Here is a 43,320-nt window from a genome sequence, read left to right as displayed (position 1 = left end):
ATTTATAAAGTAAATCTTAAGTAGGGTGTGTTATGGCTTCAGCCTAACACACCAGTTATTGGCGATGCGTTAGGCGCTTTTATGAGCTAAATTTTTCACGAAAAACATTATAAAAGCGCCTAACACACCCTACAGTGATTTAATTTTTACTTTATAAATAACCTCTAAGAGCGTCTTCTCGTAAGAGCATAATCGCGTCTCTATTAAATATAATTAACTTATCAGATAATTAATAATCAAACAATTACTATATGAAATCATCAAATATACGTACCAAACTCTTGACAGAAATCAATCTTATCCCCGAAGAAAATCTAGAAGAATTATATAATTTTATTCATTATTTTCGAGTTGGGATAGAGGCATCTAAAGGTACACCAGAACAAATTATGCAGTTCGCTGGTTGCTGGAATGATATGTCAGATGAAATGTTTAATGACTTAAATGAAGAAATTATTACACGTCGCCAGCAGGCTTTTTTGAGGAGAAGAAGCGATGAAACCAGCTTTGGTTGATACCAACATTTTATCTTTATTTTTCCGCAATCAACCCCTGGTTCTTAAAAACTTTAATTCATATACTAAATATTACATTTAAAACCCTATGGCTTCACCACCCCAGTTGCTAACTGATCCATTTCTGCAACTCCCAACTCCAAATTCAGTACGAGTTGTGTGGTTTACTGAGTTTGCTGGTAACAAACATTTAGTTTCCTATGGTGAAAATTTAGCGACAAAAGTTTTAGCCACAACAACTAAACTTAGCCGCACTCGTGAAGATCAACAATCAAGAGTCGGAAATCAAACCCAAGACGGACAAATTTATCAACATCCAGTTCTACGTCATATTTGGAGACACGAAGCTGAGGTTACAAGTTTAATTCCCAACACCAAAATTGCTTACCAAGTTACGAGTGTGCGGGAAGATAATCAAAGTGTGAGTAGTGATGTGTTTAGCCTTGCGCCTACTCCTTTACCCAACACACCACTCAAAATTCTCCTCACCTCTGATCACCAAATCAAGCCGATGGTAGCCGCGAATTTACAAAAAGTTGTAGAAACAGTCGGACAACCAGATGCAGTTTGGTTTGCTGGTGATTTGGTGAATATTCCCGATCGCGCCAGTGAATGGTTTGATGATCATCGGGGTGGTGCATTTTTCCCCTGTTTACAAGGTCGTGCGAATTATCAACTAGAGCATAATGGTATAAAAACAAGCTTCCCTGGCGGAGAAATTATTCAACATGCACCCATGTTTACTTGCATTGGTAATCACGAAATCATGGGGCGATATGCGAAAACAGGTAGCTTAAACGAAGAATTTAACGATACTATTCCCCGTACAGCAGCCCTCAAATTATATGGGGAGAAATCCCTCAAAGAAAATTCTTTTAATACCGATACCTACGAAGAAATTTTTACTTTACCTGAGAGAAAAACTTACTACGCAATCAGCTTTGGTGATGTGCGTTTAGTAGTACTTTATGCTACCAATATGTGGCGCTATACCACTAATGAAGGTAAGTACAAAGGAAAATACGGCGAACCAGAACTAGAATTAAACTATCCTGAAAATTGGGGTTACGGACAGCACATTTACGAACCAATAGCCAAAGGAAGCGAACAATACAACTGGTTAGTGCAAGAACTCAACAAACCTGAGTTTAAACAAGCCAAGTATAAAGTCGTGATGCTGCATCATCCGCCTCATACTTTAGGTGATAATATTGTCCCTGCCTATACTGATCCTGTACAGATAATTGCACGGGATGAAACTGGTAACATTCAGGCAGTGCGTTATGAGTACCCCAAACAAGCAGATTATATTATTCGCGATGTGCTGCCATTATTAGAAGCAGCCGAAGTGCAATTAGTATTTTTTGGTCATTCCCATTTATGGAATCGGTTTTGCAGTCCATCGGGAATGCACTTTTTAGAAACTTCTAATGTTGGTAATTCTTACGGTGCTGCGTACGGTGAGATTACACGCAAAAATTTACCACCTTGGGAAAGTCAAGATTATGTATCAAGTGGCGATCCCTACGGATTAGAACCAGTCACACCTACAATTGCGCCGATACTAGCTGAAAATGGTCAACCGATGCCCTATATTAGCAGTAACGAAATTACTGTTTTTAGTATCTTTGATACAGCTACGGGTACGGTTAGCAGCTATCGTTTTGATACCAGCAAGCCAGATTCAGAGGTAATTAAGTTTGATGAGTTTAGAGTAATGCGTTTGTAGTGAGGACTTTAATTTTCCCTGTAGCTTGTGGGTGTCATACCTGTCAGTTGTCGAAACTGTTTACTCAGATGACTGTGGCTATTGAAACCACACAGGAAAGCAATTTCTATAATCGATCGCTCTGTTTGTTTTAACAACTGCTTTGCCTTTTCTATTCGTTGCTGAAGCAAGTATTGGTAGGGAGCCGTCCGCATCGCCTGCTTAAACATACGACTAAAATGAAATTGGCTCATGTCTAGCAACGCTGCTAAATCTGCGAGTTTGATGTCTTGATGCAGATTTTCGTTGATGTATTCTAGGACTTGAATCAGTTGGCGTTCAGGTAATCCACCCTCGTAAATTGCAAGGCGAGGTTTGGTAGCAGCATATTGTCTGAGTAAATGTACTGCCAAAACATTTGCTAATGATTCAATGTAAAGCCTTCCGCCGAAATTTTCTTGTTTGAGTTCAGCCAGCAGCATCATACCGATTGACTCAATGTGTGGATCGCGAGTCCGAAATTCGGGGAGTAATTCCAGCTGATCAGGATTGGTGTCAATTGTTTCCCTAGCAACGGTTTGAATAAAACTAGACGTAATGCGAATCTGTAAGTAGTGGTCATCTCTATCCCAACGGGCAAAAAATGGCAGTTTCGCAGGCGTTATGCAAAGGTCGCCTTTCCCATACAACCCCCCGTAGGTTTTACCTCCCTGGATTTGTAACAAGCGGACTGGACGGGGTGCAAGAGATAGAGAAATCGTGTGTTCGTCGATGTAATGATATTCTCCCTCTCCCGCAGGGTGTTGGAATTGCTCGACCAAAATATTTTCCCAACCCTGGTTTTGACTAGACAAAATGGGTAAGCTAGTACATTCAGTTTGATGAGTGGCTTCCGGTTTCATATTGCAAACCCAATTCGTCTAGTTTTGATTGTATTAACTTTTGGCTGTACGCTCATCAACAATCTGAAAACTAACAGCAAGATTTTGACAGTGGCGCAGGAATCAGATAGCTGGACACGGGTGATTTGACTACGCTGGAATGGTTATGAATCAGGAAGAACGATGGCACATTTATTACATATTGATTGTAGTCCGCGTAGTGAGCGATCGCACTCTAAGAAACTCACAAGAGAATTTGTTGAAGCTTGGAAACAAGCACATCCGGGTGATATTGTTAGCTATCGAGATGTTGGTTGCAATCCCGTTCCCCATGTCGATGAGCCGTGGATTGCAGCAGCTTATACACCGCCAGAACAACACACCCCTGAATTGCAGGAAGCAATTCGCCTCAGCGATCAACTGGTGGACGAATTCTTAGCAGCTGATATCTACGTTATTGGCAGTCCGATGTACAATTTCAGCATTCCCAGTACATTGAAAGCTTATATTGACCAAATTGTACGTCCTGGGCGAACCTTTAAATTTGAACCAGATAATCCTGCAAATCCTTATAAACCCCTAGTACTAGGTAAAAAAATGTTTATCATCTCAGCACGAGGGGGTTCGGGCTTTGGAACAGGTGGAAAATACGAGAAGCTGAATTATCAAACCCCTTACCTTGCAACAATCTTCGGATTTATTGGCATCACCGATATTACATTTATTGATCTTGAAAACGATGAATCTGGTGGAAAAGAGTTAGCAGATGCGATCGCAGCTGCACGTACCCAAATCACTCAACTCGTTGCAGGGTAATGTGGGACTCAATTCCCATTCCCTTTTATCCGAAATCCCAAGTTATTTGTTGGTAGTTGATTCTTAGTTTTTAAGAAACCAAACAACAATCAACTAACAACACAAATAAAAATATGCGACGAATTGCAATTATTGGAGCAGGACAAGCAGGGCTACACTTGGGTATTGGTCTTGTTGATGCGGGTTATGCGGTGACATTGTTTAGCGATCGCACTCCAGAAGCGATCCTCAATGGTAAACCAATGGGATTGCCATTGTTATTCCCAGATGCATTACAACTAGAACGTAATTTGGGAATTAATTTCTGGGATGATGAATTTCTTGGTTGCGATCGATTTCGTAATCACGTTTGTGATCCAGAAGGAAATGTGGTTTTGAGTGTATCCTCTAATTTAGAGCAACGCTGGCAATCTGTGGATCAACGCCTCAAATTCTTCACTTGGATGCACGAGTTTGTCAATAGAGGTGGTGAACTTGTGATTAAAGCAATGACACCACAAGATTTAGAAGAATGTGTCCAAAAATACGACTTAGTTGTCGTAGCTGTTGGTAGGGGTTCCTTCTCAACTTTGTTTGAAAAAGATGCCCAAAAAACCAAGCATCATCAGCCAAAGCGCCACATCGCAGGAGGTCTTTATACTGGACTCAACAAGGGAGAAGCGATTGATTACCGTACCTTCAGAGTCACTAATCTGCCTGGTATTGGTGAGATGATGCAAGCTCCATTCTACGCTAAAGACAAACTCCCAGTTTACGCAGTTGCTTTTGAAGCTTATCCTGGCGGAGTAATGGATCAATTTTCCCAAGTAAAGAGCGGTCAGGAATTGCTAGAGATAAGTAAAAAGGTAATTAAGCAACTAAGACCCTGTGACTACGAAATTGTTAAAGATATGGAACTCGTAGACGATCAAGCATGGGTTCAGGGTGCAATTACACCAATAGTCCGTCAGCCAGTTGGTCATTTACCATCAGGTGCAATAGTCATGGGTATTGGTGATGCAGTGATTTTACACGACCCCATTGCTGCACAGGGGGCAAATAACGCCACAAAAATGGCTCATCTGGTAAAGCAACGCATTATCGAACATGGTAATCAACGTTTTGATCAATCATGGATGCAAGGTGTATTCGATGAATTTTGGAATTACGCTCAGTACACCCATACCTTAACCGATTGTTTATTGACTCCCCCGGATCATATGCAAGAACTCATGGCCGCTATGGCTCAAAACCGAGAAGTTCTCAAAGATTACCTCAACGGTATGAACCATCCACCCACTCTTGCAGCCTGGTTTGATGCTGAAAGCAGTAAGAAATATTTAGCATCAAAAACGCTTGTGTTGAAATAGGGAAGTTCGGGGATCGGGGATCGGGGACAAGGAGGATAAGGGAGAAAATAAATATAAAACCAAGCATTGACAAATGACAAATGACAAATGACAAATGACAAATGACAAATGACCATTGACTAACCAGCCAATTCTACTGCTGCTTGTCGCATCATTTCTTCTCGTGATATATCTCCAATTTGACTAGCGATCGACCAATAGTGACCAAAAGGATCAACTAATCTCCCATAGCGATCGCCCCAAAACATATCATCTAAAGGCATTATTTCTGTTGCACCTGCACTGATAGCACGATTAAACCAAGCGTCTGCATCATCGACTTGCAAGTGAATTGTCACAGGAGAACCATTGAGAGTTACAGGTGACTCTAGCCCATATTCGGGAAATTCATCATTTAAAAATATTACTGAGTTCCCAATTTCTAACTCGGCAAACATAATTCCATCACCTGTCAAAGAAGGCATACTGTATTTCTCCACTGCGCCAAAGGCTGTTTTGTAAAATTCAATTGCTGCCTTAGCATCGCGAACAGTCAGGTGTGGAGTAATGATGCGAAACTCTGCCATTGCTTTTTTTCCTCGCAGATATGCAGTTCAGTTTCTTCAAAAAAAACATTTTAAAATGCTTGTACTATTTTTTCAGGATAATTAATCAAACGTAATGTAGATGACTAATACTTCTTTGAAGATACAAGCCCCTCCAAAATCTGAAATCTAAAAATCTAAAATCTAAAATCTAAAATTGGCATAACTTCCTCCATTCGGGTGAACCTATAGGATGATGCGCTCATACTAAGGCTTTTTGTAGTATGCTTGTAGTCTGTTGATGCTAGGCGGTAATGAAAAGATTAAGGGAAATCCTTGAGATTTCTTTTGATCCGCGACGCGGAGTCAAGTGTCAATGGTCAAGTGTCCAAAGTCCAATAATTACCAATGACTAATATTCATCAAACATCTGGTCGCTGGCGTTTAGGGCTAGCCTTGTCGCTAGTGACTGTTTTTTTATGGGGAATTTTACCAATCGCTTTATCAGTAACATTACAAAAAATAGATGTATATACTATCACTTGGTTTCGTTTTTTGATTGCGTTTGTTTTGCTAGCAATTTATTTAGGTATATATGGGAATTTACCTACACTTACACGACTACGTTCTACTTCTTGGAAACTATTAGCGATCGCAACAATTTTCTTAGCAAGTAATTACATTCTTTTTCTGCAAGGTTTGATGTTAACTTCACCTTCCAATGCTCAAGTACTCATCCAATTAGCGCCTTTGTTCATGGGTTTGGGAGGTTTAGTGATTTTCCGAGAACAATATACACTGGCTCAGTGGATTGCTTTAGGAATTCTCAGTTTAGGTTTTATTTTGTTTTTTCACGAACAACTTTTGCAATCATTTCTAGGAATTTATCAATCAACTAATTCCTCTCAGATATATCTAGAATTTAACGGTTATCAGATTATTATTCATCCTGCTCAAAAATATTTAATTGGTACTGGTCTGATTGTATTAGCAGCAGCTACGTGGGCAATTTATGCCTTAGCCCAAAAACAATTATTAAAATCTTTATCTTCTGCGAATATCATGTTGCTTATTTATGGAGGATGTACTTTACTGTTTTCTGTTTTTGCTAAACCCAAAACAATTTTGCTCCTTGACGCTTTTCATTTAGGAATATTATTTTTTTGCGCTTTAAACACTCTCATCGCTTATGGTGCTTTTTCGGAAGCTTTGGAACACTGGGAAGCTTCACGAGTCAGTGCTGTATTGGCTTGTACGCCGATTGTCACTTTATTGTCACTCGGATTTGTATCGGTAATTGCACCTAATTTAATCGCTTCTGAGCAATTAACTTTGGTAGGTATATTAGGAGCAATTTTAGTGGTGATTAGTTCAGTCGCGATCGCCTGGAATAAACGCTAGTTAAATTTTATTTATTAAGTACTTTTACTGTGGCGCTAATCAAGTTAATAACATTCTAATAATTATGATTTGGATCACGGAAGCGGATGTTTTTATTCTTTGATATGATCACATAGTTAGCGTCAGCTAACGGCTTCGATTGAGACTAGGTAAGTAACTCAATTTATCTAGTAGACTTGACAAAATTTCAATTCTGAATTTCAACATTCCGCGAACTGCGAAAAATCCAATATCTTCAGAGGCGCATCACAAAAAATAAAATCAGGTGTAGAAATGACTACCACGCTACGCGCCTTGTCAACAACATTACTGTGTATCGTCGAACGATGAATAGCTTGTTTGGTAAGTGGGTCAGCACCCTAAGAAAAAATTGGCTGTTGCTGGTTCTCTCGACGGTGCTACCGACATTTGGGCTGAGTTATTCAGCCTCAAGCGCAGAACGGATTTATGGTTCTTATTCGGCTATAGAACGTTCTGTGTCTGTAACAGCCTTAGAAAACTTCGCCACCAATGGCGTAGCAGATGAAGAATTAGCAGCTTACACCCAATTTCTGAAACCAGAACAGCTTCAGGAATTGCGTCGAATATTAGTTAGTCCGATAAAAGTTCATCCTGTAGCAGTGTCACAGTTTCTTTATACACCGCAGGGAGAATTTTTACTCGAACGGTTGGGAAAAGTCATTAGAACCGAATCTCGCCAACCAGAACCAGGATTTCATGCTTTGCGTGCGGCGTTGATTTTAGCTGCAAATGAGCCAGGGGGCTTAACGCTATTAAATTTGGTACGGAAGTATCCCAACCCCAGTATTCACGTTGACTTAGCGGGTACCCTTGGTATAGCAGCAGAATTGGAAAAAATGGTGAATGACAGCAAGCGGGCTGTAGAAGCAGTTTCTCAAAAATCAGCAATAGAAGCTGCTAGTATTGCGCCATCGTTTAATCTTTCCGAATTGCCAGATGTACGGCGTCGGGGAAAATTTGTAGTGGAATCAAAGCCAAAGCCGTTTAATAAAATAGGTGGTGCAAGAGGGCGAGAAAGACTTTTGTTGAGCGATATTTATCTCCCCAAGACTCGCACCAAAGTTCCCGTAATCGTCATTTCTCATGGATTAGGCACAGACAGCAGCAACTTTAAATACTTAGCTGAGTATCTAGCCTCCCACGGTTTTGCTGTCGTCGTTCCCAATCATCCAGGTAGTGACACTCAACAATTGCGATCGCTACTTAATGGCAGTACCAAAGACATAGTACAAGCAGACGAATTCTACAACCGTCCCCTGGATATAAAATATATATTAGACCGCCTAGAGAATGATCCTGACTTTAAGAATCAACTTAACTTACAACAAGTCGGTGTCATTGGACAATCCTTTGGTGGTTATACAGCTTTAGCTTTAGCTGGCGCCAAAATTAACTTTGAACAACTAAACAAAGATTGCAATCCCAAAAGACTCCAGAAAACTTGGAATATATCTTTGATATTCCAGTGTCGTGCCTTAGAATTACAAGGCAAGAAATATGGTATTAGTTATAACTTCCGGGATGAACGAGTCAAAGCTGCGATCGCAATTAATCCAATCACTAGCAGCATATTTGGTGAAGCGGGGCTAAGTCAAATAAAAATTCCAGTCATGATAGTTGCTGGGAGTGATGATACAGTCGCACCAGCCCTATATGAGCAAATACAACCCTTCTCCTGGATTACCAATTCTCAAAAGTATCTGGTTGTGCTTGCCGGTGGCACACATTTTTCTAGTATTGGCGAGAGTGGTAATACTTCTAAACAAATGTCATTACCTTCAAACTTAGTGGGAGATGATCCCAGACAAGCACGTCGTTATCTGAGCATTTTGAGTGTACCTTTCTTACAAACTTACGTGGGTGGCATGTCAAAATACTCTCCCTATCTCAATGCTGCTTATGCTCAATCTATTTCTAACCAGAAGATGAGCTTGAGTCTGATTGAGTCTTTGACTCCAAAGGAATTGGCAAGAGCTACACAAAAGTAATGTCAGGTTCGTAGTCAGGACTTTAGTCCTTTTTGAGCGCTGTCTTCGCTCACTACGAACCCTTTAAATTTTATGATTCGCACAAATCTTATAATAAGCATCAATTAATTAATAGGCTTTAACAATTTAAAATAACTAATAACAAACTTTAAAAATTGACATTTTACAAATCAAGTGCATCCAGATAAATATTAAATAAGTAAGCATAAATTACCCCAAAAAATTGTTGGAGGCAGCAGCGTATGGTTGCACTAACTGATCGTGAGAATATAAAATTGCCTGGTCGCTTGACCACACAAACGATTGAGATTGGATCGCAAACAACCGCTATTCGTTCTCTAGATTGGGATCGCGATCGCTTTGACATTGAGTTTGGATTGCAGAACGGCACAACCTATAATTCCTTTCTGATTCAAGGTGAAAAAACAGCACTAGTTGATACGTCACACCGCAAATTTCAGGGATTATACTTAGATGCCATCAAAGGCTTAATCGACCTCTCAACCCTGGATTACTTAATTATTAGCCATACTGAACCAGACCACAGTGGATTAGTAAAAGAAGTATTGCAGTTAGCTCCCCAAGTCACAGTAGTCGGAGCAAAAGTTGCGATCCAATTTTTGGAAAATATGGTACATCAGCCATTCCAATCTTTAATTGTCAAGAATAGCGATCGCTTGGATTTAGGTAACGGACATCAGTTAGAATTTGTCTCTGCTCCCAATCTTCATTGGCCAGATACCATTTTTACCTACGATAGCAAAACCCGCATCCTTTATACTTGCGATGCTTTTGGGATGCATTATTGTGATGACTATACTTTTGACGAAGATCGAGAACTAATAGAAAAAGATTTTAAATATTACTATGATTGCCTGATGGGGCCAAATGCTCGTTCTGTGCTATCTGCAATCAAGCGAATGGAAAAACTAGATGTTGGTATGATTGCCACAGGACACGGCCCTTTATTGCAACACTACCTATCAGACTGGGTAAGTTCCTATCAAAAATGGAGCCAAGAACAAGCAAAAGCAGATACCTTTGTTGCTCTATTTTACTGTGAAGATTACGGATATAGTGACCAATTAGCAAGAGCGATCGCTCATGGGATTACCAGAAATGGTGTCGCAGTTGAACTGGTTGATTTAAGTACTGCGGAACCTCAAGAAGTCCGAGAATTGGTGAGTCAAGCAAGTGGTATAGTCATTGGAATGCCATCCCAATCTAATCAAAATGCCCATGCAGCCTTAAGTACCATTCTCGCAGCTGCTCACAATAAACAAGCAGTAGGGTTGTTTGAAACTGGTGGTGGGGAAGATGAACCAATTTATCCTTTGCGGAATAAATTTCAAGAAATTGGACTTACCGAAGCCTTTCCCCCGATTCTAATTAAAGAACCACCCACACAAGTAACTGAACAAATGTGTGATGAAGCGGGAACTGATATCGGACAATGGTTAACGCGCGATCGCACAATTAAACAAATCAAAACCCTAGATAATGACTTAGAAAGGGCATTAGGAAGGCTTAGTAGTGGACTTTATATCATTACTGCCCAAAAAGGCGATGTTAACAGTGCCATGTTAGCTTCTTGGGTGATGCAAGCAAGCATGAATCCTTTAGGAGTCGCCATTGCAGTTGCCAAAGATCGCGCCATTGAATCTTTATTGCATATAGGCGATCGCTTTATTCTCAACGTCCTAGAGGAAGACAACTATCAAAGCTTAATGAAACACTTCCTCAAGCGTTTTTCTCCTGGTGCAGATCGGTTTGCAGATATCAAAACTTATTCCGCTAGCAATGGCTGTCCGATTTTGGCAGATGCCTTAGCATACATGGAATGTGAAGTCACAACCCGCATGGAGTGCAGCGATCACTGGATTATTTACAGCAGTGTCCACACTGGTAGAGTCGCCAAACTAGACGCCCTCACCGCCGTTCACCATCGTAAGGTGGGAAACCATTATTAACAGGGGTGTAGGAGTGTGGGGAGTGTGGGGAGTGTGGGGAGTGTGGGGAGTGTGGGGAGAAAAATTACTTCCTTGTCTCCCGTGTCTCCCGTGTCTCCCTTCCCGTGTCCCCCTTCCATGTTCCTTGTTAGCAAAACTCTCACACTTCACTGGAGTCATTAAATGATGCAATTGCTGAAAGATTTGCCTGTCAAACCTATAAAGCGAGAAAGTTGGTTAAATCTGGGCCGAATTGTGCAAGCACTGGAATTAGTTCAGGATTTAATTGTGATTTCTTTGTGCATCGGGCTATTTAGCTTTATGGTGCTGCAAATCTGGACTATGTTCGTTTCCCTGATTCCCCCGATCCACTTCCACACTGTGACGGCAGATATTCTGTCATTGCTGATTTTAGTAGAGTTATTTCGTCTGTTGATTATTTATTTGCAAGAGCAACGGGTTTCGATTGGAGTTGCTGTAGAAGTTTCGATTGTTTCTGTACTCCGAGAAATGATTGTCAGAGGTGTACTGGAAACGACGTTTATGCAAGTATTGGCTGCTTGTGCTTTTTTAATGGTATTAGGCATATTAATGGTTCTGAGGGTTTGGCTACCTCCAACCTTTGAAGGTATTGATCCTGAACAAGAAGTCTCAAAGCGGTATAAACAGCGCCTTGCTCAAGAAATGGCTGAATTAAAAAATGGAAATGGAAATGGAAATGGTCATTCCCATTATTAATTGCTCAACTACCGATCACTATACGGGTGCAAAAATTTGCGCCCCCACAACCACCAATCACCACAACTTTTACTATGTCTTTCTCAACTATATCTCCAACAATCACCCGCTCCCGTGATGTGCAAGTTGCTGAAATTGGTACTCGGACTTTGGTTTTGCGATCGCGTACTTGGGAACGTCTCAAGTTTGAGGTTGAATACGCCCGCCAAAAGGGTACAACTGCTAATTGTTATTTGATTCAAGCTGACCACACTGCTTTAATTGATCCTCCGGGTGAGTCTTTTACTCAGATTTTTTTGGAAGAGTTACAGAAACACCTAGATTTAACTCGGTTAGATTACATCATTCTCAATCATGTCAATCCTAACCGGATGGCGACTCTCAAAGTCTTGATTGAACATGCACCCCAAGCTAAGATTGTCTGTTCTAAACCTGGTGCTAATGTTCTGAAAAATACTTTTACTGATTGGGAATCAAAAATACAGATTGTTCGCTCTGAAGATACTCTGGATTTAGGTGAGGGACATCAACTGCAATTTGTGACTGTACCAACTCCCCGATGGGCTGATGGAATGTGTACTTATGATGTTGCTACCCGCATTCTTTACACTGATAAGTTCTTTGGCGTACATGTCTGTAATGATGTCTTGTTTGATGAAGATTGGAAGCAATTGGATGGCGATCGCCGTTATTATTTTGAATGTCTCCACGCTACCCAAGCTAAACAAGTGGAAGTAGCTTTAGACAAATTAGCACATCTCAAAGCTAAATATTACGCCCCTGGCCATGGCCCAATTGTACGCTACAGTCTCAGTCGTTTTACTTACGATTACCGCCAATGGTGTCAGGAACAAAAAACTCAGGAATTGCGAGTAGCATTGCTTTATGCTTCTGCTTATGGTAGCACGGCAACTTTAGCCCAGGCGATCGCTCAAGGATTGATTCAAACTGGAGTTGCAGTGGAATCGATTAACTGCGAATCTACAGAACCGAGTGAAATTACTCGTGCAATTGAAGCTTGTGATGGTTTTATTATCGGTTCTCCCACTTTAGGCGGCCATGCACCTACTCAAATTCAAACTGCTTTGGGAATTATCCTCTCGGCGGCGGCGAAAACCAAATTAGCGGGTGTGTTTGGTTCTTATGGTTGGAGTGGGGAAGCAATTGATCTGATTGAAAGTAAACTCTTAGATGCCAATTATCGCTTCGGGTTTGAAACTATCCGCGTTCGCTTCAGCCCGACTGAGTTTATTATGCAACAATGTCAGGATGCCGGAGCGGAATTTGCTCAAGTCTTGAAAAAGAAAAAGAAACTCCGCACTTCCCGCCAAGCATTAACAGAAGCACAAGTAGATCGCACCGAACAAGCTGTTGGACGTATTATTGGTTCCCTGTGTGTCTTTAGTACCCGGCGCGGTGATAGTCACAGTGGAATCCTCACATCCTGGGTATCTCAAGCTACCTTTAATCCTCCTGGTTTGATGATTGCGATCGCTCAAGATCAAAATGCGGATGCGATGATTCATCTTGGCGATCAATTTGTCTTGAATATTCTCAAAGAAGGACTTAACCTCAGACGCTACTTTTCCTATCACAGTACTCCAGGTGACAATCCTTTTGCTCAATTAACAACCACAACAGCTAACAACGGTTGTTTAATTCTGAACGACGCCCTAGCGTATTTAGAATGTACCGTGCAACAACGAACTGAATGTGGCGATCGCTGGTTAATTTATGCCACTGTAGACAAAGGCGAAGTGTTGGAACCAACTGGTGTCACCGCCATTCAGCATCGCAAATCCGGTAGCCATTACTAAAAATTGGGGCGTTGCTGAACTCACATTATTTGACGTTTGGCAGCGCGGTTAATGCTGCTATTAATACAAGACGGAGGGTAGAAAGGCCCCTGCGGGTTCGTTATACAGTCCGAGACTCATCAACCTTGCGCTCTGGGTGATACGTAAGCCATGGTTCAAACACCAACGGAACAGATCGCCGTTACGCATCGGAAGATAAAAGCCCGACCCAGTAAACTCTGGAGCCGCCCCGATGAGCGCCTTTAAGTCCTCATTGTTCTCGCCAACAGCGTGACCAAAGAAGCCAATTTCGGTGGCGTAGCCCGATACGCGCCCATCATACTCGACAAGCATTGCCGTACCCCGCCCGACAGCTGCCTTGAGTTCGCCCGCCCGGTCATGACCATGAATGCGATCGCAGAGTTGATTACACGCAGCAAGGTCTGCTTCAGTCGCCGGACGAACGGTGCGACCGGGTATCGTCAAGGCGAGCGGCTGTCCTTGAAGGTTTGCCAGTGGCTCGCGCACATCGAAGCCGAGTTTTGTATACAGGGAAAGCGAGCAGCTGTTATGCGCGGCTTGAACGAGCCGCACCCCGGCGAACCGTTTTTCGCGTGTCCGCTGTAAAACATGTTCCATCAGGCGACGACCAACCGACCTGTTTTGTGCGGCGGGGTCTACCGTAATGGGGCCGATGCCGGCGATTGTGTCGCCTTCCCACAAAAAGTTGCTGCCGATGACACGCCCATCCTCAGCCTCAGCCACAACCGAATAAACCGTCGGGTTCGCTAAAAGTTCGATCAACATTTCCGCCCCTAACTCCGCAGAAGAAAAGTCGGGTACGAGGCCGTGCTGTTCTGCGATGGTGCGGAACCCTTGATACAAAATGGTGCCGCAGGGGAGCGCGTCGTCGGGTCGTCCCCCACGCAGCATCACCGAAGATGTTTGTTCCAATACTTTGTCCATGATGAAAAACCTTTCAAGCAACACATCCTTGGTTCGAGACGCGATGATACTCTTACGAGAAGCCGCTCTTACGAGCGTCTACGCGTCTCTACAATATGGTCTGTCATATTCTTTTTCAAATGTTAATGTATTGGCTTACTTGTTAATGCATCGGTTTACCACTTGCGTGATACGATGAGAATCTGAGTGTACTCAATTAAAATGCCTAATCTACGTCGCTACACGCAGGTTTCAGTATTTGCTTTTCATCTGTGTTTTTCTGCATTACTGTTTTACAACCACAAACAGGTAAGTGCTACCGTTAGCTTACCCCTACGCAGCAAAAAAGCTATGGTAGTATCTGCAAATCCCTTGGCGAGTGACGCAGGTTTGCAAATGTTACGCAAAGGTGGTAACGCAGTTGATGCAGCTGTGGCGACGACTTTCGCTATCTCTGTAGTGGAACCATTTTCGGCAGGAATTGGTGGCGGTGGCTTTTTGCTGTTTCGCGATGCTAAAACCGGAGAAATTAAAGCTTTAGATTTTCGCGAACGCGCACCCCTGAAAGCAACGAGAAATATGTATTTGGATGCTCAGGGTAAAGTACGTCCAAATTTAAGTATAAATGGTCACTTAGCTGTAGCAACACCGGGGACGGTGGCGGGACTGTACGAAGTGCATCAACATTATGGTAAGTTACCTTGGGCAGAGGTTGTCAAACCTGCGATCGCTCTTGCCAAAGATGGGTTTATCCTGAGTCCTCAGCTGAGATGGCGTTCGCTCGCAGCCGACGAAAATCGCAAGCAAGTAATTCTCAATAATCCAGCCGCACGAGCAATTTTTACTCGCAATGGGGAATTTTATCAACCTGGAGAAAAACTGTTACAGCGTGACTTAGCAAAAACTTTAACAGCAATCTCCCAGAATGCACGGAGTTTTTACAGTGGAAATATTGCCCGTGCTATTGCTGCTGACATGGCAAAAAATGGTGGTTTGGTAACTCTGGAAGACTTGAAATCTTACAAACCTATTTGGCGTACTCCTGTTTGTGGTAATTTTCGTCAAGCACGAGTTTGTTCAATGCCACCTCCTTCTTCTGGAGGTGTACATTTATTAGAAATGTTAAATATTATCGGTTCTACCGATTTAAAATCTTTAGGTTGGCATCATCCCGATGCAATTCACCTGATGGTGGAAGCGATGAAAATTGCTTATGCTGATCGCTCGAAATTGTTAGGCGATCCTGATTTTGTCAAAGTACCTGTACAACAACTAATTAGCCCTGGCTATGCCCAACTGCGGCGATCTGAAATTATGATCAATAGGGCTAGACCTGCAAAGGAAATTCAGCCTGCAACTATGAAAATGTTAGAACAGAATCTGACCCCTCAACCTGTTCTGGGCAAGCAAAAGCAGGGACTCATACCCTCTATTAATAATTTTCTGACTACTCGCAACACACAAGAAACATTCTATAAACCTCGTTATGAGTCTACAGAAACAAGCCATCTTACCGTTGTCGATGCACAACGCAACGCCGTCAGTCTAACTTTTACTGTTAACTTGGGGTTTGGTGCTGGTGTCGTTGCTCAGGGGACGGGAATTGTCCTCAATAATGAAATGGATGATTTTGCTGCGGCGCCAGGAGTACCGAATGCTTTTGGTTTACTGGGTAACGAAGCTAATGCGATCGCACCACGCAAAACACCTTTATCCAGTATGACTCCCACCATTGTCACAGAAAATGGTCGCCTACGACTGGCAGTGGGTGCGCCTGGTGGGGGAACAATCATCACCCAAGTGCTGCAAGTCATCCTGAACGTATTAGAGTACAAGATGAATGTCGGTGAAGCTGTTTCTGTCCCCCGCATTCATCATCAATGGCTTCCTGATGAATTACGAATCGAACCTTTTGGTTTAGATACTCTCACCTTGGCAGAATTACAGCGTCGAGGACATAAAATTAAACAAACTCAACCTTGGGGAAATATTAACGCGATCGCAGTTACGTCTGACGGAAGTTTAGAAGCAGCCACAGACCCCCGTGGTGAAGGAGCGCCGAGAGGATATTAAAATCGGGGATTGGGGATTGGGGATCGGGGACAAGGAGGACAAGGAGGACAAGGGAGAAATTTCTCCCAATCACAAATGACTAATGACTAATGACTAATGACAAATATTAAACTTGTCTTCTAAAAATTACCATCTCAGTACCGACAACTGGGTTACGGGCTACTAACCGATTTTGCGAGTCGCTAATTTCTAGATGGGTAAAGTCGAGTTCTTGAGAACGTTGGAGAATTTCGGCTGCGAGTTTATTCTGTTCGGATTCGGTGAGGGTATACCAATCATCGCTAATTTTGATATCCAAACTGCTGGTGAGAAAGTTAGCTTGGATCGATTTTACAAGTCCAGAGGCAAAGCGATCGCTAACTTCTGCTACTTGATTTTCAATCGTTGCAATTAAAATCTGTTCTGGTGTTAATACTAGCGTTGGTGTTGGCGTCGGTGTTGGTGTTGGTGTGGGAGTTATTTCTGGTTCTGGAGTAACTTCCTCTGGTATTGGTGTGGGTTCTTCCTCTACAGGTGGTGGTGTTTCTGTTGTAGTTGGTTCTTCAAGCGGGGATGGTTCTGGAGATGGGGAGGTCAGGGGGGTAGGGGAAGTTGCAGGAGTAGGAGGAGTAGTTGCAATTTCGGTGGATTTACCTGTGAAAAGGCTGGAAGTAGTCCAAACTAAGATGACAGCAAAAATGGCGATCGCTCCTGTCAAAGCTGTATCTGATAAATTTGCTGATATATTTGCTGGTAAAAAAGAGCGGATTTTGGTTAACAGACTACTCCACCAGTTGGCAGATACATCACCGGGAGGGGACTCTGTTTCTAGCTTGTCTACTGTCGTTTCTAAAAGTGCGATCGCACCTTTGAGAATTTGGATAGTTTTAGTCTTCCAAAAAGACTGTCCTCTTTGGTTGTTTCTCTGGCGAGGTGTATTTTCCTCTGGTTGCGGCGAAGAAGATGGCTGTGAATTCTGATTGTCCTGTGACATGGAACTTTCACTCAGAGCAGCGAATCAAAAACTTAATATTCTGGCTGCAACCTCCCCAGCCTTAATGTATCATTTCAATGCTTGCGCTAAACTGACCTAATTAATGATTTTTGTCTAATATGAAACTCAAACGTCGTCAATTTTTATTTTTAGGTGGACTAAGTGTAATTGGTACGGGATTTTTAGCTAGTCTTAGCCGTCAGATTTTTAGCCAAAATAATGAGCAAACCTCACAGGCTATAGCTGCTATTCCATCTACCAAAAAAGATTTATTATTACGCTTTGTTTCTGTAGCAGATACGGGTACAGGTGCAAAAGGCCAATATGCTGTCGCTAAAGCGATGGCTAATTATCACAATAAAAATTATTATAATTTAGTTATCTTGGCAGGAGATAATATTTATACCAACGGTGAAATTGAGAAAATTAACGCAGTCTTTGAGCGTCCCTATGCTCCATTACTAAAAAAAGGTGTAAAATTCCAAGCTGCTTTAGGAAACCATGATATTCGCACTGCCAACGGAGACTTGCAAGTTAAATATGCAGGCTTTAATATGCAAGGACGCTACTATACATTTCGTCGGGATAAAGTACAATTTTTTGCCCTAGATACTAATAGTAATGCTGACTGGATTAACCAGCTAAATTGGTTAGAACAAGAGTTAAGCCAAAGTAATGCTATTTGGAAAATCGTCTTTGGTCATCATCCGATTTATGCATCAGGTGTCTATGGTAGTAATCCTGATTTTATTAAGACTTTTACTCCCTTGTTTCAAAAATATGGTGTGCAACTTTATATCAATGGACATGAACACCATTATGAACGTACCCGTGCTATCAATGGTACAACTTATTTAATTTGTGGGGGTGGTGCAGGAACTCGTCCTGTTGGTAAAAATGAATGGACTGAATATTCTGCCGAAAAATTGAGTTTCGCAGCTTATGAAGTGTTTTATGACCGAATAGAAATTAGGGGGATAGATACAGCTAACCGCATTTTTGATCAAGGTATTATTCAATGGAAATCGGCTTAATTAAGTAAGTTGGTGAAGAGAAACAGAACGCGAGTTACAAAATGCAAATAATATTGTAATTCTTACCAATGACAAGTAACAAATGACTAATGACAAATGGTTAATATTATCCCAGAAAGTTACACAGAAATCTTAACAATTCGCCAATTAATTATAGAAGCTTTTGGTCAAGTCAAGATAGCTGAACTTGTAGATATTATTCGTAAATCAGAGAATTTTATTCCTGAATTGTCATTAATAGCAGTAGAAAATTTAGAAGTCTTAGGACACATTCTTTTTAGTCAGATTATCATCGAAACACCTAACCAAACTATCCCATCACTAGCGCTAGCACCACTAGCCGTAAAACCATCACATCAGCGTCAAGGTATTGGTAGTAGACTGGTGGAGGCTGGTTTGTCAAAATGTCGTGAATTTGATTATCCTGTGGTTATAGTTGTTGGGGAACCAGCCTATTATCAACGCTTTGGCTTTCAAACCGCAGGTAAATTTGGTTTGCGATCATCCCTATCTTTTCCTGATGAAGTGTTTATGGTATTGGAGTTGAAACCTGCTGCGTTGACAAACATTATTGGTACTGTGCGTTATCCTGCATATTTTCAAGATGTTTAATTAGAAAGAAAAGTAAAAATTCAAAACTCAAAATAGAATTTATGTACTTACTAGCTTTCTAATTGAGTAGATATAATTCTCTAAACTCTGTTGTTGTGCGGCGGAGCTTATGCAGAACATGACGGCTTCAAAAATATCTTTACACACTTGGGCGCCAAAAAACGCACTGTCTTTGCTGTTCTGAAAAATTGCCTGCTAGTGATAGCAAGTCTTCACCAGGAAGAGATGATTTACAATAAAAGGGATATTGAGGTTGTCTACTTGTGTAATCAAAGAAAACTGTGAATCTATCTTGGTCTACAGGAACCTTACCTCGATGAAAAACTTGGGAAGTAGTCGCAAAAACTACTGTTCCAGCTTTCCCAGTACATGATTTCCATAATGATTGTGATAAAGCTTTTTGCAAATTTTTTTCTTGAATATAACCATGTTTATATCCTAAAGAACGAGCTACAGTCGAAGTTAAAGATAGTGGAATATATTGAAAAGGACCACAATTCTCATCTACATCATTTAAATATACAATGACCTTGAGAATTTTTCTGTCTTCTACATCTATATGCCATAACCGAGATTTCCGCTCAACAGAATTAGCAAGGTCTCTGCGAAAATATGCTCCATGATAGGCTACAGGTAGACCAATATAATTCTCAACTATATTGAGTAAACGTTTTTCCAAGCCCCACATAAATATTTCTGGATACTGCATCATTTGTTCAGCACTAGCATGAACAACATATTCATTGTCTTCTCCAGAAAGATTCTTTGGTATTTCTGGCATTAATTTTTGTGTAGCCAAAAACATTTTATCTGTATGCGGAATAGATAAGGCTTCTAGTGAAGTTACCACTACTCCTTCACGCTTGATAGATTCAACTAAATTTAAATCAGCTACTGAAAGCACTGGTAAATTTGGCAAGTGCTGTTCAAGTGCAGCTTGATAATTTCGATCAGCTTGATTTTGCAAGAACGAAATTTGATACACATTCTTTAAAATGTGATTTCGTATTTGTTTAACAATTGTGCTCATAACTTCAATTATTTGCTTTTCCAGAAAAGTGACTATACATAATTATCTTTCGTCAAAGTTGCCAGAAGGTAAGGTAGAAGGGGTTTTTGTGCTTAATACTTATTTTGACATCGGTATTTATTTTTTCATTATACTTAGTTCTGCTGTATTGTAAGTATTATTCAGTGTATTTGTCTAATAAATCATCATAGGTTTTATCAAAAATTTATCATTGCTTTACAGAGAAAAAGTAAGTAATTACCGTATCATTGTAAGATTAACGATAGTGATTTTAAAACAAGCAATTAATATCTGAAATTTTAGAAAAAATTTATATTTTTTCTGCATCATCTAAATATAGATAGCTAGAATAAGGCTACTTGCTGGTTTTAAGATTATTTTGTTTGCAGAAATAAAAAACTGATAAATTAAAGGAGCTTTGAAAATATCTTGAAAAGTCAAAAATAAAACTATACAAACTCATTAGAAAAAGAAAATTATCAAAATAGGCTGTTTGGCTTCAGACCAGTCTCAAGCTTGGTATATGCTACAGGCAGAGTAGTATAAATTCCTGATTTTGCCCTAAAAATTTGTTTTTAGGACTTACACGGCGAAAAATGCGGCTAATAATTATTCTCATTTTACTATTAGTACTGACTGCATGTACTACCAGTGTACTTGCACCACCTAGTCAGTTAGTGGAAAAAGCGATCGCACTCCAGTTAGAGAAAACGCAACAGCAACTCAACCAACAGCTGGATCTTGATTTCCAGGGGTTTCAAATCAAGCACCTGTCAATTACTCAAGAAAAACCTCTGACAATCCAAAATCTCATTACCTACCAAGTTCGTGGTACCTACAATCTCACCTTCAAGCTACCAAAACGAAAATTAACACAACCAGACAAACCGTTTGAAGTCTATCTACAACTGCAAAAAGAAGGTAAGACATGGCGGTTACTGCTTCCAGAACAGAGTCGTAAAAATGCTGAAACTGTTTGGCACAGTTATCTTATACAGTAGTACTCCAGCACAGTAATTTTGATAGGTTTGTAGTAAGGACTTTAGTCCTCAAGAAAGGACTAAAGTCCTTACTACGAACTCTTTTAGCCTGTCAAAATCTTTGTGGCAGACATAAAACCCTTGACAATTGACCCTTGACCCTTGACTATTAACAATTGACTCTTGAACCTTGACCCTTGACCAATGACTAAATCAATTCGTGTAGTTGCCCGTATCAGCGCTCATCCAGAAAAAGTTGAAGAACTCAAAGCTGTTTTTTTAGAATTAATTGAGCCTACTCGTCAGGAGAATGGTTGTATCAAGTATGAATTGCTGCAAAACCAGTCTGATCCTACAGAATTTACCTTTGTCGAAGAATGGGCTTCTCATGAAACCTTAGATGCTCATCTTGCTTCAGCACATATTCAGACAGCAGTAGCTAAACTCCAAGACTTGGTTGCTAGTGACATAGATATTCGTCGTTACAATCTGCTAGCTTGACTGAGAGTCTTCATTACAAACCGTAGATTCGGTAGTGTTTTGTGTAGAAGATTAGCAACTTTCAACGCAGAGTATCGCAGAGTATCGCAGAGTATCGCAGAGTGAGCATAAAGATAAAGAGTGTCAATATCAACGTTATAGCGAAGCGTAACACACCCTACAACTTGATTTTATCCATTTTCCTTAATTAAACGTCACTACAGAACGAATTGATTCACCCTTATGCATTAAATCAAAAGCATTGTTAATCTCTTCAACTGGCATGACATGGGTAATCAAATCATCAATGTTAATTTTACCTTCCATGTACCAGTCAACTATTTTCGGTACATCTGTACGTCCCCTCGCGCCACCGAAAGCTGTTCCTTTCCAAACACGTCCAGTTACAAGTTGAAATGGGCGGGTGCTAATTTCTTCACCTGCACCAGCCACACCAATAATTACACTGACACCCCAACCTTTGTGGCAACATTCTAAAGCTTGGCGCATGACTTTGACATTACCAATACATTCAAAACTGTAGTCAGCACCACCTTTAGTTAAATCAACTAAATAAGGAACCAAATCACCTGCAATTTCCTTGGGATTAACAAAATGCGTCATCCCAAATTTTTCAGCTAAGGCGCGTCTATTGGGGTTAATATCTACCCCGACAATCATATTTGCTCCCACCATCCGCGCTGCTTGGACAACATTTAAACCAATACCACCCAAGCCAAAAACGACTACATTCGCTCCTGGTTCGACTTTTGCCGTATTGATAACTGCACCAATACCTGTTGTGACGCCGCAGCCAATGTAACAAACTTTATCAAAAGGGGCATCTTGGCGAATTTTAGCAACAGCAATTTCTGGTAGTACTGTATAATTAGCAAAGGTAGATGTACCCATGTAGTGTAGAATTTTCCTACCATCAATCGAAAAGCGACTTGTACCATCAGGCATAACACCTTTTCCTTGGGTGGCGCGAATCGCTTGACAGAGATTGGTTTTGAAACTTAGACAATATTCACACTGACGGCATTCGGGAGTATAGAGGGGTATAACATGATCCCCTGGTTTGACACTGGTGACGCCTTCTCCCACTTCAACAACAACACCAGCGCCTTCGTGTCCTAAAATTGCTGGGAATAATCCTTCTGGATCTTTACCAGAAAGAGTGTAAGCGTCTGTATGGCAAACTCCACTGGCTTTGATTTCTACCATGACTTCCCCAGCTTTGGGGCCTTCTAATTGTACAGTCTCAATAGTCAAAGGTTTGCCTGGTTCGTAAGCCACTGCTGCTTTTACTTCCATGATCGCTCTCCTGTTTTGTTTGCTCAATCGACATGATCTGAGTTTATTGCAAACAAATCTAGGGGTGAAGGGTAAAAAGAATTGAAATTTGAAATCTCTTTTCCCTTTAATCTTCCCCTTTCCCAATTGAAAATATTCTCTAGCTAGCTTTGTTTGTGGGTTTGGAATCGCCACAGCAGAGCGATCGCCATCATCACGGTCGGTAATAAAACTATAATTAAGGCATTGATTGATGTTGCAGGGATGAATAGAAAAGGGCCTGCATACTTAATCAATAACGAAATCACAGCAGAGAGTAAAAATACCTTTAAAAGAAATCCAAGTTGATTTTTCATAGAAAGTACGGCTATTCACATTGTTCTGGGCGGTAGACACGATAACGAATTGTAACATCCAATTTTTACAATAAATATCAAGTAGAGCAAAAGCAAACTCTCTGCTTGCACACCTCTTATGATCTATTTGCCAGTTTCACTACTACTATTTCTGCTGCTATTACTACTAGTTCCTTTTCTTTGGTTTGTGCTAGCAGTAGATGTAGTACAAATCGCAGTAGCCAAGTTAGGTTTTTCTCCTAATATGGCTTTTCTATTATTGACGCTGATCATTTTAGGTAGCACCATCAATATTCCTTTGTATCGCGCTCAATCTCAAATTGTTGTCGCCAATGACTTTATTGATTTGTGGTTAAAGGAGTTTTGGGGAATTCCTTTGAGGAAAGTGCAACGTTCCACTGTCATAGCCCTCAATGTTGGTGGTGGTTTAATTCCTGTACTAATAGCACTGTATCAATTTACGCAAGGAAATATATTAGCTATTTTGTCTGTTACTGCAATTGTGAGCGCAGTCAGCTACTATGCAGCGCAGGTAGTACCTGGAATTGGTATACAAATGAACCCTTTACTAGCGCCCTTAGCAGCTGCTGTGTCAGCTATGTTAATTGTCCCTTCCCATGCTGCTCCCGTTGCTTTTGCAGGTGGTATTTTGGGAACTTTAATCGGTGCTGATTTATTGCACCTCAAAGATATTGTCGCTAAAAGTTCAGGAGTATTGAGTATTGGAGGTGCGGGTGTATTTGATGGTATCGCATTGTGTGGCTTATTCGCACTTTTATTGAGTTAGTCATTGGTCATTAGACGCGATGTTCCTCGCGTCTGTACAAGAAATTGGTCATTGGTCATTGGTCATTGGTTATTACAAAGGACAAAGGACAAATAACAAATAACTAATAACTAATGACAAAAAACTTTCTATTGGAGAATAAAGCAAAAATGCCTGTAGAAACTAATAATAACAAACAAATTAAACCCCCAAGGATACGCCAGTTTGGTGGTAGCTTGCTGATCCTTTTGACTCTATTGTTTATTCTTAACTTGATTGTTCCTAGCTTCCTTGGCCCCAGGATACCGCAAGTCCCCTATAGTGATTTTGTTGCTCAGGTAGAAGCAGGTAAAGTAGATCGGGCGGTTGTGGGTAGCGATCGCATTGAATATTCGCTCAAAACTCAAACCCCTGATAGTAAACCAGCAGAACAGGTTTTCCAAACCACACCCATAGCAGTTGATCTGGATTTACCTAAGATTCTTCGCGATCATAATGTGGAATTTGCTGCACCACCACCAAACCAAACTGGCTGGATTTCCACTATCCTCAGTTGGGTGATACCACCATTAATTTTCTTTGGAATTTGGGGCTTTTTACTTAATCGTAGTGGCGGTGGCGGCCCTGCGGCGCTGACAGTTGGTAAAAGTAAAGCGCGGATCTATTCCGAAGGAACAACAGGCGTTAAATTTATCGATGTTGCTGGTGTAGATGAAGCTAAAGCCGAACTAGAAGAAATCGTAGACTTCCTAAAAAATGCTGCTAAATACACTCGCTTGGGTGCAAAAATCCCCAAAGGTGTACTGTTGGTAGGGCCTCCAGGAACAGGTAAAACACTTTTAGCCAAAGCTATTGCAGGAGAAGCTAGTGTACCTTTCTTCAGTATTTCTGGTTCAGAATTTATCGAGTTGTTTGTGGGTGTAGGTGCGGCCCGTGTCCGTGATTTATTTGAACAAGCCAAACAACAAGCACCCTGTATTGTCTTTATTGATGAATTAGACGCCTTGGGTAAATCTCGTGGTGGTGCAGGTCAAATCATGGGTGGTAACGATGAACGGGAACAAACCCTCAACCAGTTACTCACCGAAATGGATGGTTTTGATGCTAACACTGGCGTCATTATCATCGCCGCTACCAACCGTCCAGAAGTCCTTGATCCAGCTTTGCGTCGTCCCGGACGTTTTGACCGCCAAGTAGTTGTGGATCGTCCTGATAAAATTGGTCGGGAAGCAATTCTCAAAGTCCATGCCCGCAACGTCTTGTTGGCTGATAATGTAGATTTGGGGATAATTGCCGTTAAAACTCCTGGTTTTGCGGGAGCAGACTTAGCTAACTTGGTGAATGAAGCTGCATTGCTGGCTGCACGCCAAAATCGTCAAGCGGTAGTCATGGCTGATTTCAACGAAGCGATCGAGCGTCTGGTGGCTGGTTTAGAAAAACGCTCTCGTGTTCTCAATGAAACTGAGAAGAAAACCGTAGCTTATCACGAAGTTGGTCACGCCATTGTTGGTGCTTTGATGCCCGGAGCTGGTAAAGTTGAAAAAATTTCCGTGGTTCCTAGAGGCGTAGGTGCTTTAGGTTACACGATTCAGATGCCAGAAGAAGACCGCTTTTTGATGATCGAAGATGAAATTCGCGGTCGAATTGCGATCTTGCTGGGTGGACGTTCCGCAGAAGAAACAGTATTTGGTAAAGTCTCCACTGGTGCTAGTGATGACATTCAAAAAGCTACTGATTTGGCAGAACGTTATATTACTCTCTACGGGATGAGCGATAAACTCGGCCCTGTAGCGTTTGATAAGATTCAACAGCAATTTATTGAAGGTTACGGTAATCCTCGTCGTTCTATCAGTCCGAAAGTAGCTGAAGAAATTGATCGCGAGGTGAAGCAAATAGTAGATAATGCTCACCACATTGCCTTGACAATTTTGCACGAAAACCGTGATTTATTAGAGCAAACCGCTCAAGAATTGTTGCAAAAAGAAATTCTTGAAGGTGTAGGACTACGGGAAAAACTCAGCCAAGCCAAAGCACCAGCAGAATTAGAAGAATGGTTGCAAACAGGTAAAGTCTCAGAAGATAAACCCTTGATGCAAACATTGCTGGTGTGAGAATTTTAGATTAAATCTAAGCTTGAACAGCGATCGCCCCACAAAAGAGCGATCGCTGTTGATTTTCTAAGTAAAATAGCATTAAAATTAGGCATTTATTAATTAAAAAAATACCCATATTTAATTTTGTTTATAAGTGTTCACAAAATTCACAATTTTAATTACAACTTAAGAAAGATGCTTTTGGAGCTAAAATTTAGTTAGCTATTTATAGATTTATTAAACCAACTTTTCTAGCAAATTATTCAAATAAGAAAAATGTAAAGTTGACTACTTTTTAGATTTAAAATAATAGTCATTTTGTCAATCTAAAATCCAAAATCCAAAATCGAATGACAGCGCCCTTGAGTTTGATTAAATGAACGCTTTGTTGAACACTACTATACAATTTGAAAAAATTGCCACAATAGTTACAGAATGTGTAGCACAGTTATTGTGTGCCGAAGTTTTTGTTATAGACCAAGATGCTTATGTGATTGCTAGTAGCAACTCCAAGTTAATTAATTATTCTTTCAACTACATTTATAAAGAAAAAGCTTCTAACTATTTGCGAGTGCCATTATCATTAAATACACAAGTTGGTGAAGTTATTGTTTGCAAACCACGCAACAGTGAAGTAATTTCTTCTCGTTTAGTTCAAGAACTTGTAGAACTAGTAATTAATCAAACTACACTAAGCGATCGCAACCAAGTATATTGTTTAGATGGATTAGGAATTACTGCGTTTGTCGGTATTGGGGATGAGCGTACAAAAATTGAACTAGCTGCTTATTTGCTTAGTCCTCTGAACCACGAACCGGAATTGTTGGCTACTCTTGATACTTTCTTTGCGGAAGACTGCTGTTCCTCTTCGACAGCTCATCGGCTTTCTATTCACAGGAATACTTTGAGTTATCGATTAGATAAGGTGAAGCTGTTAACCGGGCTTAATCCCCGCCACTTCGATGATGCAGTACAAATCCGTTTGGCTTTGCTGCTGCGGAAACTGAACCAAAAATCAAGTAACATTTGAAGCTTCCATCGCCAGGAGGTCTTCTACCTGAGTTATTACTACTTCTGGTATAACGGGAAAATAAAAACCACCAAATTTTATATCACCGAGATTGGTCGTAGAATCTACAAATAATTCTTCTACATCCGTCATCTGTATAAAACTAGGACTGAGAGAACGGTGAATTTCACGGTTCAAAGGCGCCCATCTATATATTGATGCATTTGTAAAAATCACAACGCTCTTTACTTTTAAAGCATCTGCTAAATGTGATACACCCGTATCGTTGCAAACTAGTAGACTAGCTTTACTCAAAAGCGCTGCCATTGCACCTAAACTAGTCTTTCCAGCCAAATCAATCGGTTTGCAACGCATCATTGCCGCTAATGACTGTGTTAAATTTGCTTCTGATGCTATACCAGTAAGCACTACTTGATACCCACTAGCAGCGATCGCATCAGCAACAATTGCAAAGCTTTTCAAAGACCACCGTTTTTCTGGCAAACTAGCACCGGGATGAATGCAGACATATTTATCAGGAATATGTTGTAAAACCCCAAAATCTTCATTTTGCAACGGAAATTCCAGTTCATCTCCCTGAAGTGGTATCCCTAAAAATTCCATCAACCGCAGATGACGCCATATTTCTGGTTCGTTGTGGGGATAAGACAAAAAGTAATCTGGATTCGGGCAATAATGTTCAGGAAGACGGAAACCTGCGTTAATCCGAGCGCCAAGTAAAGCAGTAAAGGAATTACTAATAGTGCCGTTATCATACATTTGCAATGCTAAGTCAAAATGTTGCCCTTGAGCTTTTACCAAAAACTCTGGTAATTTGTGAACTGAAGGTGGTATTTCTAGCATTCCTGGATAGCCAGGAAATTCTAAGAACTGATCAAGATAATGGTTGAAACGTTCTACAAAAGAACGTGCCGAAGCTGGAGCAATGAAGGTAATTTCAGCTTGAGGAAAAGCTGCTCTCAGCGCTCTTAAGGCTGGTACAGTACAAAGTAAATCACTCAAAGCGGGGAGCGATCGCACAATAGCTATTCGACAAGTAGACAGTTGCTTAAGGCATTGAAGTTCGTATAACATGCATCTTTATCTGCAAGGGCAACTGTTTTAAAGTTACATAGTTATGCACTATAGTTCATTGGGCATTTGCCCAAAATATTTTTAGAAGATTTAACTCCGTTGCCATATTTTAATTGTCTTATCCAAACTCCCACTCACCAAAATTTCCCCGGAAGCAGTAAACGCTACTGCTGTCACTGTGTGATGATGACCTGTGAATGTAGCTAATAATTCACCAGTTTGTAAGTGCCACAATTTAATTGTTTGATCAGCGCTACCACTAGCGATAGTTTGTCCATCAGGACTAAGAGCGATCGCATACACTCCATCTCCGTGTCCTTTGAGAGTGTGTAGCAATTCGCCCGTCTCTAATTGCCAAATTTTAATGGTTTTATCTCGACTACCACTGACAAGAATTTTGCGATCGCTACTCATCGCTAAAGAAGTCACAATATGAGAATGACCAGTCAGAGCATGTAATAATTGGGCATTAGGAGCCTTACTTTCTGCTTGTTGACAAACTTGCCATACCTTGATTTTGCGGTAACTACCTGTAACTAAAATTTCTCCGTCTTGGCTCAAAGCTAGAGAATGAGCCGCAGTATCATCCAAAGATAGAGCCACTATAACGCGGCGTTGCATCAAGTCCCAAAAGCAGATTATTCTGTCGTCTCCTCCTGTAGCTACCATACGTCCGTCTGGAGTAAACGCCACACACCGCACCATACCATTATGCTTGTGCAGAATATCGATCAAATCCCTGGCGCCGACGTGCCACATTTTGATTGTAGAATCTGCACCAGCACTTACCAAAGTATGCCCATCTGGACTGAAAGCCAAAGCATTGACTTCATCTACTAATCCAGACAACATCCAAGGATGCTCTGATAAAGTACCTATTAGTTCTCCCTTGGTTAAATCCCATAATTTTGTTTCTCCACGACTTCCACTTGCTACTAAAGTAGAATGGCCGCTATTATTACTTCCTGGATAAAAAGCAAGGCAGTTAATTCCTCTACTATGTCCTTTGAGTGTTTGCCAAAATTGCCAATCTCCAATTATCCCTTTCAGGGGATGCTCTGCTGGTAAAGTTTGAGTTTTTTCTGACACAAATATTTTATCAAATAATGGCGGCGTATCTTCTTTGGTAATTCCTGTTGCTAAATACCAACTCAATCCACCTGCATACAACAAATTACTAGGAAATAGATAAATTTTTGGTTCACTAAATTCAATTTGATTTGTCGGCAAAAAACCAGTAACTATCGCTTGTTTCTCGTAGCCGCTTTCACCATGAGATGGATAAAACAGACATACAAAAATCAAGACTCTGTAATTTCTTATATCTTCTTGAGTAACTGACCATTTAATTTTATTTTTTTTAATCCCATTAAAACTTTCTCCATCGGCGACACAAACAAGAATTTGATTGCTGGGATTGCTGGGATTGTTGAGAAATAAATAAGGAAACTTGCTTTCTCCACGTAAGTTGCCTTCCTCATCCAAAAGCATGTTGTTGATGGCATCTTGTGGCACTTTTTTCACCGACTTACCCAAGCATTGATGCATGATTTGCTCAACAATTTGCTCCCGCAAAATATAATCTTCTGCTTGCTGCTGGAAATATGCATCAAAGGGTATATTCCAATCAGAAAATTCTGGATATTCAGGTGGTACAGGAGGTGGATTTTTACCAATAATTTCTGCTTTTTGGCAAGCAACTGTCAGCATTTTTTCCAGTGCTTCACCTGAGAATGCCATGATTTCAGTGTGACAACCTCTGACTTGAGTTTCTAGCAAAGATACGTCATGAGTCCTTGGTTTTTTCACTCGTTGCAGGAAATCAGCTTGTTGAGCTTTGAGTAAGCTAATCCAATCCATCAAAAACCTCGCAAGGGTACTGCAAACTTCTAGTGCCAGCAATGAGTTGTGCAGATAATTTTAAAAAAATCAAAGAGAATAATAGAGAATTTATAAAAAATTCCCCTAGAAAAAATAGGTAATTTAAGATTTAACTTTTTTGTTATTTTTCCATACGCAGAACAACTTGATTTTATCAATATAGTTCATGTTCTCTGCAAAAATAATCACAGTTTGGCTCTCCGATGAATTAATAGTTACTAAGTAAACTTTGGTATATGGCACCCTTGGAAGGTTAAATATTAATCTGTCAATTTAAATACAGATTTTTTCCAGCTTATTCATAAAAAACTCTTGCATACCTACGTTAAGCTATACTTAGCCACTAATTCAAGTTGATTAACTAGAGTTAACAACATAGTAAGGCAAATAATGTGTATGCATGAACAAACACAACTAATCACCAGACATCAGTAATAGTAGGTGACTAAATTAAAGTTTGCATAGAAGAAATTAGCTGATAGGAGTTTATTCTAACGAAGTAAGAAAAGAAAATACTGTTCGCAAGGAAGCAGTTCGTAAGTAAAAATGTAGATTGCAAATGCTTCGCCCTCAAAGTTTAACCAAAGCGTAACCTTTATTTAATTTGCCTATGAAGATACTCATACGAACAGTGATCGCAAAGAATTGCGATCATTTGCCACTGTTAGACGTTACTATTGTCTTAAATCTGTGATTTCTAAAAAAATAGTGCTGCTATGCACAAAGCATTAACAGCACGAGTAGCTCCTTCACAATTTAACTATGACCTTGTATTAGCTGCGATCGTCACTTCTTTTTGTTTCCCTGGTTCTCCCAGTTGCTTGGCTTTTTCTTTATTGATACTTACCAATACGCCACCAGCATTGTCTGTTCTGACTGTTAGTTGCTCTTGAGCTTTCCAAATCCGGTGAGTTCCTTCTGGTAGTTCGCCTTCATACTCTACTTTGCCATCAACTAATACCTGAACCCAAGATTTTTCTGTTAAGGTCAAACCTATTTGTACCTGTTGAGCGCTATTAAGATTGCTAGTCATGTCGCTAACAGGCTGAAACTTTTGTGATGGATTTACAGTCTGTTGATTCTGTTTGGAAATATTTTGATTATTGTTTGCTGCTTGCAAAGCATTAGCATTCAATAACTGAGATAAACTACCCACAGAACAAAAAATCATCAATATATAAAGTAAATAAAGATGCAGTGGACGTAACTCACCTACCGATTTATTTTTCCAACCAGATTGTAAGCTAACTCGATTAATTCCAACTGGAAAATCACTAGCAAATTCTGAACCATTAAAGCCTAATGCATCAGCAAATTGCCGGATTAAACCCTGAATGTAAACAGGTTCTGGTAATTCTTGTAAATTACCTTCTTCAATTGCTTGCAACAGTCGTCGCGGTATTCTGGTCAGTACAACCATTTCATCTAGTGATAAACCTTTGTCCTGGCGTGAGGAGCTAAGTTGTGCGCCCATGGCTGCTAATTTTTCTCTTCGCTGTTGCTCCAATGGATTTACTAACTCATGCTTGTTTTTTTTGTTTAACCATTTCATCTTTTATTTACACTCCTTAAATCCAGCTAAATCGTTAATAGGAATTTGCTTTAATTTTTTCTAAAAAGCGAATTTCACTTTCTTCTAAGTGACGATATTCACCTTCACGTAATGGTTTACCCCCAGGCGATCGCAGTTGAATTTTACCTATGGCAGTACGATGTAATTTAATTACTGGGTGTCCTAATTGTTCAGCGACACGACGAATCTGACGATTTCTCCCCTCCTTTAAAATGATTTCCAAACAAGTAGTATCGGCAAATTTTTCGATTAATTTCACCTGTGCTGGTCGTGTTTTTCTCCCATCTAACAACACACCCTGACGCCAAGTGCGTAGTACTGATTCGGTCGGATGCCCTTCTACTAAAACCTGGTAAGTTTTTGGGATATTATGACGTGGATGGGTTAGCCAAAATGTTAACTCTCCATCGTTGGTAAGTATAATTGCTCCTGTAGAGTCTGCATCCAAGCGACCAACAGGGTGAATACCCTGACCAGAATGTAATTCTGTTGGTAATAGATCCAAAACAGTCTTTCTTCCGTGGGGATCGTGGCAAGTGGAAACTACACCTACTTCTTTGTGCAGTAGCAGATACACTAAAGCTGGACGTTGATCAGGTGATACTGACTTACCATCAACAGTGATTGTATCTTTTTGAGGGTCAACTTTTTGACCCAAGTGCGCCAATTCGCCATTTATCCGCACGCGCGATCGCCTAATCATGTCTTCGGCTTGACGGCGTGAGGCAATACCCCATTGGGATAAAATTTTTTGTATCCTTTCCTCCATGCGGAAATTACTTGACTTTGAGTCAATAGTAAAACATACAGCTAATTGCACAAAACTTTACCTTTGCGGTTTGTAGTTAATCGCCGCAAATGATAAAGTTAAGAGTTGTTTAAATATTTATAGATTTGTAAGTAATTAATCATAAGTAATCAATAAAGTGGTAGATGGCACAAAACAATTTAGAAACACAAACTTCCAGCAAAAAAGTTCGCATTATTACGAACGTACTGACGACAGCACTCAAATTATGGCTGAGATCCCAGGTCAGCCAAGTATCTCAATTGGAAGTCGAGATCAAAGCGAGCGATCGCCAAATTCTCTCTGGTTGCATTCCTTGGGTGTCGATTTTTGCTAGTCATGCGGTTTATCAAGGTCTTCATATTACCCAAATTCAACTTGTAGCCAAAAATATTCGGATCAACATTGGTTCAGTACTCAAGGGTCAGCCATTACGGCTGTTAGAAACTGTACCAGTAATTGGCGAACTAGTAGTGGAAGAAGATGAACTTAATGCCTCTACTTCATCTACTTTATTATCGACTGCCTTAAATGATGTACTGGATAAACTTTTACCAGAACAGTGTCCAAAATCCAAGTCAATTTTTTACCAAAAAATTATTCTTGACAACAGCCGGATTATACTTCATGTTTTCCAACCTCCCGAAAACAGTTCCACAGTCTCACAAGTTTGTGCAGACATCAAGTTACTAAGTAGTCGTGAGTTACAGTTATCGCACATCCAAGCTAAAGATACTATGGGGGTAGTGCTAGAAACTCATGATGGATATTATCTCAATTTGGGTTCTGATGTTGATATCCAACAACTAAAGCTGATCAGAGGAAAGTTAGTTTGTCAGGGGCGAATCAATGTTAACCCTTAACTAATGTTGTCCAGTGTCCAGTGTCCAGTGTCCAGTGTCCAGAGTCAAGTGTAATAACAATAAATTATTGACTATTGACTATGGACAATTGACCATTGACTCTCTGCCCTAATCTAGTTATATTCAGCTAGCTGGTGATCTACTTCCAAAACTGAACTGACTAGATAAGCATCTAGGAACCACAAACGCTTATCAACGACCATAGAAACTTCTGCGTAAAGATAGGCTGTATCTGCATCCCCCAAAACAGCCGTACGATCAATGTTTTCCCAGAGCAAATTTCCGTAGATAGCCAAACGCTCTGCGATCGAACTCACATGATCTTTACCTTCTATAATATTAAAGGGATATTCAGGTAAAATTGATAGACCTGCTGCACTCCGAGCAGTACCAATTGCCAAACCCCCAAGAGTTGTGACTCTGTGTGCAAGCAAATCGATATACACATCTAACTCTGTGGCGATTTCATTAAACAACTCGTGTAGGTTACAGGATTTTGTCATCCCAACATTCCAATGAGCCTGCTTGATTTGAGTCTTGAGATCGATAGTGGTTGCAAGCGTTTGATTGAGAATATCGATCAGTTGCACTCGAACTTGTAAAGGTAGACTAATTCCAGTTTGATCAAGGCTTTTACCGAGAGGTTCGCTACTACCGTTCATTAGATTTCCTTAAAGAAGAAAGGATCTAGTGGTATAACGCCCAGCTAGCGCTTTTGGCACAAGTATCTGTTAAATTGCTCTTCAGACTTTTGCTTAAGCTTTAATCCCCCGTCACACCTAATATTTGCCTCAGCATTTTTGAGGGGTCTGTGGGGATAGGGTGGATGGGGTAATGGAGAGAAAAAGTATGATTGCTCATCTCCCCATCTCCCAACTTTCCCATCCCTCCATCAATTTTTGGGTTGTAGACAGCTAGCTACTACTTGGGGCAAAAATAGGGGGGATTGCTAGGGCTGAACACCACTAGCCGAGGACAATAGGGATTTTAAATCTTTCTATCTAAAGGTATAGAAACTTGATTGTTGCTGTATAGATGATTATTGCTTTTTTAGAAAATTATTGCTATTTTTTCCGGATTTCTTTGGGCGTGACTCCCAATATACGCTTAAAATGCCGCGTAAATTGGCTTTGATCCGCAAAACCAACTATAGAGGCTACTTCAGAAATTTTTAGTTTATTTTGTAGGAGCAACATCTTAGCACGCTCAATGCGGCAGTGAATTACGTACTGATAAGGAGAAAGCCCTGTGGATTGTTTGAATAATCGGGCAAAGTGGTATCTACTCATGCCAACTTCCTGAGCCATTGCTCCTAGCAGCAAATCTTCTGCCAAATGATCAATGATATACTCCGTTACCCGTTGTAGCTTATGTCTGGGTAAACCACCACGATAGTTTTGCAGAGAATGTTTCGGTGCAGAGTAGTGTTGCAATAAGTGTGCTGATAATACTGTTGCCATAGAATCAGCATACAGACCACTAACCAGGCTATTGTATTCTAGCGCTTTTTTGAGGGCAAGGGTAATTTGATAAATTAATGGATCAGGTTTGGAAAAGTGTGGTGTTACCTCAACCGCGTCTGAATCAATAGATTCGTAAGCTATTTTTGCTACGAAATTAGAGTCTAAAGTCAAAGCAATAAACTCAGACTCCTCTATAGTAGTTGCTCTGTGAGTTACGTAAGGCGGTATTACTGCGACGTCTCCTGGCAAAGAGTTTTCGCTTTTATGGCATTCTCCCAGCCACCTTTGCAATTCTAACTGGCATTTTAGCCGAATTACAAGCACATAATTCGTAGAGTAATGTTCAGGGCTTTCGTAGGCAGGTTGGATGTGATACTCCAAACCCAGATTTTTCCATCCAGATTCATGACTTGATAATATGGGCGACTTGGTGAGGACATGCTTACGAGCATCTAATCTAGTCACATCAATGGCCAGGGACTTTTCCCCTTGCATTACCTTCTCCTTTGCCGCTGGGCTGTTACTGCCACTTTCTTTCAAAACAGTACTTGTATAAGTACGAAGTGGTTAATGAAATGCAGCCTAGAAATAAACACAGCTTCTTGTAAAATAGCAAGACAGCCGCTTTTCTCAATTTATTGAGACAATAATTATCTTCTCCTAATTAAAGTATATTTTTCAGAGTTAATTACCCAAATAAATTATTCAAATTTGTAATATTTACCATCAGGATCACTACAAATTAAAATAGATTTATTACAATTTGGATTCGCTTTATCCCTTCTGGTAAACTTCTTACTTACGCATCTATCATTAGTCTCATCTTTCCGAAAAATTTCGATCCTCTTGTTTTGTAAGCCTTAAAACTGTTGGCTTATCTGACTTAAACCTCGTCCATCTTGAAAAGAGGAGTTTTTCAAAAAGGACATTATGTAGGTTGGGTGGAACGGAGTGTAACCCAACATTAACCAGACTATAATGTTGGGTTTCGCTGTCGCTACACCCAACCTACAAAACTACTTAAAACTGTTGGCTTATCTGACTTACTTAACAAATTAGCTATATTTTTTATAGATAAATCGATAAAAAGTCAATCTTAATGAGAATCCAAAATTTAGATTTAATCTTAATATTTTTTGTGAGTAATTACTATCTTAAATATTGAGAAATATCAAAATAATGTCTCTAATATCTCTACTAGGAGAACAAAGGGAATAATTTTTATCAAGATTGTTGGGAAATGGTATAACGCACCAAAAAGTTGGGATGGTGCGTTAGCCTGGGGTATAACTAATAACTAAATCAGCAACGGTAATATAAGGGATACAAAATAGTAAACTAAAGGAGCAGTAAAAATGTAACTATCAGTACGGTCTAAAATGCCACCATGACCGGGAATTAATTGTCCTGAATCTTTTACTCCAGCATCCCGCTTGAGCATTGATTCTGTCAGATCACCTAAAAGACCAGCTACACCAATTAACAAACCTAAAGTCAAACCAGTAATAGGATACTTGGGCCAGTTAAAATAATAAGCCACAGCAAATGCAACGAGGACACTCGCCGCAACACCAAACACAGCACCTTCTACAGTTTTTTTCGGGCTAATATCAGATAAAGGGGTTTTGCCAAAAAATTTACCAAAAGTATAAGCACCAATATCTGCTGCCCAGATGCAGAGGAAAGTCAGCATTGTAGCAGTTAGACCGTCTGGTAAAGAAACTGAATGTTTGTGTGCAAATAAATCTGACCAACTTGGCGGCCAGTAGCCTCCCAAGGGAAGATTGCTGGCTGTTGTATTAAACGCTCGTAACCTTACCCAGTAACTCGGCAAATAACCAGTGTAAAAAAGCCCCAAGATTGAAGCGGAAATATCCGCGATCGTCGCAATTTTGGGTTGAAAGAGCAGATAAAAACAGATAAAAGTACCTGCTATTGGCATGACAGCATCAGCCAAATTTCCATCTAGCGTACAAATTGCTAGGAGAATTTGACTAACAAGCATCGTAGTTTTCACAGTGGGAGCTATGCCTTTAGCTCTAACTAAATTAAAGAATTCTTTTTGACCTAAAAAGATGATCATTGCAAATACGATGGTAAAGTACCATCCGCCCAAAACAGTTGCCGATAAAGCGACAACGATCGCAACAATTCCACTAAAAATTCGAGACCAAGGCATAACTAGGGACTAAAGAATAGAAATATCTAGCCAAGTGCCGAAAACCCGTAAGGGCAAAACTAGGAAAGCTAAGAAGTGATTCTTAGAATCCCCATCCGTTTTACAGTGGGGAGGATGTCAATCGAGCTTTTCACCACTAAGGATAAAAATTGGATCGACAGCACTGAAAGTTTGAGAAAAACCGCGTGTTTCCAAGCGGTTAATCGCAGACTGCACAACTTCAATATTTCTCGCTTGTAGTTGAGCAAAGCTTAGAGAAATTGCATACAGACTTTCTAGATTAGCAGCTGTGGCGACTACTCTGCCTGATGGTGGCAAATAATGCCAAACTGCTTGCAAAATTTCTTTGATGGCTCGTCCACCTTCTATACAGACACGGTGGGGTGTTTCTTTGAGATCATGCAAACACTCAGGGGCGCTACCTTCAATGACTTCAACATTTTTGACTTCAAAGCGATCGCAGTTACGACGGATGAGGTTAGCAACTTCTTCATCTCGTTCCACGGCAATGATTCGCCCTTTGGGACATAGCAACCCAACTTCTACAGGAATAGTACCAGTACCCGCACCAATATCCCACAAAACAGTGTTGGGTAATAAACGTAATTGGGCAATCAACAACAGTCGAATTTCTCTCTGACTGAGGGGAATTCCCGGTAAATGCTCGAATAAATCATCGGGAATACCAGGACTAATATAAGGCCAAAGTTGAGGTGGCATACAAGTTTAATTAGGAGGTTTTGTAGCATCTTCCAACCATCTTAGGGCGGTTATTCCCACAGGAAGTGTGGAAAATGATTTGCCAAAATTAAGAGTAACGAGAGGTGAAGGTCATGAAATTTTCAATACAATCTCTTTATAATTGGTATCGCGACTTAATTCGTAGCCCTAAATACCGTTGGTGGGTGATTTTAGGAACATTGCTATATTTTGTCAGCCCCTTCGATATAATTCCAGATATTTTCCCGATTGTGGGGGAAATTGATGATGTTTTTCTTTTAACTTTGTTAGTAACTGAGGTATCAGGGCTGGTAATTGAAGGCTTCAAAGCGCGTCGAGGTACTGTAGACGCCAATGTAGATACCCAAGCTGCTAATACTACTCAGGATTCAACCTCCGGCGCCACTGTGGATGTTGATGCAGTTTCTGTTAAGTAATTTACAACTGTGATCTTAAAATTAAGTAACCCTCTTCTGTTGCCAAAATGGCTTGGGAAGGGGGGTATTTTTTATACAATTTTGGATTAAGCTAACCATCAACAACCAACAAATTATTTATGAGCGATCGCCAAATTATAGGATTACTACCAGCAGGTGGACTGGCAAAACGAATTTCTCCTTTACCACTGAGCAAAGAATTATATCCTGTTGGGTTTCAAGATTTTGGTGATCAACATAATTGGCGACCAAAGGTAGTTTCTCACTATCTGTTGGAAAAAATGCAACTAGCAGGTATTAATCAGGCATATTTTATTCTGCGTCCGGGAAAGTGGGATATTCCGGAATATTTCAGGGACGGTAGAATGCTTTCTATGAACTTGGGCTATCTAATTATGGATTTGCCTTATGGTGTACCATTTACTTTGGATCAAGCTTATCCTTTTGTTCGGGATGCGGTGGTAGCGTTGGGTTTTGCTGATATTTTGTTTCAACCCCAAGATGCATTTGTCAAGGTATTGGCACGTCAACAAGCAACTAAAGCAGATGTGGTTTTAGGATTGTTCCCCACCAACCAACCAGAGAAAGCTGGTATGGTTGAGTTCGATGATACAGGTAGAGTGCAGCTAATTATCGAAAAACCTCCTCAGTCAGATTTGCATTACATGTGGGGTATTGCGGTTTGGACACCCGCTTTTACTCAGTTTTTACATGAGTATCTTATTCCTCTCAAGGCAAATCCTAATTTGTCACAGTTACCAGAAATACCGATAGGAAATATCATTCAGGCTGCAATTACTCAGGGTTTTCACGTACAAGCTGAAACGTTTGTTGATGGAACCTATCTAGATATTGGTACACCCAATGATTTAGTGCAAGCTGTGCGATTGGGTGTTGAGGGAGTGTGAGTTTTGGGCATTGGGCATTGGGCATGGTTAACAACCAACAACTAACTATTGATTTTGAAGGTATGTTAGAGCTTCTGTGGTTTCTACTTGGGGAAAATGCTGATAAAAATTGCTAACACTGGCAAATGGTTCTGGTCTGGCTAAAACAATCACGCGATCGCCCCATTGATGTAACCAGGGTAATAATCTCAGAGGTGCAACAGGCGCACATAACCAAATTTCTGCGGGAGAAAGTTTTCTGATTGCAACCGCTGCTGCTGCTATTGTCATTCCTGTCGCAATCCCATCATCAACGATAATCACTGTGGCGCCTTCTGGATTAACCTGTGGACAAGCAACACTTAATTGCGCTTCCAAAGATTTAGCTTGATAAATCGCTGCATCCAATGAAGTTTGATGCGATCGCAAATTTTGTCTCTGGTAGGATCTTCTTGGCTGGGACCAAATTACACTACCACAGGCAGTGACTGCACCAATTGCCAATTCTGGATTTTCTGGATGGCTAATCTTTTTCGCTACTAATATCGTTAATGGACAACCCAAAACACGCGCAACTGGTGCAGCTACCTCTAGTCCTCCTCGTGGTAAAGCATAGACAATAGGTACAGGCTTGATTTCAGATTCAGACGCTTGTTTAATTAAGGTTGCCTGAACAACTTCCGCTAGTCTCTCTCCAGCTTGAGTACGATCAGTAAAAAGCGGGGTATCTGACATTGTTTTCCCCCAGTACATGAAGCTACCATTGCTTTGATCATGACTGAATTTCTGTTAAATTAAACAAATTTCCCATTTTGTTAAACTTAGAACAGTTTGAGTCGCACAAAGGTTCAGAAATAGCGCAATGAAAGTATAATTTCGTAGTATTAGTATCAGCAGGCATAAGATGCGGCGCTGCTGGACTGAACGTGCAAGTTTTTGGGTAAATATTTAACTCAGCTTAAACACCTTGTGCTTAGATTAATATTAAAAATTTCATGAGCAGCGAACATCAACTCAATCTTTTTGGGGAATCCAATGTACAGGAATCTAGTTTTGACAAAAAAGAATTGATTCCCACAGATGCCAAAATTCCCATTCCAATGGGAACTTATGCTGATATGATCGAATTAGCACAGCATTGCAACCAATGTCATCGGTGTGAATTAGGAAAGACTCGCATTCATACTGTTGTCGGACGCGGTAATCTCAAAGCGCCAATCATGGTTATAGGTGAAGCACCTGGACAAAACGAAGACGAAACAGGGCTACCATTTGTTGGTCGGGCTGGGCAGCTTTTAGAAAAAATTCTCCAATCTGTCAAACTAGATACAGAAAAAGATGTATATATAGCCAATATCAATAAATGTCGCCCCCCTAACAACCGTGTTCCTACTAATGAAGAAATTGAGGCTTGTAAACCTTACTTATTGGAACAAATTCGCTTGGTAGACCCGAAAATCATACTTTTGACAGGTGCCACTGCTGTCAAAGGTATAATTGGCGATAAACGAGGAATTACTCAAATTCGCGGAACTTGGATGGAATGGGAAGGACGTTTATGTATGCCGATTTTTCATCCTTCTTACTTGCTGCGTAACCAATCCCGTGAAGTTGGCAAACCAAAATGGTTGATGTGGCAAGATATTCAAACAGTGCGTGCTAAATACAATGAAATGATGGGGATTAAAAGCTAGAGCATCGATTACACAATCTATACTTTAAGGAAATTGGTACTGTACAAAATGTCAATCACTTACCAAGTCAAGTTATCTTTGATTTTTGATAATCCAGTACCAATTTTCTAGTTCTGAGGAGCGATCGCATCCACATATTTTGATGATTAACTATCTGTTTGTTTGAGATTCAATCGTAGTTGTTAAACGTTCTATTGCGTCGGTCAATCTTTCTTGGGCTATAACTGCTGGATCAACTGCACTTGCTTCAGCAGCCTCACCACTACGAACGAATCTTTTCTTTGCTTTTTCAAAAGCACGAATAATCAGGAAAATACAAAAAGCAATCACTAAAAAGTTGATGATTGCAGACAGAAATACACCGTATTTGATGCCATTGATTGATAAATTTTGTAAGTCATCTACTCTTGCTGATTTGAGTACAGGATTTAAAATGACAGGTGTAATGATATCTTCCACAAGGGAATTGATGATTTTGCCGAAAGCAACTCCGATAATGACTGCCACAGCTAAATCAATGACGTTACCTTGCATTAGAAACTTACGAAAGTCAGCCCAAAAGCCATTACTACGCGCCATAAGTCTCTTATCCTTCTTAAATTATCGAATTTTATTTAGTTCAAGTTGATTATTATACAGTTTTTAGGGCGGCAGTATGTCAAGAATGATTTCGGAAAGTGGTATACGAATCGGGTATAAAAATTAAATTAATTTTATTTTTTCATGAAAGCGAAACAATATGCTATACATTGGTTTTAGACTTTGTACTTCTTGAAAGTCAGGTACTGCTGATCCTCAAAAATTTGCTTTTGTTGACTTGCTTGGAGGAGTTTTTCCTGCGCGACAATCTCTTAACCACGTTTTAATCCCTTGAGCAACAATACCGTTACTACTATCCTGTGGCGGTGTGGGAATTTCTTGTTTAGGATCAGAACCAGTCCTAGAAAACATCATTACCATCCACCAACCATTATCAGCTTTTGTTAAAAATAGCCAGTGAAATTGTTGTAATTCCACAACTTTTTTACCAATATACCGACGTTCTAAAGTAGTAAAAAACACCTGATTAACATCTTTAGCAGTATATTTTAATTCCTTGGGGATATCTCCGCTTGAGTTTAGGGGTAGTGGTGTAAATTCCGGTCTTCCGGCCATTAACACGTAACTAAAAACATCGATTTTTCTGCTAGTGCGGCGGGCGCGTTGAATCACACGATTGGCATAGCTAGGTAAATCCAGCAGGAGCTTTGTAGTTAATAATTCAATACTTTGCTGTGAACAAAAAGATTTTTCTCTGGTTGTTGGCGAAGACTTAGGATTTTGGGCAAATGCTTGGTAAGTAAAGCAATTTAAAATGAATAACCAAAAGCCAAAAGCTACGATCCACAAACTATAACTAGATTTCTTACAAAATTTGGGTAAAGGGTAAAGTAGAAAGATTAAAGGGTTAGCATTTTTCTCTTTTCCCTTACCCTTTAACCCTTTCTCAATTCTTTGATATCTATTTTTTTTAGCTTTGGAATTCATGCCACAGTTGCTAACTCCTCGCAAATTTTTTTCCAGGCTAACTCAGGTTCAACAGCAGCAGTAACGGGACGCCCAATCACAAGGTAATTTGCCCCTGCTTGTAGTGCTTGGCTTGGGGTAAGCGATCGCTTTTGATCTCCTTTTTCTGCCCAAGTTGGACGCACCCCTGGACAAACTAACAAAAACTCATTTCCACAACTATTTCGTAGTTGTGCCACCTCTTGAGGAGAACAAACCGCCCCATCCAACCCCACTTCTTGCGCCATCAATGCCATTTCTAGTGCATACTCTGGCAATTCTAAGGGAATTTTTAAATCAAATGCCAACTGTCGCGAAGAAATACTAGTTAATAGTGTAATGGCAATCAGTTTTGGTGGTTCCACCCCTGCTTGTGCTGCTCCTGTTTGTACTGCCTCTGTTGCTGCCTTGAGAGCATCTCTACCAGCTGTAGCGTGAATTGTCAGCAAATCAACACCATAACGTGCCGCAGCCCGACAAGCACCAGCAACGGTGTTCGGAATATCATGAAACTTCAAATCTAGGAAAATCCGCTTTTGCCGAGATTTTAACTCTTGCAGAATTGGCGGCCCTGTGCTTGTAAACAATTCCAAACCAACTTTCCAAAAGCCGACTTGTGGCAATCGTTCAATCAAGGCGATCGCATCTGCAATATTTGCCACATCTAAAGGCACAATAATTCGCTTGTCTGTGTTCATTACTGGTGTAGGGATCGGGGATTGGGCATGGGGCATGGGGCATGGGGCATGGGGCATGGGGCATGGGGCATGGGGCATGGGGCATGGGGCATGGGGCATGGTGAATTGGGCATTGGGAATGGGGCATGGGGGATTGGGCATGGGGCATGGTCGATTGGTCATAGT

At 40.5% G+C, this 43,320-nt stretch carries 40 protein-coding genes; 21 read left to right on the top strand and 19 right to left on the bottom strand.

What is annotated here, in order from left to right:
* Positions 1-251 precede the first annotated feature (251 nt).
* Complete coding sequence (locus tag ACE1AT_RS27160; RefSeq protein ID WP_374874082.1) at positions 252-515, top strand: hypothetical protein; 264 nt, start codon at positions 252-254, stop codon at positions 513-515.
* Between the two features lie 88 nt (positions 516-603).
* Complete coding sequence (locus ACE1AT_RS27155) at positions 604-2,244, top strand: metallophosphoesterase (RefSeq protein ID WP_374874080.1); 1,641 nt, start codon at positions 604-606, stop codon at positions 2,242-2,244.
* An 8-nt stretch (positions 2,245-2,252) separates the two neighbouring features.
* Here the strand turns inward: ACE1AT_RS27155 and ACE1AT_RS27150 are convergent, their stop codons facing one another.
* Positions 2,253-3,125: a helix-turn-helix domain-containing protein gene (locus tag ACE1AT_RS27150; RefSeq protein ID WP_374874078.1), complete on the bottom strand. Its 873-nt coding sequence runs from the start codon at positions 3,123-3,125 to the stop codon at positions 2,253-2,255.
* Between the two features lie 162 nt (positions 3,126-3,287).
* Here ACE1AT_RS27150 and ACE1AT_RS27145 point away from each other — a divergent pair, with 162 nt between their 5' ends.
* Positions 3,288-3,920 (top strand): FMN-dependent NADH-azoreductase, encoded by a 633-nt coding sequence (locus tag ACE1AT_RS27145; RefSeq protein ID WP_374874076.1) that lies wholly within the window; start codon positions 3,288-3,290, stop codon positions 3,918-3,920.
* Between the two features lie 113 nt (positions 3,921-4,033).
* Positions 4,034-5,269 (top strand): styrene monooxygenase/indole monooxygenase family protein, encoded by a 1,236-nt coding sequence (locus ACE1AT_RS27140; RefSeq protein WP_374874074.1) that lies wholly within the window; start codon positions 4,034-4,036, stop codon positions 5,267-5,269.
* A 119-nt stretch (positions 5,270-5,388) separates the two neighbouring features.
* Here ACE1AT_RS27140 and ACE1AT_RS27135 read toward each other — a convergent pair whose 3' ends face one another.
* Positions 5,389-5,835, bottom strand: coding sequence for a VOC family protein (locus ACE1AT_RS27135; protein ID WP_374874072.1), 447 nt, complete (start codon positions 5,833-5,835; stop codon positions 5,389-5,391).
* 366 nt (positions 5,836-6,201) lie between these two features.
* Here ACE1AT_RS27135 and ACE1AT_RS27130 point away from each other — a divergent pair, with 366 nt between their 5' ends.
* From ACE1AT_RS27130 to ACE1AT_RS27110, 5 genes are all read left to right on the top strand, one after another.
* Positions 6,202-7,194, top strand: coding sequence for a DMT family transporter (locus ACE1AT_RS27130; RefSeq protein ID WP_374874070.1), 993 nt, complete (start codon positions 6,202-6,204; stop codon positions 7,192-7,194).
* A gap of 326 nt (positions 7,195-7,520) precedes the next feature.
* Complete coding sequence (locus ACE1AT_RS27125; RefSeq protein WP_374874068.1) at positions 7,521-9,203, top strand: alpha/beta hydrolase; 1,683 nt, start codon at positions 7,521-7,523, stop codon at positions 9,201-9,203.
* A gap of 242 nt (positions 9,204-9,445) precedes the next feature.
* The gene (locus ACE1AT_RS27120) at positions 9,446-11,173 is read left to right on the top strand and encodes a diflavin flavoprotein (RefSeq protein ID WP_374874066.1); all 1,728 of its coding nucleotides are present in this window, start codon (positions 9,446-9,448) and stop codon (positions 11,171-11,173) included.
* Between the two features lie 165 nt (positions 11,174-11,338).
* On the top strand, positions 11,339-11,890 hold the full coding sequence (locus ACE1AT_RS27115) for a phosphate-starvation-inducible PsiE family protein (RefSeq protein WP_374874086.1): 552 nt from the start codon (positions 11,339-11,341) through the stop codon (positions 11,888-11,890).
* 74 nt (positions 11,891-11,964) lie between these two features.
* Positions 11,965-13,707 (top strand): diflavin flavoprotein, encoded by a 1,743-nt coding sequence (locus ACE1AT_RS27110; RefSeq protein WP_374874064.1) that lies wholly within the window; start codon positions 11,965-11,967, stop codon positions 13,705-13,707.
* A gap of 60 nt (positions 13,708-13,767) precedes the next feature.
* Here ACE1AT_RS27110 and ACE1AT_RS27105 read toward each other — a convergent pair whose 3' ends face one another.
* Complete coding sequence (locus tag ACE1AT_RS27105) at positions 13,768-14,676, bottom strand: GNAT family N-acetyltransferase (protein WP_374874062.1); 909 nt, start codon at positions 14,674-14,676, stop codon at positions 13,768-13,770.
* A 177-nt stretch (positions 14,677-14,853) separates the two neighbouring features.
* Here ACE1AT_RS27105 and ggt point away from each other — a divergent pair, with 177 nt between their 5' ends.
* Positions 14,854-16,704, top strand: coding sequence for a gamma-glutamyltransferase (ggt, locus tag ACE1AT_RS27100; protein ID WP_374874084.1), 1,851 nt, complete (start codon positions 14,854-14,856; stop codon positions 16,702-16,704).
* Positions 16,705-16,810: 106 nt separating this feature from the next.
* On the opposite strand, the gene ACE1AT_RS27095 is transcribed toward ggt, so the two are convergent.
* Positions 16,811-17,677, bottom strand: coding sequence for a hypothetical protein (locus ACE1AT_RS27095; protein ID WP_374874060.1), 867 nt, complete (start codon positions 17,675-17,677; stop codon positions 16,811-16,813).
* A gap of 119 nt (positions 17,678-17,796) precedes the next feature.
* Here ACE1AT_RS27095 and ACE1AT_RS27090 point away from each other — a divergent pair, with 119 nt between their 5' ends.
* Positions 17,797-18,711, top strand: a complete 915-nt coding sequence (locus ACE1AT_RS27090; protein WP_374874058.1) for a metallophosphoesterase family protein — start codon at positions 17,797-17,799, stop codon at positions 18,709-18,711.
* 96 nt (positions 18,712-18,807) lie between these two features.
* A complete protein-coding gene (locus tag ACE1AT_RS27085) occupies positions 18,808-19,323 on the top strand; it encodes a GNAT family N-acetyltransferase (protein ID WP_374874056.1) in 516 nt (171 codons plus the stop codon).
* A gap of 139 nt (positions 19,324-19,462) precedes the next feature.
* On the opposite strand, the gene ACE1AT_RS27080 is transcribed toward ACE1AT_RS27085, so the two are convergent.
* On the bottom strand, positions 19,463-20,353 hold the full coding sequence (locus tag ACE1AT_RS27080) for a 2OG-Fe(II) oxygenase (protein WP_374874054.1): 891 nt from the start codon (positions 20,351-20,353) through the stop codon (positions 19,463-19,465).
* A gap of 596 nt (positions 20,354-20,949) precedes the next feature.
* Here ACE1AT_RS27080 and ACE1AT_RS27075 point away from each other — a divergent pair.
* Positions 20,950-21,354, top strand: a complete 405-nt coding sequence (locus tag ACE1AT_RS27075; protein ID WP_374874052.1) for a hypothetical protein — start codon at positions 20,950-20,952, stop codon at positions 21,352-21,354.
* Positions 21,355-21,537: 183 nt separating this feature from the next.
* Positions 21,538-21,834 carry a putative quinol monooxygenase gene (locus tag ACE1AT_RS27070; RefSeq protein ID WP_374874050.1) on the top strand — a complete coding sequence of 99 codons (297 nt, stop codon included), beginning with the start codon at positions 21,538-21,540 and terminating at the stop codon, positions 21,832-21,834.
* A gap of 183 nt (positions 21,835-22,017) precedes the next feature.
* On the opposite strand, the gene ACE1AT_RS27065 is transcribed toward ACE1AT_RS27070, so the two are convergent.
* Entirely contained in the window at positions 22,018-23,130 is a 1,113-nt protein-coding gene (locus tag ACE1AT_RS27065; RefSeq protein WP_374874048.1) for an S-(hydroxymethyl)glutathione dehydrogenase/class III alcohol dehydrogenase, read from the bottom strand.
* 143 nt (positions 23,131-23,273) lie between these two features.
* Entirely contained in the window at positions 23,274-23,465 is a 192-nt protein-coding gene (locus ACE1AT_RS27060) for a hypothetical protein (protein WP_374874046.1), read from the bottom strand.
* Between the two features lie 118 nt (positions 23,466-23,583).
* Here ACE1AT_RS27060 and ACE1AT_RS27055 point away from each other — a divergent pair, with 118 nt between their 5' ends.
* The 3 genes from ACE1AT_RS27055 (at position 23,584) to ACE1AT_RS27045 (ending at position 27,354) form a co-directional block, all read left to right on the top strand.
* Positions 23,584-24,252, top strand: a complete 669-nt coding sequence (locus ACE1AT_RS27055) for a DUF1614 domain-containing protein (protein WP_374874044.1) — start codon at positions 23,584-23,586, stop codon at positions 24,250-24,252.
* 149 nt (positions 24,253-24,401) lie between these two features.
* Positions 24,402-26,342: an ATP-dependent zinc metalloprotease FtsH gene (gene ftsH / locus ACE1AT_RS27050; RefSeq protein ID WP_374874042.1), complete on the top strand. Its 1,941-nt coding sequence runs from the start codon at positions 24,402-24,404 to the stop codon at positions 26,340-26,342.
* Between the two features lie 358 nt (positions 26,343-26,700).
* Positions 26,701-27,354 (top strand): PucR family transcriptional regulator, encoded by a 654-nt coding sequence (locus tag ACE1AT_RS27045; protein ID WP_374874040.1) that lies wholly within the window; start codon positions 26,701-26,703, stop codon positions 27,352-27,354.
* On the opposite strand, the gene ACE1AT_RS27040 is transcribed toward ACE1AT_RS27045, so the two are convergent.
* The 4 genes from ACE1AT_RS27040 to ACE1AT_RS27025 all read right to left on the bottom strand — a co-directional run bounded on the left by ACE1AT_RS27040 (position 27,340) and on the right by ACE1AT_RS27025 (position 32,651).
* On the bottom strand, positions 27,340-28,428 hold the full coding sequence (locus tag ACE1AT_RS27040; protein ID WP_374874038.1) for a glycosyltransferase family 9 protein: 1,089 nt from the start codon (positions 28,426-28,428) through the stop codon (positions 27,340-27,342). The two genes, ACE1AT_RS27045 and ACE1AT_RS27040, sit on opposite strands and share 15 nt — an antisense overlap.
* A gap of 90 nt (positions 28,429-28,518) precedes the next feature.
* On the bottom strand, positions 28,519-30,288 hold the full coding sequence (locus tag ACE1AT_RS27035; protein ID WP_374874036.1) for a WD40 repeat domain-containing protein: 1,770 nt from the start codon (positions 30,286-30,288) through the stop codon (positions 28,519-28,521).
* A gap of 781 nt (positions 30,289-31,069) precedes the next feature.
* On the bottom strand, positions 31,070-31,861 hold the full coding sequence (locus ACE1AT_RS27030; protein WP_374874034.1) for a helix-turn-helix domain-containing protein: 792 nt from the start codon (positions 31,859-31,861) through the stop codon (positions 31,070-31,072).
* Positions 31,862-31,895: 34 nt separating this feature from the next.
* Positions 31,896-32,651: a pseudouridine synthase gene (locus ACE1AT_RS27025; protein ID WP_374874032.1), complete on the bottom strand. Its 756-nt coding sequence runs from the start codon at positions 32,649-32,651 to the stop codon at positions 31,896-31,898.
* A 164-nt stretch (positions 32,652-32,815) separates the two neighbouring features.
* Here ACE1AT_RS27025 and ACE1AT_RS27020 point away from each other — a divergent pair, with 164 nt between their 5' ends.
* Positions 32,816-33,532: a DUF2993 domain-containing protein gene (locus ACE1AT_RS27020; protein WP_374874030.1), complete on the top strand. Its 717-nt coding sequence runs from the start codon at positions 32,816-32,818 to the stop codon at positions 33,530-33,532.
* 113 nt (positions 33,533-33,645) lie between these two features.
* Here the strand turns inward: ACE1AT_RS27020 and dps are convergent, their stop codons facing one another.
* The 4 genes from dps to cbiT form a co-directional block, all read right to left on the bottom strand.
* Positions 33,646-34,194 carry a DNA starvation/stationary phase protection protein Dps gene (gene dps / locus ACE1AT_RS27015; protein WP_374874028.1) on the bottom strand — a complete coding sequence of 183 codons (549 nt, stop codon included), beginning with the start codon at positions 34,192-34,194 and terminating at the stop codon, positions 33,646-33,648.
* A 402-nt stretch (positions 34,195-34,596) separates the two neighbouring features.
* Complete coding sequence (locus ACE1AT_RS27010; protein WP_374874026.1) at positions 34,597-35,490, bottom strand: helix-turn-helix domain-containing protein; 894 nt, start codon at positions 35,488-35,490, stop codon at positions 34,597-34,599.
* 802 nt (positions 35,491-36,292) lie between these two features.
* Positions 36,293-37,174 (bottom strand): phosphatidate cytidylyltransferase, encoded by an 882-nt coding sequence (locus tag ACE1AT_RS27005; RefSeq protein WP_374874024.1) that lies wholly within the window; start codon positions 37,172-37,174, stop codon positions 36,293-36,295.
* Between the two features lie 117 nt (positions 37,175-37,291).
* The gene (cbiT, locus tag ACE1AT_RS27000) at positions 37,292-37,894 is read right to left on the bottom strand and encodes a precorrin-6Y C5,15-methyltransferase subunit CbiT (RefSeq protein WP_374874022.1); all 603 of its coding nucleotides are present in this window, start codon (positions 37,892-37,894) and stop codon (positions 37,292-37,294) included.
* Positions 37,895-38,007: 113 nt separating this feature from the next.
* Here cbiT and ACE1AT_RS26995 point away from each other — a divergent pair, with 113 nt between their 5' ends.
* Positions 38,008-38,331: a YkvA family protein gene (locus tag ACE1AT_RS26995; RefSeq protein ID WP_016863590.1), complete on the top strand. Its 324-nt coding sequence runs from the start codon at positions 38,008-38,010 to the stop codon at positions 38,329-38,331.
* Positions 38,332-38,450: 119 nt separating this feature from the next.
* Positions 38,451-39,239 (top strand): sugar phosphate nucleotidyltransferase, encoded by a 789-nt coding sequence (locus ACE1AT_RS26990; protein ID WP_374874020.1) that lies wholly within the window; start codon positions 38,451-38,453, stop codon positions 39,237-39,239.
* Positions 39,240-39,284: 45 nt separating this feature from the next.
* Here the strand turns inward: ACE1AT_RS26990 and ACE1AT_RS26985 are convergent, their stop codons facing one another.
* A complete protein-coding gene (locus tag ACE1AT_RS26985; protein WP_374874018.1) occupies positions 39,285-39,953 on the bottom strand; it encodes a phosphoribosyltransferase in 669 nt (222 codons plus the stop codon).
* Between the two features lie 260 nt (positions 39,954-40,213).
* On the opposite strand from ACE1AT_RS26985, the gene ACE1AT_RS26980 reads away from it, so the two are divergent.
* Positions 40,214-40,912, top strand: a complete 699-nt coding sequence (locus ACE1AT_RS26980) for a uracil-DNA glycosylase family protein (RefSeq protein WP_374874016.1) — start codon at positions 40,214-40,216, stop codon at positions 40,910-40,912.
* A 150-nt stretch (positions 40,913-41,062) separates the two neighbouring features.
* On the opposite strand, the gene mscL is transcribed toward ACE1AT_RS26980, so the two are convergent.
* The 3 genes from mscL to pyrF all read right to left on the bottom strand — a co-directional run bounded on the left by mscL (position 41,063) and on the right by pyrF (position 43,155).
* A complete protein-coding gene (gene mscL / locus ACE1AT_RS26975; protein WP_374874014.1) occupies positions 41,063-41,491 on the bottom strand; it encodes a large conductance mechanosensitive channel protein MscL in 429 nt (142 codons plus the stop codon).
* Between the two features lie 216 nt (positions 41,492-41,707).
* Positions 41,708-42,439: a hypothetical protein gene (locus ACE1AT_RS26970; RefSeq protein ID WP_374874012.1), complete on the bottom strand. Its 732-nt coding sequence runs from the start codon at positions 42,437-42,439 to the stop codon at positions 41,708-41,710.
* Complete coding sequence (pyrF, locus tag ACE1AT_RS26965) at positions 42,436-43,155, bottom strand: orotidine-5'-phosphate decarboxylase (protein WP_374874010.1); 720 nt, start codon at positions 43,153-43,155, stop codon at positions 42,436-42,438. Before pyrF ends, ACE1AT_RS26970 begins: the two co-directional genes overlap by 4 nt.
* Positions 43,156-43,320 lie beyond the last annotated feature (165 nt).

The organism is Pelatocladus sp. BLCC-F211 (genome assembly GCF_041928655.1).
GTDB lineage: Bacteria > Cyanobacteriota > Cyanobacteriia > Cyanobacteriales > Nostocaceae > Pelatocladus.
This window is presented reverse-complemented; position numbering and strand designations above follow the sequence as displayed.

Excerpts from the sequence above, each read along its gene's own strand:
- ACE1AT_RS27115 (WP_374874086.1), top strand. The coding sequence starts at position 11,339 with ATGCAATTGCTGAAAGATTTGCCTGTCAAACCTATAAAGCGAGAAAGT.
- ACE1AT_RS27120 (WP_374874066.1), top strand. The coding sequence starts at position 9,446 with ATGGTTGCACTAACTGATCGTGAGAATATAAAATTGCCTGGTCGCTTG.
- ACE1AT_RS27005 (WP_374874024.1), bottom strand. The coding sequence starts at position 37,174 with ATGCCTTGGTCTCGAATTTTTAGTGGAATTGTTGCGATCGTTGTCGCT.
- ACE1AT_RS26995 (WP_016863590.1), top strand. The coding sequence starts at position 38,008 with ATGAAATTTTCAATACAATCTCTTTATAATTGGTATCGCGACTTAATT.
- ACE1AT_RS27155 (WP_374874080.1), top strand. The coding sequence starts at position 604 with ATGGCTTCACCACCCCAGTTGCTAACTGATCCATTTCTGCAACTCCCA.
- ACE1AT_RS27075 (WP_374874052.1), top strand. The coding sequence starts at position 20,950 with ATGCGGCTAATAATTATTCTCATTTTACTATTAGTACTGACTGCATGT.
- ACE1AT_RS27040 (WP_374874038.1), bottom strand. The coding sequence starts at position 28,428 with ATGTTATACGAACTTCAATGCCTTAAGCAACTGTCTACTTGTCGAATA.
- ACE1AT_RS27095 (WP_374874060.1), bottom strand. The coding sequence starts at position 17,677 with ATGTCACAGGACAATCAGAATTCACAGCCATCTTCTTCGCCGCAACCA.
- ACE1AT_RS26990 (WP_374874020.1), top strand. The coding sequence starts at position 38,451 with ATGAGCGATCGCCAAATTATAGGATTACTACCAGCAGGTGGACTGGCA.
- ACE1AT_RS26980 (WP_374874016.1), top strand. The coding sequence starts at position 40,214 with ATGAGCAGCGAACATCAACTCAATCTTTTTGGGGAATCCAATGTACAG.
- ggt (WP_374874084.1), top strand. The coding sequence starts at position 14,854 with ATGCCTAATCTACGTCGCTACACGCAGGTTTCAGTATTTGCTTTTCAT.
- ACE1AT_RS27085 (WP_374874056.1), top strand. The coding sequence starts at position 18,808 with ATGGTTAATATTATCCCAGAAAGTTACACAGAAATCTTAACAATTCGC.
- pyrF (WP_374874010.1), bottom strand. The coding sequence starts at position 43,155 with ATGAACACAGACAAGCGAATTATTGTGCCTTTAGATGTGGCAAATATT.
- ftsH (WP_374874042.1), top strand. The coding sequence starts at position 24,402 with ATGCCTGTAGAAACTAATAATAACAAACAAATTAAACCCCCAAGGATA.
- ACE1AT_RS27020 (WP_374874030.1), top strand. The coding sequence starts at position 32,816 with ATGGCACAAAACAATTTAGAAACACAAACTTCCAGCAAAAAAGTTCGC.
- ACE1AT_RS27070 (WP_374874050.1), top strand. The coding sequence starts at position 21,538 with ATGACTAAATCAATTCGTGTAGTTGCCCGTATCAGCGCTCATCCAGAA.
- ACE1AT_RS27010 (WP_374874026.1), bottom strand. The coding sequence starts at position 35,490 with ATGCAAGGGGAAAAGTCCCTGGCCATTGATGTGACTAGATTAGATGCT.
- ACE1AT_RS27110 (WP_374874064.1), top strand. The coding sequence starts at position 11,965 with ATGTCTTTCTCAACTATATCTCCAACAATCACCCGCTCCCGTGATGTG.
- ACE1AT_RS27145 (WP_374874076.1), top strand. The coding sequence starts at position 3,288 with ATGGCACATTTATTACATATTGATTGTAGTCCGCGTAGTGAGCGATCG.
- ACE1AT_RS27060 (WP_374874046.1), bottom strand. The coding sequence starts at position 23,465 with ATGAAAAATCAACTTGGATTTCTTTTAAAGGTATTTTTACTCTCTGCT.
- ACE1AT_RS27035 (WP_374874036.1), bottom strand. The coding sequence starts at position 30,288 with ATGGATTGGATTAGCTTACTCAAAGCTCAACAAGCTGATTTCCTGCAA.
- ACE1AT_RS27030 (WP_374874034.1), bottom strand. The coding sequence starts at position 31,861 with ATGAAATGGTTAAACAAAAAAAACAAGCATGAGTTAGTAAATCCATTG.
- ACE1AT_RS26970 (WP_374874012.1), bottom strand. The coding sequence starts at position 42,439 with ATGAATTCCAAAGCTAAAAAAAATAGATATCAAAGAATTGAGAAAGGG.
- ACE1AT_RS27045 (WP_374874040.1), top strand. The coding sequence starts at position 26,701 with ATGAACGCTTTGTTGAACACTACTATACAATTTGAAAAAATTGCCACA.
- ACE1AT_RS26985 (WP_374874018.1), bottom strand. The coding sequence starts at position 39,953 with ATGTCAGATACCCCGCTTTTTACTGATCGTACTCAAGCTGGAGAGAGA.
- ACE1AT_RS27140 (WP_374874074.1), top strand. The coding sequence starts at position 4,034 with ATGCGACGAATTGCAATTATTGGAGCAGGACAAGCAGGGCTACACTTG.
- ACE1AT_RS27080 (WP_374874054.1), bottom strand. The coding sequence starts at position 20,353 with ATGAGCACAATTGTTAAACAAATACGAAATCACATTTTAAAGAATGTG.
- ACE1AT_RS27130 (WP_374874070.1), top strand. The coding sequence starts at position 6,202 with ATGACTAATATTCATCAAACATCTGGTCGCTGGCGTTTAGGGCTAGCC.
- ACE1AT_RS27065 (WP_374874048.1), bottom strand. The coding sequence starts at position 23,130 with ATGGAAGTAAAAGCAGCAGTGGCTTACGAACCAGGCAAACCTTTGACT.
- ACE1AT_RS27055 (WP_374874044.1), top strand. The coding sequence starts at position 23,584 with ATGATCTATTTGCCAGTTTCACTACTACTATTTCTGCTGCTATTACTA.
- ACE1AT_RS27160 (WP_374874082.1), top strand. The coding sequence starts at position 252 with ATGAAATCATCAAATATACGTACCAAACTCTTGACAGAAATCAATCTT.
- ACE1AT_RS27025 (WP_374874032.1), bottom strand. The coding sequence starts at position 32,651 with ATGGAGGAAAGGATACAAAAAATTTTATCCCAATGGGGTATTGCCTCA.
- ACE1AT_RS27125 (WP_374874068.1), top strand. The coding sequence starts at position 7,521 with ATGAATAGCTTGTTTGGTAAGTGGGTCAGCACCCTAAGAAAAAATTGG.
- ACE1AT_RS27090 (WP_374874058.1), top strand. The coding sequence starts at position 17,797 with ATGAAACTCAAACGTCGTCAATTTTTATTTTTAGGTGGACTAAGTGTA.
- ACE1AT_RS27135 (WP_374874072.1), bottom strand. The coding sequence starts at position 5,835 with ATGGCAGAGTTTCGCATCATTACTCCACACCTGACTGTTCGCGATGCT.
- cbiT (WP_374874022.1), bottom strand. The coding sequence starts at position 37,894 with ATGCCACCTCAACTTTGGCCTTATATTAGTCCTGGTATTCCCGATGAT.
- dps (WP_374874028.1), bottom strand. The coding sequence starts at position 34,194 with ATGAACGGTAGTAGCGAACCTCTCGGTAAAAGCCTTGATCAAACTGGA.
- ACE1AT_RS27150 (WP_374874078.1), bottom strand. The coding sequence starts at position 3,125 with ATGAAACCGGAAGCCACTCATCAAACTGAATGTACTAGCTTACCCATT.
- mscL (WP_374874014.1), bottom strand. The coding sequence starts at position 41,491 with ATGGCGCGTAGTAATGGCTTTTGGGCTGACTTTCGTAAGTTTCTAATG.